Here is a 57671-nt window from a genome sequence, read left to right as displayed (position 1 = left end):
GTACCACTCAGATGGTTATTTTAGACAATGAAGGTAATCGTGTTTCCGCAACAATGACCGTTAATTATATTTTTGGTTCCAGTGTAGTGCCTGCAGGTACCGGAGTATTGCTCAATGATGAAATGGATGATTTTTCTATTAAATCGGGAGCTAGAAATGTCTATGGTATAGTGGGCAGTGATGTTAATGCTATTCAGCCTGGAAAAAGGCCATTATCAAGTATGGCTCCTACTTTTCTTGAAATGCCAGGACGGTTAGCTATTTTGGGAACGCCTGGAGGAAGTCGTATTCCGACAATGGTATTATTAGCTTCTTTAGCATTTAATGATTTCCAAGGTGCAATTACCATAGTTTCTGGTATGCGTTTCCATCATCAATACTTGCCTGATTGGTTACAAATTGAACCAGAAACGTTTTCTCCGACCCTTCAAGCGGACTTGAAAGCAATGGGCTATAAGTTGATGCTACTGAAACAGTATTACGGCGATATGCAGGCAATTACATGGGATAAAGCAAATAACCTTGTTACTGCTGCCTCTGATCCAAGAGACATGGGATTAGCTGCGGTGATTACTCAACAGCAGCAGAAACAAGGGTATGGTTTTAACTATTAGCGCGCGCGACCGCTTTGGGAAATTACTCTCCCACTAATTCTTTTATTGCTTGATGGACTTCCTCAACCAGTTTGTTCCGAGTTTCATAGGTATATTGAGAAGCATCGATTGCTTTGCCAACATGTATTTCAGCCGTTTGATTCACATTAAATTGAGTAGTCCGTGCCGGAAGAATGTCATAAGCACCACGAATACCCACAGGAATAATCATGGCTTGAGCGGCAATGGCCGTAATAAATGCGCCTTTTTTAAAGGGAGCCAGTTTACCGTCCTTGGAGCGAGTTCCTTCAGGCGCTATCCACATAATGATACCGCTTTCTAACAGTTGACGTGCTTTTTCTAAATCTTTCACTGCCTGATGTCGGTTGTGCCGATCAATAAAAGGGAATTCTGCTGCAGCCATTCCTTTTCCCATGAGCGGTATTTTTGATAATTCTTTTTTAGCGAGCATGCGAATTGAATATTCAGGAAATGCCTTAAAGCTAATGGGAATATCATACAGGCTACTGTGGTTGCACATGATGATTGTGGCTCTACCTGGCAGCGGTTTGACATGATAGGGATTGATGACTTTACATTGCACCTTCACTAAATTAAGAATGCGATTCGCCCAGCGAAGGATAGTGCGATCCACCCATGCTCGGTTAGTGGTTCCTAAAAAACTTCTTACGATAGAGCGGAAGCAAGCATTCGCAGTGTATAAAGCAGAAAGAACCATAATCCATTGGGTACGTAATTTGCTGATTTTCATAATCATGAATGAAGGGTAAACAGTGGCTTGATGATACTGCAAGTCTTTCTGGTTGCGAAGAGAAAAGAATGCGAATTCTCAAATATGGATTAACAATAGATGCTAAAAAAGGAGATAAAAATCGCTGGTTACACAATACTGTCTCACTTCCTGTTTATTAAGATTTATCCACTTAAGTTTTAGGTTGGCAAACAGGGCAAAATGCAGAAGTACGTCCCGCAATGGTTACGGTTTCAACTGTCGTGCTGCATTGATAACAAGGCATATTTTTACGACCATACACTTGCAGTTTGTTGACAAAATAACCCGGTTTTCCATCTGCGGCATAAAAATCACGCAGTGTTGTACCTCCAGCATGAATTGCCTGCTGCAATACTTGCTTAATGGAGGGAGCAAGTTTGGCAAAATCGGCAAAAGTCACACGGCCAGCAGCGGTTAATGGATGAATACCTGCCTTAAATAAACTTTCAGTGGCATAGATATTACCCACGCCCACCACAATATCATTTCTCATGATAAATGCTTTAATGTTTTGCGTTTTGCCGCGAGCACGACTGAAAAGATACGTTGGGTTAAAAGTTTCAGATAAAGGTTCAGGTCCCAAATGCGCTAAGAGAGGATGGTGATCAGGATTTTTCTCTATATAAAGCCAAAGGCCAAAGCGACGAGGGTCATTGTAGCGAAGTACTTTTCCATTGCTTAAGATTAAATCAAGATGATCATGCTTACCTGGCGCAACATCTTGTGTAACGATTCGTAAGTGTCCCGACATACCTAGATGGTTGAGCAAAAAACCTTCAGATAACTCGAATAGCAGGTATTTTGCTCGACGTGAAATGGCTTTAACTTGTTTTCCTACACACCGTTGTTGAAGGTCTGGCGGAACAACCAAGCGTAATTGTTGATGCCTTATCACAGTGGCAGTGATCGTTTGATAAAGCAAAAACGGGCTGATGCCTTGTCGTGTAATTTCTACTTCGGGTAATTCAGGCATTCTATTCAATTAACCATTCACAAAGACCAAAGATACCTTGAGATTGATAGGATATTAGTCTTGATCATTATGTTCTATAATCCGTCCTTTGCGCTTAACCGGAGGGGTGCTAGCTTGCCGAGGGAAAAGTAAATTTTTTACCGAATAAATTGCCCACATTACGAGGCCAATCAAAAACCCCCACATTAAAACATAAGAAAACATAATGAACAGCCCTATTACAAGCGCAACAGCAATTCCTAATAAAAGAAAGGGGACTAAGTTTTCAAATAAGCGTTCTAATTTTCCATTCATAGTTCTATCCTGAGGAATTGCTTGAGTCCTGTTTTACAAGTTATATCTAAAATTATCGTTCACAAGTCGAATTGTTGCAATGAAATTATAGGTTTTGTGTTATTATAAAGTAAGACAGCTGATATTGTTCTACCTAAATCTAGGTTGCTCTTTGTGCATTTTACCAGATTTTCAGCGAATATCGTTGTCGTCAAATTATTAATTTGCAATCGGAGTAGCTTATGATCTATGGTATTTTAAACCTGTCATTATGGGGTTATGTGATAGCAACGATTGTGTTAACACAAATTACCATCGCTGCGGTTACGATATACCTGCATCGCAATCAAACTCATCGTGCCTTAACCTTGCATCCGATTATTAGTCATTTTTTTCGATTTTGGCTTTGGTTAACTACTGGAATGATTACCGCTGAATGGGTGGCCATTCACCGTAAACATCATGCCACCTGCGATATCGAAGGGGATCCCCATAGTCCTAAGGTTTTGGGATTGAAAAAGGTATTTTGGCAGGGGGCAGAACTTTATCGAGACGCAGCTAAAGACAGAGAAATGATTGCTAAATATTCTCACGGTACGCCAAATGATTGGGTGGAGCGTAATATTTACACAAAACTTTCCTCCAAAGGCATTTTATTGATGTTACTCATTAATCTTGTGCTTTTCGGTCTTCCTGGAATTTCCATTTGGGCAATTCAAATGATGTGGATTCCCGTTCACGCAGCGGGCGTTATTAATGGCATCGGTCATTATTTTGGATATCGTAATTTTGAATGTCCTGATGCGGCCACTAACATCATTCCTTGGGGATTTTGGATAGGTGGTGAAGAATTGCATAATAATCATCATACCTTTGCTTCTTCTGCCAAATTTTCGATAAAGTGGTGGGAATTTGATATTGGATGGTTTTATATCCGTTGTCTCTCGTTTTTAGGTCTTGCTAAAGTTAAAAAATTGCCGCCTAAGCTAGCTCGTGATGCAGGTAAATTGCATATTGATTTGGATACAGTGAAGGCCGTTATTAGTAATCGCTTTCAAATCATGTCTCATTACTACCATCGAGTTGTACGCCCTATTTTAAAGCACGAGCGCTCCAGTACACTCAACAAAGCCGATAAGCGATTATTCCAGCGTGCGGGAAGGCTGTTGCGTCGTCAAGATATCTTATTATCCCCTCGAGCAAAAACACGGTTACAAACATTGCTCGAAAAATACGAGCAAATTCGTGTGGTTTATAATTACCGTCAGTCTTTACAAAATATCTGGCTAAAGACGGCGAGTTCTCAAAAAGAACTAGTGGATGCATTGCAGCAGTGGTGTAAACAAGCGGAAGAGTCAGGGTTAGACGTTTTGCGTCAATTTGCTCTCCATATAAGAGGTTATGTACTACAACCTGCCAAACTGAGTTAGAGCGATTCACTTTATTTGCTGATATTCCTCTGCACTGTTATACCGCGTGATACTGCGCGGTATAGCGTCCTCCTTTCCAATAAAAATTTTTTCATACATCAATAAGTGCTCTTAAATTCGCGCCAGCAAATAATCTGTTGCTAAAATTATAATATTCACCAACAATGAAGATTGACATTCGCGTACTTTTGCTTTGAAGTAATAATGACCAATCACAATTTGAGGAGAGTTTTTTATGGAACGGATGACGGCTGTGGTTACGGGAGGCACTGGTGGGATTGGCACGGCAATTTGCAGACGGCTTGCAGCGGACTATCAAGTTGTTGCCTGTTATTTTAAACACGGTAAGCATGAGGAAGCCAAGCACTGGCAAGCAATGCAAAAGGAGGCAGGTTACGATATCGATATCATCTATGCCAACATTGAGAATTTTGCCGATTGCGAAAATCTAGCCACTCTTGTAATGGAACGCTATGGGCGCATTGATGTGTTGGTGAATAATGCTGGAATCACGGTCGATGTGAGTTTGAAAAAAATGACACCAGAACAATGGCAACAAGTGATTAATGCCAATTTAAATTCAGTGTTCAACGTGACACGCAATGTGTTATCTCCCATGTTAGATAAAGGATATGGCCGCATCATCAGTATTTCATCAATTAATGGTCGCAAAGGGCAGTTTGGTCAGTGCAATTATGCCTCGAGCAAGGCAGCGCTGTTCGGTTTCAGCAAAAGTTTAGCTCTGGAAGTTGCTTGTAAAGGGATCACCGTCAACACCATTTCTCCAGGTTACATTGAAACGCCCATGCTTGCTGGAATGAAAGAAGAGGTATTAGAAAGTATTATTGCTAATATCCCCGTTGGCCGATTGGGGAAACCTGAGGAAATTGCAGAGGCAGTTGCTTTTCTTGCAGCACCTGGTGCAGGTTTTATAACTGGCGCTAATCTGGATATTAACGGCGGACAATATATGTAGTCTTTGGGAGAGGGAAGCATGCAAAAGGATAAGATTGCCCTCATCACAGGGGGTACGGGTGATATTGGTACTGCAATTGTAAAGCAGTTGAATCCTCTCTACGGTAAAGTGATTGCACTTGATGTGATTCCTAGTGATAAGGCTGCCTTATGGCAGTCTGAGTTGCACGATCATGGTTTTCAACAGTCATTGTTTCGACGAATGGATGTCACGGATTTCGATCAATGCGAGGTGGTCGTTGACAGCATTATCAAAGAGTTTGGTCGCATTGATGTGCTGATTAACAATGCAGGCATTACTCGAGATGCTGTATTTCATAAAATGACAAAAGAACAATGGGATGAAGTTTTGCGTGTTAATCTTGACGGGATGTTTAATGTTACTCGGCATGTGGTTGAGTGCATGCGAAGACAGGAGAGTGGGCGCATTATCAACATTTCTTCGGTCAATGCGCAGAAAGGACAATTTTCCCAAGCTAATTATGCTGCTTCTAAAGCAGGTGTTTATGGGTTTACTAAAAGTCTTGCCCAGGAATTAATGACAAAAAATATTACTGTAAATAGTATTTCTCCAGGCTATGTCAATACGCGATTGATGCAGGGAATTCGTCCTGATATTTTGAAGGCAATTATTGAGCTTATTCCTGCTAAACGCCTAGCAGAGCCTGAAGAAGTGGCGTGGGTTGTGGAATTCTTGGTTAATGAGAAAAGCCGTTACATCACTGGAGCGAATTTAAGTATTAATGGTGGATTACATATGTACTAGGAAAAATAGAGTAGTGTCAATTAGGGCAAAAAGCTTAAGGCTTCGTGTGAGAGTAAAATGGCAAGACTAATAAAAAAATATAAAAATCGCAGACTTTATGATACTGAAAAAAGTCAATACATTACCGTTGAAGAGCTGCAATCTTATGTGATTGACGGTATTCCTTTTCATGTGGAAGATTCCACCACGGGCAAAGACATAACAACCGCTACTCTATTGCAAATTTTTGTGGAAATGGAAAGTGGCCCTACCCAGTTTTTAACTCAGGAAATGTTACGTCAATTAATTATTCTAGCTCATCACCCAATGAGCAAATCATTTAAAGACATGCTGGAGAAAATGTTTTCTGGATTGGAGAAAACCTTAGGAGGCAGCCCTTATTTGAATGATTATCAAAAAGCAACCGATACCTGGAATCAACAAATGCAACAATTGATGAAGCAATGGCAAAGCTTTTTTAAGCCTTAAGCAGACAATTGCTGCAATGCAAAAAAAATAGGCTTAATACTTGACAGCTAGGCTAAAGGAGTACTAATCTAATGTTGTGCACTGCAACATTTTTGAGGAGACGTAACCATGAATCAACCTTTCGAAAGATGGAGCGAGATAGCAAAAAAATTGCAAGCTCCTTTTCAAGAAATTGCTGAACTTAATGTGAAGACTTTGCAAGGTTTTAATTACATAAAACCAGATGAGTTGGCTAATTTAAAAAAACCAGAAGAGTTGCTAGAAAAGCAAATTAGCCTGGCAGTTGAAAATGGCCATAAAGCGCTGGATTATATGCAAAAATCATTTGAAATTATGGAAAAAGCAATGCTTTCTTTCGTACAAGAAGTTAAAAACAAAGGCGAATTCAAACACTGATATTCAAATCGGTGAGGAAATTAGAGTTTTTTTCATTATTCATCTTAAAACCAGCTATAACTGGTGCCAGCGACTCTGCCATAAATTTTGTTGAGACACCGCGGGTTTTCCGCGGTGTCTCAATGCATTTCCACTCTAAATATATTGCGCCGCAAAAAAAGTAAAAGAAGATCGCTTGACATCAAGAGAAGTAAATACTAGGCTATTATTGTGCACTGCAACATTTTTGGGAGAACTATCATGAATCAACCTTTTGAAAAGCTAAATGACATAGCACAAAAAATCCAAGCCCCTTTTCAAGAAATTGCTGAGCTTAATGTAAAAACGCTGCAAGCATTTAATTATCTAAAGCCTGATGAGTTTACCAGCTTAAGAAAACCTGAAGAGTTATGGGAAAAACAAATTAATTTGGCTGTTGAAAATGGACACAATGCATTAAATTACCTCCAAAAAAGCTATGAAATCATTGAGAAGGCAATGCTTTCTTTAGTACAAGAATCAAGAAAAAATCCAATCCAGTGATATTATTTTGCGAAACAATCCATCCTTTGTAGTGTTAGCGAACCAACCCAGACAGAATTTTAATTAGCTAGCAATTTGGGTTGGTTCGCAAATTGCCAGTGTTTTTGTTACTACCTCACGCTGCAGCATCAGAAGTCGTGTTTACCTCAAGAGGTGCATCAATGAGTGTCTCTTGCTTGTCTTGTTGGTGAGGGGATTCACTCGGTTGTTGGGGCTCAATTTGCTCAGGATGTGTTTTATATGTTTTGTGCACGTATTCTCCTGGAGCGTCCATTAAGCCTTTAAAAGGCAGTTGGTTAAAATTCGGTGCATCAATAAGTTGGCCAGATTGCTTCTCTAGCCATTTTAACCATTCTGGCCACCATGAGCCAGGAAGTTGTTTCGCTTTTTCTAACCATTCTTCTGCCGTTTGTGTCGTGCTTGTATTACGATAAAAATTGTACTTCTCACTACCTGGCGGATTGATGATCCCCGCAATATGTCCTGAGCCACCCAGCAAGAAGCGTTTCTTTCCACCGATGTGCTGAAAACCAAGATAAGTGGTTTTCCAGGGGGCAATATGGTCTTTTTGAGTTGAAACGAAAAAAGTGGGAATGTCGATTTGACTGACATCGAGGGGAATATGATTGAGACGAATTTTGCCCGGCTTAATTAAATCATTATGTAGATACATCCAACGCAAGTATTGAGAGTGCATTTTTGCAGGCATGTTAGTGATGTCTGCATTCCAAAATAAAATATCAAACGGCACAGGATTTTGCCCTTGAAGGTAATTCTTAATGAAAAAAGACCAAACTAAGTCATTGGCGCGCAACGAATTAAAAGTGCTTGCCATAAATCGTCCATCTAAAAAGCCTTTGGCATGCATTTCTTCTTCAATATGACGAATTTGTTGTTCATCGATGAATACTGAGATATCACCAGGATCGCTAAAATCAATCATGGAAGCAAGAAACGTAGCCGAGCGCACTGGTTTTTCGTTGTGTGCTTTCTGGTAAGCTAACATGCAAGCTTGCAGTGTTCCGCCGATACAAAAACCAAGCGTGTTCACTTGTTTGATTTTCAGCTGATTTTGGATAATTTTAATCGCCGCCATAGGCCCATCGTTGAGGTAATCAAAAAGTCCTTTTTTGGCATAACTTGCATCAGGATTAACCCAAGAAATGATAAATACAGTTATTCCTTGTTTAACTAACCAGCTGACAAGTGAATTGTTTTCGCTTAAATCCAAAATGTAATACTTGTTGATCCAGGGCGGAATCATTAATAAAGGAATCGCTCTGGTTTTTTCCGTTTGCGGGGTGTACTGAATTAACTCCATCATGTCATTGCGGAAAATCACTTTTCCAGGTGTGGTCGCAAGATTTTGGCCGACTTTGAACGCATCAGTGTCGGTCATTTTAATGATCAATCGCGAGGAGCCCGCTTCGATGTCTGTGAGTAGGTTTTGCAAGCCTTTTAATAGATTTTTGCCGTGGCTTTGTAGGGTTTCCGCCATCAGCTGTGGATTGGTGTGTAGAAAATTAGCCGGAGAGAGCGCATCTAAATATTGTCGTGCGAAAAACTGTACTCTTCGAGCGAGCTGCTTATCACCGTATTCAATGTGTTCAAGCAACGAGTTCATGTGCTCACTAGCGAGTAAGTAATGTTGGCTCATGAAATTAAAAAACGGATTATTTACCCATTCATCGCTACTAAAACGGCGGTCAGTGATTGGCATGGGTTTGCCTTCTAGCCAACAATTGAATTGTTCATGGGCTAAACTCAATGCATCTTGCCAATACGCAATTTGCATTTTCCAGACCTGTTCCGGATTTTTTAAGATCACAGAAACTAAGGATTGGAAATCTTTAGTCAAATCCATGTATTGCTTTACAAGTTTTGATAATTGCGCAGGTTGTTGTCTAAACCCTTGTAAAATTCGCATGCTCTTTTCGGCAACTGCGCGCATCATTTCACTGAGTTCTGTGTCCTGGGTCATCCGAGCTCCTGAAGGCCATAGTTCTTCTATTTTCATGTGTTTTCTTAAGTTTCGTCAATTCTGTTTTTGTATTTCTTGAATTTAAAATGAGATAACTACTCAAGAAGTATAGGTTTTGTCAGGAATGAAAACAAATTTTACACTTTTTGTTTACTAATTTTGCGTTGATTGCATTATAGCGGTCTCTCTAGGTGGAAAAAAAGACTTGGGGGGAATCTGGCTACGATATTTTAAATAAAGAACAAAACATCACCACACGATTTTCTCCTGCTTTTGGTATGCGCTCAATCACGATTAGCCGGATTGATAATTTAGCTCAATCCATTGATTTTGATCCGGCTTTAACCGAAAGCATTAATCAAAAAGAATCGACCTATGACTATTAAAATCAGGTGAAATCCATTTGCAGGGACGCAAAAACTTCTCCTTTCTCTTTTTTCCAAGTTATAATCCGCTACCTTATTATTTTACTAGTTTCTAATGCATTTAAAACAGTTAAAACTGGCTGGATTTAAATCCTTTGTTGACCCAACCATTGTGCCTTTTCCAAGTCAACTCGTTGCTGTGGTTGGTCCGAATGGTTGTGGCAAATCGAATATCATCGATGCAGTGCGTTGGGTGATGGGCGAAAGTTCCGCCAAGAATCTGCGTGGTGAGTCCATGGTCGATGTCATTTTTAATGGCTCGTCACAACGCAAAGCGGTTGGCCAAGCTTCAGTGGAATTGGTTTTTGATAACAGCATGGGGCGCCTTACAGGGCAGTATGGCAGTTATCAGGAGATTGCCGTCAGGCGCGTAGTAACCCGGGATGGGGAGTCCGCATACTATCTCAATGGCAGTCGTTGCCGTCGCCGCGATATCACGGATATTTTTCTTGGAACCGGGGCAGGCGCGCGAGGTTATTCCATTATTGGGCAAGGAACCATTTCGCGCATTATCGAAGCGCGACCTGAAGAATTAAGGGCCTATCTTGAGGAGGCGGCAGGTGTCTCCAAGTATAAGGAGCGTCGTCGCGAAACAGTCCTGCGCATCGAGCATACTCGTGAAAATTTAGCGCGTGTGGCAGACATACGAGATGAGCTGGATAAGCAATTGCAGCGTTTAGAACGTCAAGCAAAAGCGGCGGAACGTTATAAGGTGCTGAAAGCAGAAGAGCGTTTATGTAAAGCAGAGATTTTGGCTTTAAAATGGCGAGCATTAACGGACGAACAGCAAAAAAAACAAACCGAATTAAAAGTCCTATTATTGGATTACGAAAAGCATCAAGCGAACGCAGCAGAAGCGTATAAACAAAGCACTGCAATAAGAGAAAAATACCATGAAGACAACGAAGCTTTCCAACAACATCAAGCCCATTTTTATCAATTAGCGACTGATATTGCTCGTCTTGAAGAGAGCGTTCAACAGTATCAACGTGAAAAGCAACGGTTACAAATTGATCAGCAACAAATGCAAGCGGATTGGGAGCAAGCTAATCATCAGGTGACGCAGGATCAAGACGCCTTACAAACTAGCGAAGAGCTGCTCATTAATCTGCAGAAAAATTTACAAGCGGCGCAAGAAGAATTCGAGTGTAAACAGCAGGTATTACAAGAAAAGCAACTCGAACAAAGCAGTTGGAATACGAAAACTCAGCATGTGCAGGCTTGTTTGGCAAGTGCGCTGCGAGAAATGCAAATTGAACAAGTTCGTTTACAGCACCTCAATGAACGACGTCAACAGATGGGAACACGGCTGGAAAAAATCGATGATGAATTAAAATTGCTCGAGTTGGAGAGCCCTTCTTCAGATCTTGCGGCGCAACAAGAGATGTTAAGAAGTCTACAAACCACCGTTCGTTTTGAGGAAGACAAGCATCAGCAATTGCATGACGCGTGTTTTAAGCTGCGTGAGAAGCTCACTGAAACTGAAAAATTACTCCATCAAGCTCAAGATAAAGTACATCGCTTAAACACACAGCAGGCAAGCTTGCTTGCTGCACAGCAGACTGCGTTAGGACGACAAGCCAATGCTTCGGCAAACTTGGCTCACTGGGCTGATAAGCCACGCCTCGTTGAAAAGATCAAGGTAGAAAAAGAGTGGCAATTTGCTTGTGAGATGGTGTTAGCAGAAAGTTTGCAGGCAATTATTGTTGATTCACTCGAGGATATCTGGTTTGCAGTGAGCGAATTGGAAGAAAGTTCGGCCTTATTTGTTACGGCCAATCAAGAAGTGCAAACGCAGATCAGCTACCCGCGTTTATTGGATAAAATCAGTGGCTATAAGCCGAATTGGATGCATAGTCTTGATAAAATTTATATTGCCTCCTCATTGCAAGAGGCACTTACCCATCTAAAACATTTAAGCCCTGAAGAATCCATGATCACTGCAGAGGGATATTGGCTGGGTAAAGGATGGATAAAAATTGCAGGAAAAGAAATTCAGGATGAACCTAGTTTACTGCTTCGCCAAGAGGAAATAACCAGTCTTCAAGAAACGCTCAGAGTTGCTCAAGATGATTTAACCGCATTAAAAGATTTGCGTGATCTTCTTTATGGTCAAGTCAAAGAAAACGAAGAGCAGCTGGAGAGTGTAAGACAAAGCTTATCGACTCATAAAGAAAATTTGCGTGCATGTCAGGCAGAAATTGCTCAGAAAGAGCGCGACTTACAACAAATACAACACAGAAAGAGTGCATTAGCGGAAGAAAGGGAAGATCTGCATATTCATTTAGAAGAATTGATTAGTCAACAAACAAGGGCTGAACAGTTGTTGCTTGCAAAAAGCCAGGACATAAAGACCCATGAGCGGGAGCAGGAACAGTTAAATAGTGAGAAAGCAACGCTTGAGATGGCATTGCAGAACAGTCGAATAGCCCTAGAAGACGTCCGAACTGTGCTTCATCAAAGTCAATTGACGGTTGACCGGGAAAAATTAAAAATCCAGCAATTGAGCGATAACCTCAAACGGGAGCGATCACGACTGGAGACTTTAACTGAACGCATGGAAACGCTAGCGTATCGCTTACTGCAAATGGAAATGCCAGATACTACACTCTCCGAATCGTTAGCCGTGAAAGTGGCTCAGCATAATGAATTAGAAACAGAATTGAATCGAAAGCGGGATGCATTAGCAAGTCTAACGAAAGAATTAGAGGTATTAGAGGTTACTGTTAGGACAGAAGAAAAACAAGCAAGACTAATCCAAGAAAAAATCCAGCAAGAACAAATACAAGAGCAGGCTTTAGCTGTTCGCGCCAGTGGCATTCTTGAGTCTTTAGCTGAGTTTGATACAACGATCGATGCCCTCAGTGCTTCTATACCTACAGAGGTCAACCAAAATTTGCGTGAACAGCAATTACAAGATATCGTTGAGAAAATTAAACGATTAGGTGCAATCAATTTAGCGGCAATCGAAGAATATGAAACGGAATCTCAACGAAAGCAGCATTTAGACGAGCAGTACAATGATTTAACCGAAGCACTAGCAACGCTTGATGCTGCCATCGAAAAAATGGATAAAGAGACACATCAGCGCTTACAAGCGACTTTTGATGAAGTGAATACGGCATTCCAAGCCCTTTTTCCTCGACTTTTTGGAGGAGGGCGTGCTCTGTTGGAGTTAACTTGTGATAATCTGTTGGAAGCAGGTATTTTAGTAATGGCACAACCTCCGGGTAAGCGAAACAGCACCATTCACTTACTCTCAGGAGGGGAAAAAGCAATGACAGCAGTTGCCTTAGTTTTTGCGATTTTTCAGCTGAATCCTTCGCCCTTTTGTATGTTGGATGAAGTGGATGCGCCTTTGGATGATGCGAACGTTCGGCGTTTTTGTGATATGGTGAAAGAAATGTCACAATTTGTGCAATTTCTTTTTATCACTCACAATAAGGTGACAATGGAATTAGCTGAGCATTTGATTGGTGTGACGATGCGTGAACCTGGTGTGTCTCGTATTGTTGCTGTGGATGTAGAACAAGCCTTGGCAATGACTGAAGGTTAAATTAAATTGGGAATCAGGGCGCAACGTGCTCGACATGGTAGTTAAACAAACTAGTATAGGAGTAAAAACATGCAGGCAAACTGGAGTCTTATCCTTAATGTTCTTTTGCTCATTGGGGTCGTGATTGCTATTGCACGCTTAATGAAGGCAAGACGCCGCAGTTTAACGCCTGCAACCTACCAGCCCTCCTTAGGGTCAATTGAAAATAAGCATTTCGACGACATTATCGCAGTGCGCAAAGTCAATTGTGAACTTCAGGGTGAGGTTAATCATCATGAGGCTGTCCTAAAAAATACCTCTAACAGCGCAGTAGAGCCAGAGAGCGCAAAAATGGAGCATGCTGTTGCTATGGAAAAAGGGAGGTCGGTGATGATGTTTTTATTAGCCAAAGAGAATCGACAACTGGCCGGGTATGAACTTCTGCAAACGGTTCTTGCTGCCGGTTTGCGCTTTGGTGAAGGGAACTTATTTCATCGCCATCAGCATGCTAATGGTCAGGGGCCAGTGCTCTGCAGTTTAGCCGCGGCTACACCGAGTGGCGTTTTTGATCTACAAAACATTGGTGCATTTAGCGTGCGCGGACTGTGTTTATTTATGCATTCTTCGGGGAATCCAGTCATCGATGCGGAGCGTTTCACCATCATGCATGAAACCGCAAAACAACTTAGGGATGGCTTGGATACTCACTTACTCGACGAACAAAAACAACCTTTGTCTGAAGCAAGTTTGGCTCGCTATCGAAACCAGCTTAATATTCGTGAGCAAGAGCTTATCTGAGTTTAATGCAAATCGTTTTTGGCCTTCAAAGCGGCCGTCATTGCGAATGAAGTGAGGCAACCAATGCTTCGTTAAACTTCTGCTTTGGGTTGCCTCGCTAACGCTCGCAATGACGAATATAAATCAGTAAACTAATCTTTTTAACTACCCAAAGCAAATCATGAATCTAAATCTAAATAATATTGCCGAATTGTTTAACAGCTCTTTTGCAGAGAATCCTTTGATTACAGGTGTTTCAATTGATAGCCGTAAGGTAAAACCTGGTGATTTATTTATTGCTTTGCATGGAGAAAATTTTGACGGGCACGATTTTATTAAGGCTGCGGTTTCGCAAGGCGCTGTTGCTGTCATTTGCAGTCGAGCAGATGCGCAAGTTACCGTGCCTCAAATTGTAGTATCGAGTACATTACAAGCTCTGGCAAAATTAGCAACGCAGTACCGGTTGGCTATTCATTGTCCTGTGATTGCCTTAACAGGAAGCAATGGCAAAACCACAGTGAAGGAAATGATTTCTTCCATTTTACCAAAACCTGCTCATGCGACTCCTGGGAATTTAAATAATCATATCGGTGCTCCGTTAAGCGTGCTGCAATTGCGGCCTGAGCATCGCTATGCAGTATTTGAGCTTGGCGCCAATCACCTTGGAGAAATAGCCTTCACTGTGGCCATCGTAAAACCTCAAGTAGCCCTTATAAACAACATTGCTCCTGCCCACATAGGAGAGTTTGGCTCAATCGATGGCGTGGCGAATGCAAAAGGTGAAATTTACCAAGGGCTTGGTGAAGATGGCACTGCTGTTATCAATGATGATGACGCCTATGCACATTTCTGGGATGAATTATTAACCGACAAAAAGGCATTACGTTTCTCCCTAACGAAGCCCGTGGATGTTTACGCACGAGAAATTACTTTTAATGAAGCAGGCTGCGCAATGTTTACCTTAGTAACACCCATTGGAAACGTACAAATTAGTTTGCAAGTTCCTGGAGAACATTCCGTGCGTAATGCATTAGCTGCAGCAACCTGCTGTTATGCCGTAGGGATTTCCTTGGCTGATATCGCTGAAGGTTTAAACCAGTTTCGGGGGGTTGCGGGTCGAATGACATTCCTGAAGGGCAAAAAAGATGCGGTGATTATTGACGATACCTATAATGCAAATTTACGTTCTGTGTTGACGGCAATTGACGTGTTGGCAAAACGCCAGGGGCGTCGCATTTTGGTGCTTGGGGATATGGGTGAGCTTGGTGCCTGGACAAAGGAGCATCATGAAGAAATTGGTCATGTTGCCCATCAACGTGGCATTGATCTCTTAATGACCTGCGGTACGCACAGCGAACACAGTACGAAAGCATTTGGTTCGACAGCAAAGCATTATAAAAATCAAGAAGAGTTGGCGCGAGATTTGCTCCCTGAATTAGACAAAGACACAACCGTTTTAGTAAAAGGTTCTCGCTCTTCTGCGATGGAAAAAGTGGTACACCAATTGCTGCGTTGAAACTTAAGATTGTGCTATGATTGCCGCTTTTTGTAAACCTGATGCGGATCGCACAACCTAACTTTGAGGGATAAAATATGCTTTATTGGTTAACACAGCTACTCCAAGGGCAATATCATGCATTTAGGGTGTTCCAATATTTGACATTTCGTTCCATTTTAGCCGCTTTAACCGCGCTACTTGTTGGATTGCTTTGTGGTCCTATGATGATTAATTGGTTGAAAAATTTGCAAATTGGCCAAATGGTTCGGGATGATGGGCCCAAATCGCATCTATCAAAAGCAGGAACACCCACGATGGGAGGGGTGCTGATTTTGTTAGCTGTGCTGGTAAGCAGTCTACTCTGGGGAGACCTGCGCCAGCCAGCACTATGGCTCGTTATGCTAGTGACGACAGGATTTGGTATAGTGGGTTGGGTTGATGATTACCGTAAAGTAGTCAGGAAAAATTCGAAAGGATTACCAGGAAGATGGAAATATTTTTGGCAATCTGTCATTGCTCTGGCGGCCGTGATTTATCTTTATTTAAGCCCAAGCATTCCTGTCACTTCCCAATTAACGGTCCCTTTTTTTAAAAATTTACTCATCAATCTTGGACCTTTATTCCCCTTGTTGGCTTATTTTGTCATTGTAGGAAGTAGTAACGCAGTGAATCTAACAGACGGGTTAGATGGTTTAGCCATTGTACCCATTGTCATGGTTGCAGGGGCTTTAGGCGTTTTTGCCTACGCAAGTTCTAATGCAGTCTACGCGCATTATTTAGCCATTCCCTATGTGCCCAACACTGGCGAATTGACTATCTTTTGTTCTGCACTCGTGGGCGCTGGCCTTGGTTTTCTTTGGTATAACAGTTATCCTGCCCAAGTTTTTATGGGGGATGTGGGTTCCTTGTCTCTGGGAGCTGCGCTAGGAATGGTGGCTATTATCGTCCGACAAGAGCTAGTCTTGCTCATTATGGGGGGGTTATTTGTTCTCGAAACGGTATCCGTGATTTTGCAAGTAGGGTACTTTAAATACACCGGTGGCAAGCGTTTATTTCGCATGGCTCCTCTCCACCATCATTTTGAACTAAAAGGGTGGTCAGAGCCAAAAGTGATTGTTCGTTTTTGGATTATGACAGTTGTCTTCGTGCTCTGCGGGTTAGCAACGTTAAAATTAAGATAGGTGCGAATCATGAACCAACCACTCTACTTAGTCGCAGGTTTAGGAAAAACAGGTCAATCTATCGCAGGTTACTTGCGTCGACGCAATAAACCTTTTGTGGTATTTGATACGCGACGTGAAGTTGCTGGCTTATCTGAGTTTACTAGCGAATTTCCTGGTGTGGATGTGTTTTTAGGCGCATTTCCTACGACCCTTTATGAGCAACTAGCGGGTATCATTACCAGCCCTGGTGTTCCTCTGGATGAACCTTTTCTGCAACGGGCTTTTCAGCTAAATATTCCTGTGTATGGAGATATCGAGTGCTTGGCACACGAAATACAAGCCCCAGTCATTGCAATTACCGGTACTAATGGGAAGTCGACGGTGACAACGCTAGTGGGTGAAATGGCGAAAGCCGCAGGTTTGACGGCAGCTGTCGCAGGAAATATTGGATTCCCTGTCCTTGATTTGTTAGATGACGGTAACCATTACGATTTATGGGTATTGGAGTTATCGAGCTTTCAATTGGACTTAACGCATTCGCTCAAACCAATTGCTGCGACGATTCTTAATATTTCACCCGATCACCTTGATAGGCATCATACTTTAGACGCTTACATTAAGGCAAAACAACGTATTTATCATCGAGCGGAGTTTCTTTTATATAATCGCGAAGATAAAGCCACCTATCCTCAAAACAAGACTGCCAAGGCCATCAGTTATGGGCTGGATGCCCCAGCGGAAGGGCAATGGGGCATAGTCGAGCATCAAGGTAAGCTCTATCTTGCCCACGGCAAGAAGCGCTTATTGTCTGTAGAGCAATTGCGTCTTAAAGGGAAGCATAATTGGCAAAATGCTCTCGCGGCTTGCGCTTTAGCGACATCTGCTGGCATAAACGCGGAATTTATGGTTAAAGTGCTCGAAACGTTTTCAGGCTTACCCCATCGTTGTCAGTGGGTAAGAAACATAGACGGTGTGGACTGGATTAATGATTCTAAAGGGACAAACATTGGTGCTGCAATTTCGGCTATTTCTGGAATTGGTAGTGCCATGCACGGAAAAGTAGTCTTAATCGCTGGTGGGATTGGTAAAGGGGCAGATTTTACGGAGTTGCGCAGTCCAGTCGCTGATTACGTTCGCTCAGTGGTTTTAATCGGCGAGGATGCCGATAAAATTCAAGCGGCCTTAGCGAATGTTGTGCCCGTGCTGCGTGCTTCTTCACTTGAAGGTGCAGTAACTCTTGCCAAATCACAAGCGATTCCAGGCGATGTGGTTTTATTATCACCTGCTTGCGCGAGTTTTGATATGTTCCGCGATTTTAATCATCGAGGAGAGTCTTTTGCTAACTTGGTGGCTAAACTGTGAGCACAATGCAGCCTCGTCATTTTAATCAACGCGGTAAACCCAGTAATAAGCCCATTGCGCTTTACGATAAATGGCTAATGGGTGCTGTATTGGGCTTACTGATTATTGGGTTAATGATGGTTGCTTCAAGCTCGATCATGATCTCAACGAAATACTACCACCAGCCTTTTCATTTTTTAATTCGGCAATTCTGTTATCTATTTGCCGGTTTTTTAGCAGCAATCGTTGTGATGCGGGTGGATAGTTCTGTATGGGAAAAGATAAGTAAGCCCTTACTGCTCGTGTGTTTATTGATGTTACTCATCGTTTTGATTCCTGGCATTGGCCGTTCAGTAAACGGTAGCAGACGTTGGTTGGCTTTTGGTCCTATAGGAATTCAAGTGTCCGAATTGGCTAAAATGACCATGATTTTTTACGTCGCCGGGTATTTAGTGCGTCAGCAGGCGAGCGTCCAGCAAAGCATTTTGGGGTTTATAAGGCCAATGATTATTTTAGGATTAATTGCCGTTTTGCTGTTATTAGAGCCCGATTTTGGCGCCACGGTCGTTATAACAGGAACAATTATGTCGATGCTGTTTCTGGCTGGAGTTAAATTACGTTATTACATTGGGTTAGTGATTACGGTCATCTGTTGTCTTGTCATGCTTGCATTATCTTCTCCCTATCGAGTCGCTCGCTTAACGGCATTTCTTAACCCTTGGGCTGACCAATTTAATTCAGGGTACCAACTGACTCAATCACTCATCGCATTTGGCCGTGGGGGGTGGTTAGGGGTAGGGTTGGGTGAGAGTGTGCAGAAATTATTCTATTTGCCTGAGGCCCATACTGATTTTCTATTTGCTGTACTCGCAGAAGAGCTAGGGCTGCTTGGCGTTTCTCTTGTCATAATTTTGTATAGTATACTGGTGATAAGAGGCTTAATGATTGGTTTTAATGCTCATAGCCAAGAACGATTATTTGCCGCTTTTACCGCCTATGGTTTGACATTCTGGCTAGGATTGCAGGCAGCTATCAATATGGGGGTTAATTCAGGTCTTTTACCCACAAAGGGCTTGACCTTACCCATGTTAAGTTACGGCGGCGCTAGTATGGTCGTTAATTGTGTGGTCATTGCTCTTCTGCTCCGCATTGATCATGAAAACCGTTGGCAGGCTCTAGGACTGAGGACGCCGACAGCATAAATCATAAAAAAGTAGGTACGAAAGATGCTACTACTTTTTTATGGAAACGAGAAAGGGGAACGTTGTGAACAACATAGAACAGTTCTTGTCACCAAGGATGGGGCGAGTAGAACAGATTCATTTTGTTGGTATTGGCGGTGCTGGTATGTGTGGTATCGCGGAAGTGTTACATAATCAAGGTTACCGTATTACCGGCTCTGATTTGAGTGAAAGTCGCACTGTACAGCGATTGCAGTCCTTAGGCATTCAAGTATACATTGGTCACCAGGTTGACAATATAACGGGTGCCGATGTTGTCGTGAAATCAACAGCAGTAGAAGCAGATAATCCTGAAATAAGGGCAGCACAAGAACAAGCAATCCCTGTGATTCCTCGAGCTGCCATGCTGGCTGAATTAATGCGTTTTCGTCAGGGTATTGCCATTGCCGGTACGCATGGAAAAACAACCACAACCAGTTTAGTGAGCAGCATTTTAGCTGAAGGTGGCCTTGATCCCAGTTTTGTGATTGGTGGAAAGCTTAATAGTTGCGGCTCTAATGCTCAATTAGGTAAATCAGCTTATTTTGTTGCTGAAGCGGATGAAAGCGATGCTTCCTTTTTATTCCTGAAACCCATGATGGCAGTAGTGACCAACATTGATGCCGATCACATGGGCACCTACGACGATAATTTTGATAAATTGCGTAATACTTTTATTGAGTTCCTACATCATTTACCCTTTTATGGGTTAGCGGTTCTTTGTATCGAGGATGAAGAGGTTCGTCGTATTTTACCCTCGGTACAACGACCTATTCGAACCTATGGATTCCGTGAAGAGGCGCATTATCGCGCTCTTGATTGGACGCAAAAGGGTTTATTAAGTGAATTTAAAGTGCAACGTCCAGCACCTCACGCCATGTTAACGATAAAATTCAATTGGCCAGGGCGTCATAATGTACTCAATGCTCTAGCGGCTATTGCAATTGCTACTGAGCTAGGGGTTAGTGACGAAGCGATTATAAACAGTTTATTTAAATTCCAAGGGGTGGGCAGACGCTTCCAAATGCTCGGCGAGCGACGTTTTGAGCACGGGTCAGCCATTATCATTGATGATTATGGGCATCATCCGCAAGAAATTATGACAACCATTGATGCTTTTCGCCGCGTTTGGCCTGATAAGCGCTTAGTTCATGTTTTTCAGCCTCATCGCTATAGTCGAACGCAATCGTTGTTTTCTCAATTTGTCAATGCATTAAGTCTAGCTGATGAACTGCTTCTGCTAGATATTTATTCAGCTGGGGAGCAAGCTATTCCGGGCCTAACCAGTGAATCGCTGTTGCAAGAAATTAATCAAAGGCGTCCTAATGCGCGATTAGTTACAGCTCAAAATTTATTGCAGGCACTGAATGAATTAATCCAGGATGGCAATGTGATTCTCATGCAGGGCGCTGGCAGTATTGGGCAAATGGCACTTAATCTAATGCAAACAGTGAGAGAATCAGCGTGAAAACGTCAGACGAAATCAAAAGGAGTTCAGATTTACATCAAGGACAGCTGCTCTTCAATGAGCCTTTAGCAGATTATACCACTTGGCGTGTAGGTGGGCAGGCTAAAAAACTGTATAAGCCTGCAGGCGTTGCTGATTTGGCCATGTTCATAAAACAGCTTCCTAAAGACGAGCCGTTATTATGGCTAGGTTTGGGTTCTAATTCCCTTATCCGCGATAGTGGATTTGCTGGAACAGTGATATTAACGCAAGGATGTTTAAAAGAAATCAGTCTCATGGGTGATGACTTAGTTCATGTTGAAGCAGGCGTTTCCTGTGCAACAATGGCTCGCTTCTGTGCCCGTGCTAATCTTGCTGGAGGGGAGTTCTGGGCGGGTATTCCAGGTACGATGGGTGGGGCGTTGCGCATGAATGCTGGCTGTTTTGGTGGGGAAACCTGGCAAACGATTGTGGAAGTCAAAACAATGACTCGCGAGGGTGAAATACGCGTACGTAGGCCAGAAGAGTTCGAAATCGCTTATCGGCATGTTGCTGGATTACAAGATGAGTGGTTTGTTGCTGCGACTTGTCGGTTAACGAAAGGAGAGAAAGAGAAATCTCTCCAGTTAATTAAAGAGCTATTGGCGCATCGTGCTAACACTCAGCCGACCAATGAATACAATTGCGGCTCTGTATTTAGAAATCCGCCGGGCAATTTTGCCGCTCGCCTTATTGAATCATGTGGACTGAAAGGAAAGCAACTGGGTGGGGCTATTGTTTCGACAAAGCATGCTAATTTTATAATTAATCAACAGGGTAACGCTTCGGCGAGTGATATTGAGTCACTTATCGAGTTAGTGCGTGATACAGTGCATAAATTGACGGATATTGAATTAATTCGTGAAGTGCACATCATTGGAGATCGTTAATGTCAAAAATAAATCTAGCGCTGCTCTACGGTGGCAAATCGGGTGAACATGAAATTTCATTAATTTCTGCAGCCTCCGTATTAACGCATTTGGATGCCAATAAATACACGATTATTCCTATCGGAATGGATAAAGAGGGACGATTTTATCAAAATGATTACCAAGAACTCTTAGCTTACAAGGAAAGTTTACCGGTGATGACTCCGCACTCTCGGCCCTTGCCAAGTTTATTGGTTGGCGGACGCTTCGCCGTGGATGCTGATATTGTTTTTCCCATTGTGCACGGACCACTCTATGAAGATGGTTGTCTACAAGGTCTACTGGAATTAGCCGGTATTGCGTATGTGGGTTGCGATGTTTTATCGTCTGCGATCGGGATGGATAAAGACATTGCTCGGCGCATTGCATGCAGTGATGGAATACGCTCAGCCCGTTATCGTGTATTATCTTGGCATAGTTCTGTCCAAGAAAGGCAGCAATTTTGCCAGCAAGTGGCTATGGAATTAGGTTGGCCATTGTTTGTTAAACCTTGCTCATTAGGCTCCAGCGTCGGCACCCACAAGGTTAAAAATATGGAAGGACTTTCTAGGGCTATTGAAGATGCATTGCGTTATGATGAGACTATCTTAGTCGAAGAGTATATTCCAGGAAGAGAGATTGAATTGGCCGTACTGGAAAGTAAAGTGCCTTCAACACCACCACGAGTCAGTATCGCAGGTGAAATTTGTGTCAACCATGCGGATGGATTTTACTCGTACACAGCAAAATACTTAGAAAGTCATCAGACCGAATTGCATGTTCCAGCGAAACTGGATGAAAAAACAACGAAACAATTGCAAGACATTGCTGCTGAAATTTTTACGCGCTTGAAATGCAAAGGAATGGCACGGGTTGACTTTTTTGTGAATGAGCAAGAAGGGGTTATTTATTTTAATGAAATCAATACATTACCCGGCTTTACTTCGATTAGCATGTATCCGAAACTATGGCAAGCGAGTGGTTTAAAGTATTCAGAACTTTTGGATGAATTAGTCAATTTGGCAATGACGCATCATCGTTGCCGGCAACAATTGGTGACTAGTTATCAGTGAATGACATGTCTTTCATGAAGTGTTTCTGTGCATGAATACATAGGGAAAAGAATGGATGGATGCTGAGACTGGGCGCCTACGTTATGCGAGTTTTTTGATGATATTAGTGGCTGCGGCATTTGTTTTAGCCGCACGGCTTCTCTATTTGTACATTGCTGACCCTCATCGATTCCCGATAAACACAGTCAAAATTGTAGCAAGCTATCAGCACATTACTCATAAACAACTTGAATCGATTTTGGCAGACCACTTAAGGTCAAGTTTTTTCACTTTATCGGTGCATCGATTATACGCTGAGTTAGCTGCTTTGGATTGGACTAACAATGTTCAAATTGAGCGTGTTTGGCCAGATACTCTAAAAATTACACTGGTTGAGAAGATTCCTGTCGCAACTTGGAATCATGCAATGATGACTGAGAAGGGTGAAATTTTTAATGAAGGCGGCGCCTTAACTGATTCCTCACTTCCTCATTTAAATGGTCCTACTAATCAACAGAAAGAAGTCTTACAAGTTTATAAAAAAATGAGTAAGATATTATCAGTCTATGGTTTGCATGCAGCTGCGTTAGAATGGCGTGATAATCATGCCTGGGAGCTTACCTTAGCAAATGGTTTGCGGTTACGCTTAGGAAAACGCGATTTGGATACACGAATAACACGGTTTTGCAAGGCATATCCTGCCGTGTTTGCGGAACGAGCCGATCAATTAGCAAGTGTTGATTTACGGTATCCGCGAGGTATGGCGGTACAATGGAAAAATAAACAAGGTAACGCTTGATAAAAAGTTACTGAACGGGAAGATAATGGCAAAAAAATCAGAAAAAAATATCATCACCGGTTTAGATATAGGCACTTCTAAAGTCGTCGCGCTTATTGGAGAGGTGACTGCAGACGGAACAATAGAGATTATCGGTATAGGAAGTCACCCTTCTCGTGGATTAAAACGTGGTGTAGTTGTCGATATTGAAGCAACAGTCAATACCATTCAGCGAGCTGTACAAGAAGCCGAGCTTAAAGCTGGATGTGAGGTTCGCACTGTTTATACAGGGATTGCGGGTAGCCATATTCGGAGTTTAAATTCCCATGGCATAGTCGCAATTCGTGATCTTGAGGTATCTCAAGGAGACGTCGATCGAGTCATTGACGCGGCGAAGGCAGTGGCCATTCCAGCCGATCAAAGAATCCTTCATATTTTACCGCAAGAATTTATCATTGATAATCAAGGCAGTATCCGAGAACCTGTGGGTATGGCGGGTGTACGATTAGAAGCGCGAGTTCATATTGTCACCGCGGCCGTAAGCGCTGCACAGAATATTGCTAAATGCATTCGTCGCTGTGGTTTGGAGGTTAGCGATATCATTCTTGAGCCGCTTGCTTCTAGTCATGCGGTGCTAACGGAAGATGAAAAAGAGCTCGGCGTTTGTTTAATCGACATTGGTGGTGGCACCACGGATATTGCTGTTTTCTCTGAAGGCGCTATTCAACACACAGCGATAATTCCAATCGCCGGCGATCAAGTGACTAACGACATTGCTATGGCGTTACGCACTCCGACTAATGCTGCAGAAGCTATAAAAATTAGCCACGCATTCGCCATGCCTGAATTAGCCAGCTCAAATGACATGCTTGAAGTATTAAGTGTGAGCGAAAGACCTGGGCGTAAAATTTCAGCAAAAGTGCTTTCAGAGGTGGTTTCCGCTCGTTACGAAGAGCTATTTTCCTTAGTGCGTAATGAATTAAGACGCAGTGGTTTTGAACAACGGGTCGCAGCAGGTATGGTCATCACTGGAGGCGGCTCCTGTATTAAAGGTGCTATTGAATTAGCTGAGCTGAGTTTTGAAATGCCTGTGCGTCAAGGCTGTGCGCATCATGTTTCAGGCTTAGTCGAAGCGACAGCGAACCCTTCATTAGCCACAGGAGTAGGTTTGTTGCTCCATGGCTTTCAACAACAGTATGAAGGTGGTTATAATGTTCCAAGCTTGAGCGATAATAGCAAAGGGATGTGGAAACGTATGAGAGAATGGTTTCACGGTAATTTCTAGTTGTATACCCTTAAACACATTCATAAAGGGTATATCCTAATCGCAGAATTTTAGTGGGGAGAGGTCTAAATGTTTGAATTAACGGAAAGCCAGCAAGACAACGCCGTGATTAAGGTTGTGGGCGTTGGTGGTGGCGGTGGAAATGCTGTTGAACATATGGTGGCGGAAAAAATCGACTTCGTTGAATTTATTTGCGCCAATACAGACGCTCAAGCACTGAAAAATTCGAATGCGAAAATCCATATCCAATTGGGAGAGGAGTTGACCAAAGGGTTAGGCGCTGGGGCGAATCCAAAGATCGGTCGTGAAGCAGCAGAAGAAGATCGAGAACGAATAAGAGATGTGCTCGTTGGCGCAGACATGGTCTTTATTACTGCTGGTATGGGCGGTGGTACCGGTACAGGAGCAGCGCCTGTTTTTGCCGAAGTGGCAAAAGAATTAGGAATTCTTACTGTTGCAGTGGTCACCAAGCCCTTTTCTTTCGAAGGCAGACAGCGGGCTTTAGCAGCAGAAGAAGGAATTCGCCGTTTAGCAGAACATGTCGATTCTTTGATTACTATTCCTAATAATAAATTGTTGAGTGTTTTGGGCAAAAATATCAGCTTGCTTAATGCGTTCAAAGCAGCAAATAATGTACTCTTAGGTGCGGTGAAGGGTATAGCCGATTTGATTACTCGTCCTGGTTTGATTAATGTTGACTTTGCCGATGTTCGTACCGTAATGTCTGAAATGGGTATGGCTATGATGGGAACAGGAACTGCCTCGGGCGAACAAAGAGCACGGCAGGCTGCAGAAGCGGCGATTGCCTCACCTTTGTTAGAGGACGTTAATTTCTCTGGCGCTCGCGGTATACTAGTCAATATTACTGCAGGCCTGGATATGTCTATCGGCGAATTTGAAGAAGTAGGTGATGTAGTAAAAGAGTTTATTTCTGATGATGCAACGGTCGTTGTTGGTACAGTTATTGACCCAGAGATGACCGATGAAATGCGGGTTACTGTGATAGTTACTGGCTTAGGTGACACACGTACTCGCGGTCAACAGCAAGCGGGAATAGCTAAAACTCGCCTAGTGGATTCAACACGTAGCGATGGCTCTCTTGATTATCAGCAACTTGATAGGCCAGCTGTAATGCGTAAACAAGCTGCTGCACCAGCAAAATCAACCAACGAATTTTCGGTTCCCGATGTTGATTATCTGGATATCCCAGCTTTCTTGCGGCGACAAGAAGAACAAGTAGAGTAAACTTAAAAACGGTTATAAACCGTTCTTAAGTGGGTATGAAAAATTAGACAGATCAATAAATTGCTGTTATGATTCGGCGGTTTATTGCGCTTAAAATATGGGATATCTGAAAAGGTGATCACTGAATGATAAAACAAAGAACTCCTAAGAAAGTCATTCAAGCAACAGGGGTTGGTTTACACTCTGGAGAAAAAGTTCTTCTTACTTTGCATCCTGCTCCCATTAATACAGGTATCGTTTTTAGACGTACTGATTTAAAACCTGTGGTTGAGATCCCTGCCCTCTATGATCAGGTTGGGGATACAATGCTTTGCACCTCGCTTCAGCGAGACGGTGTGAAAGTAGCTACTGTAGAGCATTTGCTTTCAGCCTTTGCAGGGCTTGGAATCGATAACGCCTATGTCGATGTGAATGGTCCTGAACTTCCTATTATGGATGGAAGTGCTGCTCCTTTTGTATTTCTTATCCAATCTGCCGGAATTCGAGAGCAAAGTGCTGCGAAGCGTTTTCTTCGTATCTTAAAACCTATTCGTATAGAAGATAATGGGAAATACGTGCAGTTTTTGCCCTATAATGGTTGCAGAGTGTCATTTACTATCGATTTCGATCACCCCGTTTTCAACGATAAACCTCAAACGGCAACTTTCGATTTTTCTACCACTTCCTACGTTAAAGAAGTGTGTCGAGCAAGAACCTTTGGTTTTTTATCCGACTACGAAAAATTGCGCGAATGTGAGCTTGCCAAAGGAGGAAGTTTGGATAATGCTATCGTTGTCGATGATTACCGCGTTTTGAATGAAGACGGCTTGCGCTTTGAGAGTGAGTTTGTCACCCACAAGGTGCTTGATGCAATTGGTGATATATATCTTTTAGGCTGTGGGCTAATCGGAGCTTTCGAAGGATATAAATCAGGCCATGAACTTAATAATCGGTTACTGCGCGAACTTATGGTCCGTGAAGAGGCTTGGGAATATACTTATTTTGATGCTGAAACCTATCAACCTACCGTTGCCGCAGATCTACTTCCTGTTGAGGCCTAGTTGTATATCCTGTAATTAAAAATAAAGAATTTCCGCTATCGTTTTTCATCCGCTAAATGATAAAGCGCTGCTTTAAGTGGTGGATAGGAGCAAAGTTCGCTAGCGGTTCGAATGCTATCTTTAGCTGAAGAAGAAAGTAAAATTTTCTTGTCTTTCTCGCAAGCAATGCTTTGATCATTATCGATGATTGCAATTTTAATGGCAGTCAGTTGATATAAACCGGCCTTTCTTAATTTATCTCGCAAATCGGGAAGAGAATAGCGGAGTTCTGTAGCCCAGGTGTTTGACGTTGTTAGAAGCAAACACCCTTTATTAAATGAACCGACTTGACAATTATCTCGCAAAGGGGAAGACAAAAGCGCTTTGATTTTGTGGTTTAGTTCATCCAATTGTATGATTCTTTGGCATATTCCGCGAAGTTGGTCATTGAGACAGCGATTAATTGAGCGAACCATAATAAGCAATTTAGAAGCAACAAAAGCATAGCATAGCAAATTTCTGGTATCTGCAATATCATATGGCCTTTATGAATGAAATTTAAGTTTTTATGCTCTTGCTTTTGGCGTTTGAGAAACGTTTAAACTTGCAATAGCCTGACTATTACTCTACATTTACACGCGCCTCATACCTCCAAAAACCTAAAATTCATTCGTCAAGAGCCTAACAAAGCAAAATGGTTTTCAACAAGAGGATAACTATGACAGATAGCAATGTGGTATATACAGCAAAACTTCATTGGATTCTGTTTTTGGGGCCAGTTGCACTTGCCTGTTTTGCGATGATAGTTGGTATACTCATCCACCAACTCAAAGAAGGCGCACTTTTATTCCTAGTGTTTGCCATCGTGTGGGGGGGATTAACCTGGATTAATTATCATTTTTCTTCGCTCACCATTAAAAAGAAACAGGTTATTTTGCGTACAGGAATGCTTGTTAGAAATACCATTGATATTCCATTATCTAAAATTGAAACCATTGATATTAGACAATCTGTGTTAGGTAGCATTTTGCGTTATGGTACTTTGGTAATAACAGGCACCGGCGGAACACGCCATATGATTGGTTTTCTCGATAAGCCGCTGACTTGTAGACGCTACATTGAACAGTTAATGCATGAATAATGGGCATTGGGCAAGTGTTTTCCTTGAGCAAGAGATTTTATCAGTATCTGCCCTTGGAAAAGGTAGCCAACATCATCTCGATTTAGTTGAGCTCAAAGATCGCAGTAAATGGGTGTGTAAAAAATTCTATCCAACAAATTGGCTTGGTAAGGTAGAGAGAGCAGGGCTTGAGCTCACTGAATCGGTAGCTTCAATAGTTGCGAAGCAATTAGGGATTACTTTCGCAGCCTACCAATATGATAATCAAACCGTTTTTATGGTGGGAGACACAAAAGCGATTATTATTCCTTATTGCGAAGGACAACTGCTCACCATGCTCACAGAAAGGCAATCTTTTGTATTAGGCAGTGTTTTGGCTCAATTACATCTTCTCAAATGGCCTAGCGGATATGGGGAACCATTTCCACCCATCAGTTTATTTGACAATAAGGATTTTCCCAAGTGGTTAACTGAGCTAATTCGGAAATGCAATGAAAATTTTTATTATCAAGCTGACCAATGGGTTCTTAGTCATCGAGATATCCATGCTGCAAACATTATTTGGCGCGATACAGAAAGACCTCACTTGCTTGATTGGGAAAGCACGGGACTTATTCATCCAGCGGTTGAATTAATAGGATTAGCAGAAAATTGTGCTGGATTAGCGCATTGCAATTTCCAAGCGGACAATTTTCGCGCCACACTTATGGGCTATGGACAATGGGCTAGAAAATTACCTGAAATGGATGCTCAATTATGGTTCTTAAGCTTCCATAGTTGGCTTCTTTGGTATAGTCACTGCCTGCGCCAAAATTGGCTTGAAGAAGCAAACCGCACTTTTGCAATAATTGTATTAATAAAGGAGAAAATGGCAGAAATGAGAAATATATATGCTGATTGTTATTCTTTTTTAGCAACGTGAGGTGAGGATAATGAAATTAATTGATTTACGCAGTGACACAGTGACTAGACCAAGCCAAGAAATGCTTGCCGTGATGATGAATGCTGACGTGGGTGATGATGTTTATGGCGAAGATATGACTGTTATTGAGCTTGAGACAATGTTAGCGGATAGAGCGGGCATGGAAGCAGCAGTATTTGCCCCATCAGGTACCCAATCCAATCTCATGGCACTGATGGCTCATTGTGAACGTGGCGACGAGTACATTGTCGGCCAAACGGCACACACCTTCATGTGGGAAGGAGGAGGCGCTGCTGTTTTAGGTAGTATCCAACCTCAACCTTTGGATTTCGCCCCTGATGGCAGTTTACCGCTAGAGAAAGTTGCTCTGGCCATTAAACCAATTGACAGCCACCACCCACGAACAAAATTGCTCTGTTTAGAAAATACAACGGCCGGTAAAGTTTTGCCGCTTAGTTACCTAAGAGAAATGAAAATTTTTTGCCAAGAGAATGAGCTTCATAGTCATCTGGATGGAGCAAGAGTATTTAACGCAGCCGTTAAATTGGGTGTTCACCTTGAAGAAATTAGTAATCATTTTGATTCCATTTCCATTTGTTTATCCAAAGGATTAGGAGCTCCCATAGGCTCTGTTCTTTGCGGTTCAGAGGAGTTGATTAAGAAAGCACGGCGTTGGCGTAAAGTGCTTGGCGGTGGAATGCGTCAAGCAGGCATTTTAGCTGCTGCAGGCATTTATGCCTTACAGCATCATGTTGAACGCTTGCGTGAGGATCATGAAAATGCAGATTTTTTTGCTAGAGCTTTAGCGGAATGCGATGAAATAGAAGTGGATCTCGCTGCCTTACAAACGAATATTTTTTTCATCCAAGTGAAGGGAGATTATTCGGAGTTACGTGCTTATTTGTGTGAACGAGGTGTATTATTTGCGAAGCAACCCAATAAAGCAGGAAAAGTGAGATGTGTCACCCATCTTAATGTGTCTCGAGAAGATCTAGTACAAGTCATTAGGCACATTAAGTCTTTTTATGCAGGTAGGTAAAGATTTTATGCAGGTAGGTAAAGAGTTTTGCTCTGAGAGAGTAAAGTTCAATATTTTGCTAAGTGCTTAACAAAAAAAGCATTGTTTTATTTTCAAAAATGAGTGTTTTTTGCAAGAAAATTCATCAATATTTTTTTAATATGAAGTTTATTTGGTTATATTAAATCTTAGTGCTCAATTGTTTTTCATTAAAAAGATTTTAAGTAAATTCAAGAAGTTGATTATAAAATTCAAGTAATTATTTATTTATAAATTTACCATTTTTAATTTCTTTCATTTTCTATGTCATTTTTATAAACTGGTTATGTTTTAAAAGTTTGAGAGTCAGATGATGAGAAAAATTCAAATTGAGAGGACGCTATTTGAATTGTTTGGTCATAAATTTTTGGTCTTTGAGCGTTTTGAGGATGGCGATCTCAACATCGATGATAAAACCATTTATAACTATGAGAATCCTGATACCTTAGTGGATATCTTTGTAATTAATAAATTTTATGCGATTTGGAGTGATGAAAGACGCCATAATTCCAGTGTAATTTGTGCCTGTTATGGAAATCTGACTGTAATTGTTAATTTATTAAAAAAAATTAGTATACCAGATCATTGCTATTCTACGTTTAATTGCCACCAGGAAGGAGAAGATCGCGTTTTATATATCACCTCTCAGGAGGCAATGCAGAGCTTTGTTAAGCATTTGTCCACATTAAAAAACACAAACAAAACAGCATTTTTTCGTTCCCATCTGTTCCCACTCAAAAAAAAAGAAATCTCTCCTTCTTCAGATTAAACACGCCTATTAACGTCAAGAAAAAAAGAGTTAATATTACTCACTGCGATGAGCCGGCATATACTTTTATAAACCACAGATCATTAATAAATCCTCAGGCTTCTGAGCAACAAAAGTAGGCTGATATTTAGTTAGGATTTTTTCGGAATGATAGCCCCAAGTAACAGCCACTGATCTTATGTTATTTTTCATCGCAGCTTCTATGTCTCGTGTTTCATCGCAAATGTAAAACACATCCTCTTTGGCAATATTGTATTTTTTTAAAGTTTTTTTCAGTAAATAGCGTTTAGAAATAAAATTGGATTCATTATGAATAAATTTAAATAAGTGATCCATTTCGTGCGTTTCAAGCCACATGATGACATTTTCAATTGAATTGGATGTTAATATTCCAAGAGAAAATTCGGCAAGATGAAGTTTTTCAAGCGTAGGAGGAATATTAGCGACTGGATTTATTTTAGACATTTCGTTATGCAAAAGCTTTCTTATCTGTCGAATGAGCATGGGTATTTTATAAAAAGGAATCCTTAAGAAAGCGAGAAGTTCTCTGGAGGACATCTCTCGTAAACACTCAACTTCATGCTCCTCTATTTTTCTAAAATGAAATACGTCAGCTAATTGATTTATTTTATCGACAACGCAATAAAAACTGTCAACTAAAGTACCATCAAAATCAAACAGTAAGTGCATTGCGAAATTTCCTTTTATCACCTGTGCGCAGTGAAGGATCTCTAATGTTTAACATTAGCTTATCAGAGAAGAGCCTACATCATGTTTATCCTGGAATCTACTCTTCTTCCTTTGAAGTATAGTTACAACTTTCATTGGGGCAAATAATTTGACGACCTGACCGTTTAGTTTCTTTCACCGTCAATAAAGGCCAAGCACATTGCGGGCAAGGTTTATCAATGGGTTCATTCCAAAGCGCATAGTCACATTTGGGGTAATTACCGCAAGAGTAGAATATTTTCCCTTTGCGTGATTTACGCTTAAGAATTTTAGCACTGTGGCATTTGGGGCATTCCACTCCTGTGTCGGCTGGTTTTTCGATGGGTTCAATGTGCTTGCATTGCGGATAATTGCTACAGCCAATAAAGCGTCCATAACGTCCTGTTTTAATGTGCAAAGACCCTCCACAATCAGGGCAATTGCGACCGTCGACAACTTCCGGTTCTGCTTTTTCACCGTCGTTGCTATTAAGATCCTGAGTATAGTCGCATTCTGGATAGCCTGTGCAGCCAATAAAACGGCCACGTTTTCCAAGACGAATGGCCAGAGGTTTGCCGCATTTGGGGCATTGCTCATCCAGTGTTTCAGTGGTTACATCTTTACGTTGAACGTGTTCGTCAGTGTCATGAATTTGCTTGATAAAAGGTTGCCAAAATTCATCTAATACAGGAACCCATTCTCTTTCTCCGCGAGAAATAGCGTCTAATGTATCTTCAAGTTCAGCGGTGAATTTATAATCGACATAGCGTGTAAAATGACCCGTGAGAAAACGATTAACAATTCGTCCTACATCAGTGGGAATGAAGCGCTTTTTATCCACAATAACATATTCGCGTTGCTGCAAAGTATGAATAATCGTGGCATAGGTGGAAGGACGACCAATATCGTGCTCTTCAAGCGCTTTAACAAGAGAGGCTTCGGAGTACCTTGGGGGTGGCTCTGTAAAATGTTGGTTGGCCAGGATGTCTTGCAAATCTACCTTTTCACCCACTTTAAAGGCAGGTAGGAGACCGGCTCCCTCTTCATCTTGAGAGTCATCACGGCCTTCTTCGTAAACAGCAAGAAAGCCTGGAAAAGTAATCGTTGAGCCATTGGCACGAAATACATTTCCTTCTCCACAGGTTAAATCCACAGCGACTGTATCCATCTCTGCATCGGCCATTTGGCATGCGATAGTTCGTTTCCAAATGAGGCTATAGAGCTTAAATTGATCCGTTGTGAGCGCTTGCTGTACAAGCTCAGGAGTGCGTAAGATCGACGTAGGACGAATCGCTTCATGGGCTTCTTGGGCATTTTTTGATTTGGTTCTATAAATGCGCGGCTCTTTTGGGCAATTCTTTTCACCATAACGTTGATGAATATACGAGCGAATTTCTTCAATGGCCTCATTGGCTAGATTCACTGAGTCGGTACGCATGTAGGTGATTAAACCGACAGCACTGGAGCCGATATCAATTCCTTCATACAATTGTTGAGCAACCATCATCGTTTTACGTGCAGTAAAACCTAATTTGCGCGCTGCTTCTTGCTGTAACGTCGAAGTAATAAAGGGCGCTGCAGGCTTACGCTTTCGCTGCTTCTTTTCAATATTCTTGACAAGTAAGGCACCTTGCGCCTGTTTGATCAAATTATCTCTGATGCGATGAGCCTGCTCTGCGTCAGTGACAGAAAATTGTTGTAATTTCTCTTGTTCAAAATAGGTCAATCGGGCTTCGAAAGGAGTATTGTTGTGCTCGCATTGAGCAATGATGCGCCAGTATTCCTGACTGACAAAGCGCTCAATTTCTTCTTCGCGCTCAACGATAAGTCGTAAAGCTGGGCTTTGCACGCGGCCGGCAGAAAGACCTCTGCGAATTTTTTTCCATAAAAGTGGTGAAAGATTAAAGCCTACGAGGTAATCCAGAGCCCGTCTTGCTTGCTGTGCATTCACGAGATCCATAGAAATAGATCGAGGGTTGTTAAGCGCTTCTTTGATAGCTGATTTGGTGATTTCATTAAAAAAAATACGGTGTACTGTTTTATCTTTGAGTAAATTACGCTCTTTCATGAGCTCATACACATGCCAAGAAATCGCTTCACCTTCGCGATCAGGGTCAGTTGCTAATAAAAGTGAATCAGAGTTTTTTAACGCTTTGGCAATCGACTCAATATGGCGAGCATTCTTCTCGATGGGTGTATAAGTCATTGCAAATTGTTTATCAGGATTAACTGAGCCTTTACGTGGAGGAAGATCGCGTACATGGCCATAAGAGGCCAAAACATCGTAACCTTCTCCTAAATACTTCTGTATCGTTTTAGCTTTCGCGGGTGATTCCACGACAACCAAATGTCTGCTCATAAGAAATTAACCTTTTCCTTTGTGGCAATTAATGCAATGGCAATTTATCTTCTTTTTGGTATAGCACAAGATCAAGAAAAGCTAACTGAGCTGCATCAAGACTTTCAGCAAGTGTATTGCGAATAGTCCATTTGGTTTCCTGCAGATTAACGAACCGCGATTCGGAGAACAGCAACTGAGTAATGATGAGTTCTAGGGTTTCTGGTGCGATAATATCCCAAGCCATTAACCGCATTAAAAATTGATAACTGGCTTTGGTGAATTTCTGTTTTTCATCATCGGTAAAAACACGCATCGCGGTCTGTTGCGCCGATTTTATAATTACAGTACGTCTCTCTAAAGTTGCAGCATCGAAAAGCTCAGGTTCTTCTTGGTTATTTATAGCATTGTTGCTTTCTTTTAATCGAGATAAACTTCTTTCAAAAAAACTCATTAACATTTCAAACAAGCTATCTTTCATATGAACACCTCATGTAACCCCCGGGTACTGCTTTAATGCTACCCTGTATTTCCAGTGTGGCTAAGCCACAAGCCACCTCTTCAACACTCAACCCGCTACGTCTAACAATTTGATCAACGGTTGTAATTTCAAAGCCAATGCACTTTACTAGGTTTTTATTATCACTTGCAAGGGATTCTATTGTATTACTTTGATTTATCACTCGATTATCCAGTCCTAGCTCTTCGATCACCTCTTGACTTGATGTTACTAATTTTGCTCCCTGTTGCAGTAGATAATGACAGCCACGCACTTGTGGGTTGTAAATAGAGCCAGGTATAGCCAATACATCGCGATTTTGCTCTAAAGCGAGGCGTGCTGTAATTAAAGAACCGCTCCGGATGGTCGCTTCGACAACCAACGTAGCTAATGCCAAACCGCTTATTATACGATTTCTACGGGGGAAATGTCCAGCACTAGGCGCTGTTTTTAGGGGAAATTCACTAATTAATAACCCATTATCACAAATGTGTTGCGCAAGTTGCGCATGTTGCCGCGGGTACATGCAATCGATTCCTGTTCCTAATACAGCGATGGTTTTCCCCTTGGCTTCTAGGCAACCTTGATGAGCTTGGGCATCAATCCCTAATGCTAAACCGCTAATGATGGTTAGCTTATTTAAAGCCAATTCGAAAGAAAAGCGCCAAGCCGTCTCGGCACCGGTTATTGAAGGTTTCCGGCTGCCAACGATCGCAATAGTGGACTGCTGAAGGCTCGATAAATCCCCTTTTAGGTATAAAACCGGTGGTGGGTCATGAATTTCTTTGAGTAAAGCGGGATATTGAACATCATTCCAAGTCAATAAATGATGGTTCGACTCTTCTTGCCAGCGCAAATCTGCCTCAATTTCATCAAAATTAAACTGGGTAATTAATTCTGCGAGTTGCGGCGTAAATCCGGCTGTTTGCATTTGTTCACTGCTTAATCGAAATAGCTCTTCGAGTTCAGGCCAGCGGGTTAATAACTTTCGAATGGTTCTTGGGCCAATGCGTTGGATTCTATTCAACGCGAGGAGGTAATAGTTATTGTCCATATCCATATCCATGCGCAAGATTGTCGTCTTGCAGCTTTGCGAGGTATTAGCGATAATAACACGCATTATTTACTTGGAAAAAGATAATGTATGGCAATTCGTAAAATTCTTTATTTGCCTGATGAACGATTACGGCAAATTGCAAAACCGGTTGAACAATTTGATGATGCATTACAAACCCTTATTGATGACATGTTTGATACCATGTATCACGCCAGAGGAGTCGGTCTTGCTGCCCCCCAAATAGGAGTGAGTCTACGGCTATCAGTCATTGATATTGTTGGTGATAAAAAGGAACAATTAGTATTAATAAATCCCGAAATTATCGCGACAGAAGGGGAGATTGAATACGAGGAGGGTTGTTTATCTGTTCCGGGGGCTTACGACAAAGTCGTTCGTGCAAAAAAAGTAACCATACGAGCACTTGATCGTTTTGGCAAGGAATATGAAATGAGCGGTGAAGGGGTTTTAGGCGAATGTTTTCAGCATGAAATCGATCACCTAAATGGGAAGTTATTCGTTGATTTACTTTCGCCTCTGAAACGGGCAATGGCACGTCGGAAGCTTGACAAATTCAAACGCCTCCATTTGCGTAAGTCATGAATAAATTGCGTATTGTTTTTGCTGGAACGCCTGAGTTCGCTCTTCCGTGCCTCGATGCTTTAGCAGTCTCCTCTCATGAATTGTTAGCGGTGTATACTCAGCCGGATCGCCCTGCAGGACGAGGAATGAAGCTGCAACATTCTCCAGCTAAAAATTGGGCATTAGCCCATCAGTTGCCTATTTACCAACCGCTTAATTTTAAAAGTGAAGCGGCGGTGGCGGAATTAGATGCGCTAAAACCAGATCTCATGGTGGTCATTGCTTATGGGCTTATTTTGCCGAAGAGTGTTTTATCTTTACCCCGCTTAGGTTGTATCAATGTGCACGCTTCTTTACTGCCGCGTTGGCGCGGCGCGTCGCCTATTCAGCAAGCCATACTGCATGGGGATCAAGAGACGGGGATCACTGTCATGCAAATGGACGTGGGAATGGATACAGGCGATAAATTGGCCGAAGTGAGTTGTCCGATTTCCTCGCAAGACACAGCGGGAAGCTTGCATGATAAATTAGCCCGTTTAACAGTCGCTCCGTTATTAAACACAATTGACGCCTTAGCAGCAGGAACAGCAAGGCCTGAGCCGCAAGATAATCAGTTGGCTACTTACGCCGCAAAAATTAAAAAAGAAGATGCAGCAATTAATTGGCAAAAAACGGCTGTGGAAATCAATCGGCAAATTCGAGCATTTAATCCTTGGCCTATCGCATACACAAAAGTGGACGAAACAGTATTACGGGTGCATCGAGCACAGGTTGCGCCGATGGCGCACAATGCTGTGCCAGGAACAATTCTCGCTTTGGATAAAAAAGGAATGCTAGTAGCGACAGCTGAGCAAGCCCTAATGATCGAGATAATCCAATTTCCAGGCGCCAAAGCCATGACTGTCGCTGAATGGTTGAATGCGGGGCGTTCACAGCTTCATGTCAATTTGGTTTTGCAATGAAAAAAAATGAGCGCTTACAGGCGCTGGGCATCTTATTAAAATTAGTGCAAGAAAAGATGCCCTTGTCGCAATTATTAAGTGCCGCAAATGATCTATCTCCTTTAACAAAAGAAATTTGTTTTGGGGTTTGTCGGCATTATTACCGGTTGCAAGCATTGGCAGATTGCATAATGACTAAGCGACCAAAGGCGCTGGATGTTTGGATTGTGTTGCTCATGGGGCTGTACCAATTGCACTACCTGCAAAAGCCCGATTATGCGGTGGTAAAAGAAACAGTGGCTTTGCTTGAACAATTAAAAAAAAGCTGGGCTAAAGGTTTAGTCAATGCAGTTTTACGTACGTTCTGTCGAGAACAGACAACACTCTTGGCGGGTTTACAAACCAATAAAGCATTTATTTATGGACACCCTGACTGGTTTGTGCGGCGATTAAAGGCCGAATGGACGGAGGATTGGCAAGATATACTTAAGGCTAATGATAGTCATCCGCCCATGAGCTTGCGAGTCAATCAACGACGCATTCACAGGAACCAATATTTAGAGCGATTAGCGCAATGTAATATAAAAGCGAAGCCGCACCCTTATTGTGCAGAAGGGTTAACGCTAGAAACACCTTGCAATGTACAGCAGTTACCAGGGTTTGCAGACGGGGATATCTCCGTGCAGGATGAATCTGCCCAATTAGCCGCAGGACTTTTGGATTTGCAACCCGGCCTTCGTGTACTGGACGCTTGTTGCGCTCCGGGAGGAAAGACGTGCCACATTTTAGAAAAGGAACCTCAATTGGCGGAATGCGTGGCGCTTGATGTGGATAAAAAACGGCTACTCCGAGTGACTGAAAATCTTTCTCGTTTAGGTTTAAAAGCGAATTTGCTGCAAGGTGATGCCCTTCAACCCGAGGCTTGGTGGGACGGTAAACCTTTTGATCGCATTCTGCTCGATGCACCCTGTTCGGCGACAGGGGTGATTAGGCGTCACCCTGATATTAAGTTATTGCGTACCGAAGAGGAGATAAGCAAAGTAGTTGATTTGCAATTCCATTTATTGCAATCTCTATGGGCTTTAGTAGCGCCCGGTGGATTACTGGTGTATGCCACTTGCTCAGTAATGAAAGAAGAAAATGAGCAGCAGATTGCACGTTTTGTTGTCAGTCAGCCCGATTGTCAGTTTAGAGCAGACAATAAGCCATGGGGTCGGTCTACGGGTTATGGATGGCAGATTTTTCCTACTGAAGCAAATGGCGATGGATTTTTTTATAGTGTATTGCATAAGTTAGCTAAGAGTTCCCAGTAAAATGGAGACATGTCATCCTGCGCAGAGTGGGGGATGACAATTGTGAAGAGGATTTTGATAACCCATGCAAATCAATTGGCCACTGATTACCGTATTGTTTTTTCTTTCACTTCCTGGAACGCTTATCGCAATTCCACGCCTTATTCACTTATTATTACCCGATAACAGCGAAGCATTAAAAGCACGCATCAGTCGAATTGCTATTGGACAAACGTTATTAATGGTTTTTTTAATGAGCTTTGCTGGAGCGGTTTTGTCATTGCGCACGGGGCTTAATGCCCCTGTACTCGAGGCCTTATTGGTTGGACAACCTGTATTAAAGGCTCTACAAAATTTCATTCTTCCGGTTTTACTTTTTACTTTAGGCGGGTTGCTTGTTTTCTTTATTTTATATTATGGCATCGTCGGCAGTATTCTGGATGAGGCCAGCTTACAAAAAATTCGAATGATTCGCGCTGCACTGCGTCTCGATGGGTGTATTCTTTACGGAGGGGTTGTCGAGGAAGTGCTAGCACGGTGGGGATTGATGAACGTGATCGCTTTTTTCTCAATCCTTTTTTCTGGTCGCAATACCCCTCTCGTCATTTGGGGCTCAATTTTTCTGAGTGGGTTATTCTTCGCGTTTGGGCAACTTCCCGCTTATTTAGCTGCAGGTTGTCTACCAAGCCGCCGTTTTATCTACGCGATGATTTTGTTAAGCCTTTGGCAAGCGATTCTTTTCGGTTGGCTTTTTTGGCAGTATGGCTTATTAGCAGCCATAATCGCACACATGTTATTTCATTTAGGATGGGCAGTTTATGACAAAGTGTAAAAATTGCGTAAACCTGTTATTCCTTAATATTGAGTTAATTTTATTCAGATATCGTGGAACTCTACTCAGTATTTAAACCATAAAACGATGTCATCACCCATTTCAATTAATGAATTAGCCCATTTAGCCAAAGCGGTCGCTGCCGATCCTGATAGCTATTATGCCAAGTCAGAAGCTTTAGCTTTGATGAAACAAGTGAAGGCATTGGCAATGAATGGGAATCGCATGGCGCAATACCAATTGGCTCAACTTTACCCCAAAAATTCTGATCCTTATTTGACCTGGATGAAAGCTTCTGTTGATCAAGGCCTTACTAATGCCATGCTCACACTAAGCCAAGATTACGTTGAAAGTGGAAAAGTATCCGAGATTAAGAAAGCGGCTCAGTACATCATTAAAATTTTAGCTTCAGGTGACAGCTACATTAAAACTGAAGCAAACGAGTTAATGGAACAAAATCGTTTGTTAAGAGCGGAAGTTCAGCGTCAAATGACAACAGGCATTGGTAAATCGACGTTTAGCCTTTTTGCTCGTGAAAGCAAGCCTGTGAAAGAGGAGCAATACGATTTGCAACATTCAGCAGCGCCCGCAGCTTAATAGATACAGGATAAACGCCTCAATAGTACTATAAAACCTAAAAGTCTACGTTTGCCGCTTTTGCGCTGGAAGCAGACCAGAAAGAGAGGTATTTGTGTGCAAAAATTAGAGGCGTTTGCCTGCTAATAGATAAGTTTTATTTGCCTATCCAGAAGCGCATATGAAACAATAACCTTTTTTTCTCCTCCGTTGTTATGAAAACTCAATTTAAACTCATTCCCATTGAATGCTTACAGCCTGGGCAATATCAGCCACGAATGAATTTTGAAGAGAAAGGCTTGCAAGAATTAGCGCAATCCATTGCAACTCAAGGTTTAATCGAGCCATTAGTCGTTAGGGAGCTCGCTAAAGCGCGTTATGAAATCATCGCGGGTGAGCGACGTTGGCGTGCAGCGATGCTTGCGGGGATAATCGAGCTACCCTGTTTAATTGGTGACTACAGCGATAGCCAAGCAGCGGCAGTTACTTTAATTGAAAATATTCAGCGACAGGATTTGAATTTGATTGAGGAAGCATACGGTTACCGTCGCTTGCTCCAAGAATTTCATTTTCAACAAGATGAAATAGCCATTTTAGTGGGTAAATCACGTAGCCATATTGCTAATATTTTACGCTTACTCACTCTTTGTGAACCTGTGCAACAGCGACTAAGGGCTGGTCAACTTTCACTAGGGCATGCAAGAATGCTCGTTGGATTGCCTGTGGCCCAGCAAATCGGATTTGCTGAACAAATTGAAATGAATGATTGGTCAGTAAGACAGCTTGAAAAAAAGGTGAGAGCGCTTAAAACTCATGAACAACCGCTTGCTAATTCACGTAAGGATCGTGATATTGAACGCCTGCAAACACAGCTTGCTGAGCAAATCGGTGCACCAGTTCAGATCATTAATGACCATGGTAATGGCGGTTGGTTACAAGTAAAATTTTTTGATAATGACACCTTAGCAGGGCTTTTGGAGAGAATGGGCTTGCGTTATGATTAGACAATCAAGCTTAGCTCTATGTTGCTTGAGCTTTATACCTTTGTGCGCCTGCATGATGCAAGCACAGATTGACCGAATTTCTTTATTAACCTTTTTTAACCAAGGAATCTAAATTGATAAAAAGGATGTTATCGGGATTGTTGTGCGCTTTTTTGTCGGCATCTCCGTATGCCAGTATTCAGAGTGGTGCAGATCGATTAATTAATGCAATTGATCCCACAATGAATATCGGTATTGAGGTAGTTGATGTGACTACTGGGGCAATACTTTATAGTCGTAATCAGGCACGTACGTTCATTCCCGCATCTAACATGAAGCTCTTTTCGGATGCTGCGGCGCTTATGGTTTTAGGGCCTGATTACCGTTTTAGGAATCAACTCAGTACCAATGCGTCACAACTGCAGCAAGGTATTCTGAAAGGCTCATTATACCTCCACCTTTCGGGTGATCCTTCCTTTAGTCATGAGCGGCTGGCCTCGTTGATTGCTGGATTAAAAGCTTGGCACATTAACCGAATTCAAGGGAACGTTTATATCGACAGTAGCCATGCCGTTGCAAATCCTTATCCACCGGGATGGATGACGACCGATTTAGTTTACAGCTATGGCGCACCCGCAGCACCCTTAATCATTGATACGAATCGTTTAATGGTGACGGTTAATCCTGCAGATAAACCAGGAGAGCCAGCAATTATTGAGACAGATGATGCCAGTGGAAGCATTCTAATCAATAATCAGGTGAAGACCAAAGCCACTTCAGCCCATTGTGGTGTGGATTTTTCCATGGACAAAGATAACCATTTAACGGTGCGTGGTTGTGTGGGAGTAGGGCAATGGGCCGTCATGCAGAAGATGGCGATTCGTAATCCCCTCACTTATGCTCAAGGTTTGATAAAGCGACAGCTCAGTGAAGCCAATATCGCATTCGAGGGGGATGTGCTACTCGGTAAAGCACCTTCAGGCTCGTTACTCATCGCTAGCGAAACTTCTAAACCCATTTCCCAATTAATGGCAGATACATTAAAACCTTCTGATAATCTATACGCCGATAGTCTGTTTTTGCATGCCGCTGAAAAATTAAATGGGGCGCCAGTTGATTGGAGTGAAGCACAATTCATTATAAAAAAATTCATTCAACAACAAACAGGTATTGAACTCGGCAATGCGGTGTTGACCGATGGCTCAGGATTATCTCGACATGATTTATTAACACCCAACCAAACAGCGAGTTTACTCCGCTTTTTATACGAGCGATTCCCTTTAGCGTATGAGTACATTGCTGCTTTACCTGTTTCAGGACGAGACGGTACGCTGCAACGGCGATTTAAAAAACCTAATCAGCAAGATATGGTACGAGCGAAAACGGGGACTATGACGGGCGTGGTTAGCCTTTCCGGTTATTTGTACACGGCTAATGCACATACGTTGGCTTTCGCTATTTTTATTAACAATCGTCCAGGGACTAGCCCTGCTATTTCGGGCCGTTATCGTTCTTTGGTTGATTCGTTATGCACCTACTTTTTGCAGCAAAAACCCGGCAATAATATTTTATCCAGGGTATTTTCATCCCATAACCGCATTAAGTTTCAGCAAAATCCGACTCAAGCAGAATTACAGCGTGGCAGACAAGCAAGGTGGAGGCGACTTGAAACCGTTGTGAAACAGTCACTTAAAGGCCAACCCGTTGCGGTGATATACCGTGGTAACGAGCTCGTACTGAAAGATAATCAACCGGATGCAGCGAGAGTGTTAAATACTCTACAAGCACTGCGGAAAAAATACGCTTTTGCTGTGGCGCTGTTTGCGCAATCCATGCCTGCTAGTACGGGAGATAAGCCTTTAGTACTGTGGACTCAATCCGTCGATTCGCTTGGGCCAGCGCAACGGATTTGGATTATTCGCGAGGCGGTTGCTTGACAGTAAGCCCTATAGACTTACTGTCTCAATCTCATGACGAATGGATTGGTAAAACAAATAAATTACGTACATGTGTTTAACTTAATTTTAATCTCAAGAGATTAAGACAGGCTTATGATTAACACGCCAGCAAAAATAAAAAGGCCTCCTACAATAACGGCTAGATTCACATGGGTTTCATGAAATAAAAACCAGGTAAAAAAGATAGTAAACAAGGGATAAATTAGTTCAATGATTCCTGCTACTGTCGCATTTTTAAGATGAATAGACGCAACAATGAAAAAACTGGCGGCTAAAAGCACGATAATTTCAAGAATTGTTAGCCAGCGAACACTGGGTTCGGTAAGTAAGAGGTAAAAGTCTTTCTTCATGGTTGTGAAATAGGAAACACCCAGAAAGAAAATAGCTCCAAAGAACATTTCTAAAGCCAATAGAGTGACTGGGGAAATGCTGCGGAGTATTTTTTCGGCCAGAGCATAATTAAATCCCCATAGGATGGCGGCAAGTATTGCGTAAGTTAACCACATTTTGTTCTCCCAGAGTAAAAATAGGCTAACTTGTGCAAGTAATCAAGGCGCGTATTCAATCCAGCTAATTTATTTTACAGGAAAATCAAAATAAGTATGGGGATAGGGTTCATTTGCTAGCGTGAAATGCCACCATTCTTGTGGATAAGGTTTAAAACCATTTGCTGTCATTAAATGACGTAGCAGTAAACGGTTAGCTTTTTGTGTTTTACTTAAATCAGCATAAAAAATATTGGCACTGGGATCCATGCAATCAAACCGAGTACCGGCATCGATGGAATTGTCGTCTTGATAGCGAGCTGTTTTATCAAAACAACGCGGGATTACTGCCCGAGGATTGGGGTATTTTGTCCCGATTTTCACTAAAGTCAGATCGATGGTACTGCCTCTGGTGTGGCCTGACTCTTTAGCAATGTACCCTTTGGCAAATAAATTTTTCTTATCTTCACGTGGATAAAAGAACGCTTTCATGCGGTTATCCTGAGGGTTTAAGCTCCATTGATAAAAAAATTGGACGGCTGTTTGGGGCCGATAACAATCATAGACTTTAAGACTATAACCCAGCTGATTCGCTTCTCTTTGCACTTTGACTAAATGATCGGCAGCCTGACGCGTGAGAATGCAACGACCTGCTTGATAACCTGGAATACGCTCTCCGATAAAATTATGGCTTGTTGCATAACGCATATCTTGAATAATACTTGGCTCAATATCTTGCAGATAAGTAAATCCTTGGGGCAGTGCATGAACTGTTAAGCTAAACCCACAAAAGGTAATAAGCAGCAAGCGTTTCATTAATCATCCATTAATACTGTGTTAAGTCTTTTTCACTATAATAAAAAATCATCCCCAAGAATAGAGTTTGCCATGGCTAGAGAACACAGCGAACTTTTTACAGCGTTAACGCAAAAAATTGGAGAAGAATTTCGACTTAAGCCTCATGATTTAGTCGCAAAACTACAAGAAACAAATTATGAGGCCTTAAGTGACTTATTACGTGAGGTGAATGATGCGCAATTTGGCATTGTGTCCACCGTAGATCCAAAAACACATACCTGGCTAAGAGATGCAACCCAAGCGAAACCTCTTGAACAACGCATGCGCCATGATGCACCTGTGATAGAGGCTAATAATGCATTGCTACGGTGTTTATCAAGGCTGCGCCCCATTGATTATGCAATTGATAAAAAAATGGGAGCTAAGGGGCAGGAATTACGTGATGATATAAACACTCGGTTTGGTTTGCTTTGCCAAGAGATTTTGACCATAGCACAGGGTGCTGCTCATGATGAGGATAAGCAAAAGCGCATTAGTCAAAAAGAGAATGAGTTTAATACATTTTTAGTAGAACAACTTCATAAAGCTAATTTGACCAAAGGGTGCGAGAGCCGAGAAGATGCGGAGAAATTACTATTTCATTATCGTAATCTATCCAGTGTGCTTTCTCCCGCCCGCCCGATGGTGACTCTGACTTATGATAAGACCGAACGCATTTTACAACGAGAGACTCAATACCCCGTCACGCGAAAAACAGAAACACAAAAACAAGCGCTTCATCAACTCGAAACTGTAACAGCTTACCCATTCCAGGATGAAAAAAACGCACATACGGCGCAAAACCTGGCGATTCAAGAAGCAGATAGTTTGTTTGCCGGACTGATGGCCAGAGACGACACTGCCTTACCTGCACAAGCACGTAAAACACACTTAGTGGGTGCAAAAAATGCGTTTATCGTTAAAAATGAATTGATTGAAATTAAGGAAGCAAGTGAACTTCAACCACCTCAAATTGATCGTTTACAAGCTGAAGATGAAGAAGATGTGCTATGGTTAGCTCGAATGGGCTCGCCGGTTTTTATTGGTAAAGGCGAAGAGAGTGAAGCAGTTCAAATTCATACTCGCGAAAATTTAGAACAAGTTCGCGTGGCTGCAGCAGAAAAGATGGACAAAAATCCTGACTTATTAAATCTGCATGTTACCACATTGAATACCTACTCTTTCCTTGAAAAGCAAGCCACAATCATTAACCATGTTGCTAAAGCCACAAAAGAGCGGGACGATAAAAATGACCAAATGTCCTATGCTGCAACTAATCCTGACGGCACTTTTCGCGCACTAGATATTGCTCAAGGATTAGATTTTGGCAAAGAACAGGTCCCACATGGCATTGCTCCCCTGCAGAAAGCGGAGCGCCTTAAAAGTGTGTGTAAGGTCATTTTAGCGGCATGCCAGGCGATAAATACGCTCAGCGTTATTCATTGTGCAAGTGGTCAAGATAGAACAGGAACTGCAGTAGAAAAAGCGACTCAAGAATGGATGAAAAAAAGGTATAAAAGTAAACATAAAAATATCAGTAATATTGAATCTGTTCGGGCGCAAGGCGGAAATGCGGCTGAAATTACCTCTCATCATGTTCCTGGTTCTTCTGGGATGAAAAGCGACTCGATTGCCAATGATGTCTTCGGTAGTACAACCACCTTCAGCCCACAAGCACAGGATGAGTTTTATCTGAAAAGCGCAGAAACCAATAAGAAAAACCATGTGGGTGACGTGACTTTTCTCAAGACGCCAAGCAAGGCTGCAATTGAAGAATACGAGGATTATTTAAGTGAATTTGCAGCAAATTTAGAACAAGCACAAGACGCACTGCTGATTGATAAAGGAAGAAAAATAATTGAGCAAGTGAAGGCTATTGCCGGAAACACCCCAGAAAATTTGGATTCGCGTGCACTTAATGATCTATCTCAAGTGTTATTTTCGGCCAATAACTCATTGATTGATATAGATGACCCACAAAAAACGCAAGCAAACAGTAAACGACTCGCTGCGCTAGCGAACCATGTATCAGGGAATACTTCGCCTGGCTGGCATGCCTTAGGTACAGCTTTACTTACTTTTGCTTGCGCATCATTAGTAATCGTTGGAGTTTTGGCTGCTATCCCAAGTGGTGGTAGTAGTTTATTACTTTCTGCAATTGGAGCGGCTGGTTTAGGGGCTTCCCTTGGGGTAGGCGTGGGTATAGGCGTAGCAGGCGTTGCAGGAGCGGGCATGTTTTATCATGGACGGGAAAAAGGGCTCGCTAAGTCGGTAAGTCAATTCCGGCAAACATTATTTGATATTAAGAAGGAATCGCAACCGGAAGATGAAAATCCCGATCATAATCAAGAAAACTCCAATCATCCCCAATAACACTTCTTTTGCACACGACTATCCCAAAGCGCTTGAATGGCGCTTCATTTTTTTGATCCTCCTTGTTCTAGGTATGATCAGCTAACGAGTTAATCGATAAATTAATAGTGCAGCGCGCTGAGTTTGAATAGGTAGAGAATGGATATCGAGCTTTTCTTTTGTCGAATGGGCGCCTGTTCCAATGGGCCCTAAACCGGCTAAATTCCCTCGCACAAGCGAAGATACGTAAGAAATATCACCCGCACCGCGCACGCCAGGGTTAAGCGATTTAATTTTTCCATGTCCTAATGAGTCACTTATTTCGCTGTATTGTTGCAAAAGGTTTAGGTTAGCCGAAGAGGGTGGCATTGGCGGAATGCCGTCTTGAAAATGGATAGAAGCTGAGGTGCCTGGTAGGTGTTGGTTGACAATCGAGGCGATCTTTTTTTCTGCTTTTTGTTTCTGTTCTTTTGTTAAAAAACGTAAATCACCAGTGGCATAGGCAGTTTTGGCAATGACGTTAATTTTACCAAATGCATTTCCTTCCGTCTTTTTCGGAGCATTGACTTGCGTTCCTGCTAAAATTAAGCCTGGATTGAAAGAAAGATACTTTTCATCAGAAAGGCGAGTACGCATGGTATTAAGAATACGGCTTAATTCAAAAATTGCCCCATCACCTGCTGTTTTTTGAAAAATCGCTGACGAGTGAGTCTCATTTCCTTGGGTGGTAATTGTCCAACTTGAAATCCCACGACGAGCAACGGTTGCTGTATCTTGCGTAAATGACCACTCAAAATCCAATGCAATATCACTTTGTTGCGCTGCCTTAAGCAACGCTTGTCGTGTGATTGAAGTGGGCTTACCGGCGTCTTCTTCATCGCCTGACAGGACTACTCGAATGGTGGTGTCATCAAGGGCATGGACTTTTTCAAGCGCTTCCAATGCAAAAAGAATAACAACGTCTCCGCCTTTATCATCAATCACCCCCGGACCGGTAGCGTATGAGCCTTGACGAGTGAATTTTTGAAATGGGCTTGCTGAAGGGAAAACAGTATCAAGATGACCAATCAAGAGTAACCGTTTGCCTTTAGAACCTTGGCGTTCAGCGATTAAAGCGCCTGCTCGATGTATGTCAGGAGGAATGTCTTGCCAGTGAGTTGTAAAACCTAGTTTCTCTAATCGTGTTTTCAAGAGCTCACCGACTTGATGAACGCCGGCGGTATTTTCAGTGCCGCTATTAATATTCACCAATTGCTCAAGGAGTGAGAGCTGAGCATCCTGTTGTTCACTAATATGACGAATGATGTGTTTTTCAATAGCGGTCAGATCTTTTGCTTCTACAATGGGAAGAAAGAGTAATAAAAAAAACAATGTCAGTGATTTAATCCTTCCTTTCATTATGTTGCTGCTTTTTTCTATGCTTATTTTTCCATTCAGTATCAATGGAGCCTTTTTCAAAACCATTTAATTTTTGGTCAAGAGCAACACGATCATCGAAAACGAAACAGCTTCCTTCCCACAGTGAATTTTCGGCGGGCACGGATTCTAAGTAGTTTAATATTCCACCTTTTAAGTGATAAACCTCATCAAATCCCAGTTTTTTTAGGTAAGAAGTGGATTTTTCGCAGCGAATACCACCGGTACAAAACATAGCAATTTTTTTATCTTTTTTCTCTAAAAGATGGGTTTGGACATACTCTGGAAAATCTCTAAAATTCTCAGTGTTGGGATTGATTGCGTTTTTAAAAGTCCCCAGTTTTACTTCGTAATCATTTCGGGTATCGATAATAACAACTTCTGGATCTGAAATTAATTTGTTCCATTCCTCAGGACTTAAGTAAGTTCCGGAAAATTCGAGTGGATTAATATCTTCCACACCTAAAGTGACAATTTCCTTACGTAATTTGACTTTCGCTTTAGCGAAAGGGTTAAAGTCATTATAGGTTGATCTGAAGACTAAATCTTCTAAGCCCGAATAAGTTTTTAAATAAGCCATGAAGGGCGCAATTTCTTCTTCTTTACCACAAAATGTACCATTTATTCCTTCACTTGCTAAAATGATTGTTCCTTTCACTTGATTATCTTTCATTACTTTGAGGATGGATTCTCTCATTACTTCATAATCGTTTAGAGGAACAAATTTATAAAAGGTTACAATTACATACGATTTCATTTTTTTACCTGATTAATGCAGTCTATGGGCGCTTAGTTTGCCGATTTTAAATAAGACATGTTTATTGTTAAAGCGATAATCATCTATTTTACTATTATTCTGATCGTGTGCAAAATGAAATAAGATAGAGTCCTCTTTTGCAAAAGAGAACTCTAATTGATCGACTAGTAATAGTCGATAGTAGTAGTTGTAACATCAATAGGATCGGTATCAATGATCGTGACTGGATCATAATAGATCGGTTTTACTACTACTGCTGCAGGGGTTGGTGCTACTCGAGTTGTGACCACTGTGGGCGTATAAGTCACGGAGCGATACTCCAATACTCCGGTATTTGTACAACAACCGCAGGCTGTCAGAAGAACAATCATTGGGGCTAGAGCTATCCATTTCATAATTAACCTCAAAAGTGTTATTCTCAGGTCAAATTGTAGATTATTTGATCACCATTCTCCAGTTTAATGTTTTTGAAAATAGAACAAACCATGAAAGCTAAGAGGTATATCAATTATTAGATTCAGCCGGTGAGGAGTTAGAATTTAGACATATAACTAAAAGCTGAACGACTGCCAAATAGAGATGAGGTGGTAGTTCCGAACTTCAATTAATCTCGGAAAGCGATGTGGTTGATCAACACGCAGACTTTATTCCCTTAATTTGCTTGTCATCTACAAATTCATTTCACTATACTGATGCCAATTAATCGGCTGATAGAGTAATTTACTTAACCTATCGCTAAAAAAGGACAAGAGCCTGTTTTTAAAAGAGAGGCTCCTAATAAACAGGGCGTATAATAATGTTAGATAGAGCTAGCGTAGTCCATGAGCAATTTGTTAACCGCGTCACTCAAGCAGATTTTCCTCCAGCAATAAGTTCAACGAGTCCAGCACAAGCGGGTATGGACAAAAAAATTGCGATTGAACTATTTGATTCACAAATTAAATCACGTTTACTCGACCTTATTGCTCGCCAGTTAAAAGAAAAAGGCCTGTCCTATTATACTATCGGTAGCAGTGGTCATGAGGGTAATGCTGTATTTGGCGAAGTATTTCGTGTCAGTGACATGGCTTTTTTGCATTACCGAAGTGGTGCGTTTTACTTGCAACGTGCTAAACAATTGCAAAGCTGTGACGGGGTGCGTGATATTCTGTTATCCCTCGTTGCTGCTGCTGCGGATCCTATTGCAGGAGGGCGCCATAAAGTATTGGGTAGTGTCCCCCTTACTATTCCGCCACAGACTTCAACGATTGCGTCGCATTTACCCAAAGCTTTGGGTGCCGCCATTTCGATTACACGAGCAAAAGAGCTTTGCATTCACGCAAACCTACCAGACGATTCAATCATCCTTTGTTCGTTCGGTGATGCCTCAACGAATCATGCCTCAGCTCAAACGACTTTAAACGCTTGTTCCTGGATTGCTTCTCAGCAATACCCCTTGCCCTTAATTTTTATTTGTGAAGATAACGGCATTGGTATCTCTGTACCCACGCCAAGCCATTGGATTGAAACATCGGTGAAAGAGAGACCAAGCTGGCATTACCTTGCTTGTGATGGTTTAAACCTGGCCGACGTTTATTTAAAGGCTAAGCAAGCAGAACATATTGCAAGAACTAAAAAGCAACCTGTTTTTCTGCACATGAAATGCATGCGTTTGCTAGGTCACGCAGGTTCTGACATTGAATCACAATATAATTCACAATCTGAGATCGAGCGGCGTGAGGCGAATGATCCTTTATTACATACGGCAAGATTATTGGTTCAAGAAGGCTGGATGAGTACTAAAGCGATTCTAACGTTATACCAAGACAATAAAACCCTTATTGAAGCCAAAGCAGTAGAAGCGATTCGATTGCCCAAAATGAACAGTGCCAAAGAGGTAATGGCTTCACTATTGCCTACAACGCATAATAAACGGATTTATTTACCGCCCGACGATGCGCGTCGAGCTCAGGTTTTTGGCAATGCATGGAATCAATTGCACTTAAAGCGTAATCTTTGTCAGCAAATCAATTTCGCTTTGACTGATCTGATGATGCAGTATCCTAACATGGTGATTTTCGGCGAAGACGTGGGCAAAAAAGGGGGAGTTTATCGAGTCACTGCTGATTTACAAGCTCGTTTTGGTCAACGCAGGGTATTTGACTCATTGCTCGATGAAACCACTATTTTGGGCACAGCAATTGGCCTAGCTCATAATGGATTTATACCGGTACCTGAGATTCAATTTTTAGCTTATTTGCATAATGCGGAAGATCAGTTGCGTGGCGAAGCATCGACTTTATCTTTTTTTTCCAACGGTCAATACCAGAATCCAATGGTGATTCGCATCGCTGCTTTAGCCTATCAAAAAGGGTTTGGTGGCCATTTTCACAACGATAATTCAATTGCTGTGTTACGCGATTTGCCAGGAGTTATTGTTGCTTGCCCTTCAAATGGACCAGATGCTGCGAAGATGTTGCGCACGTGCATGCGATTAGCCCATGAAGAAGGCCGTATTGCGGTATTCCTTGAGCCTATCGCATTATACATGACCAAAGATTTGCATGAAGCGGGAGATAACGGCTGGCTTTTTGATTATCCTTATATTGATGAACGCATTGAACTGGGTGAGGTGGGAGTTTATGGCGAAGGTGAGACTGTCATCTTGAGTTATGCCAATGGCTATTATTTGGCGAGGCAAGCGGCAACAATTCTTGAGAAAGAACATGGTATTGCGGTAAAACTAGTCGATTTACGCTGGTTAAGTCCTTTACCCACCGAAGCCATTTTACGTGAAGTGAGTAAAGCAAAACGGGTCTTAATTGTTGATGAAGGGCGTCAAAGTGGCTCGGTGAGTGAAGGATTAATCACCTTGTTAGTTGAACAAGCAGAGAATTGCTTGAAAGTGAAACGTATTACAGGCGAAGACTGTTTCATTCCATTAGGTACAGCTTGGCAATATTTGTTGCCCAGTCGTGATTCCATTGTTGAGGCTGTTTTAGCCTTAAATTCAGTGAAAAGGGAGAAAGATCGTGGACGACTTGTTATTTCTTGATGAACAATTACATACTGATGAACGTATGATCCGCGATAGTGTGGCACGCTTTGTTAGTCATGATGTGATACCGTTAATGGCGGAATCGTTTGAACATGCTCAGTTCCCTAAGCAGCTTATAAAAAAATCGGCAGAACTGGGTTTATTAGGCCTCACTTTGCCTGCACAATACGGCGGAGCCGAGGCGTCTTATGTGTCATACGGGTTGGTTTGTCAAGAATTAGAGCGTGGTGATAGTGGCTTACGGAGCTTTGTTTCAGTACAAAGCTCCCTGTGCATGTACCCCATTTTTCGCTATGGCAGCGAAGAGCAAAAAATGCGATTTCTCCCTGCTATGGCAGCAGGCGAAATCATTGGTTGCTTCGGACTCACCGAACCTGATTCTGGCTCCGATCCAGCCAGTATGCGGACTTATGCGAAAAAAGTGGAAGGAGGTTGGCGTTTGAACGGCGCAAAAATGTGGATTACCAACGCTCCCATTGCCGATATAGCGATTGTTTGGGCTAAAACCGACGAAGGAATTCGCGGTTTTATCGTTGAAAGAGACTTCAAAGGGTTTAGCAGTCCGGAAATTAAACACAAAATGTCATTACGCGCTTCATTGACTGGTGAGCTTGTTTTTGAGGACGTTTTTGTGCCTGACGAAAATTTATTATCTAAAACGGATAAAGGTTTAGGGGCAGCATTAAGCTGCTTAAGTCAAGCCCGTTACGGTATTGCCTGGGGAGCAATGGGGGCTGCCATGGCTTGCTTTGATACAACGCGCGACTATTTACTTGAGCGCAAACAATTCGGTAAACCGCTCGCTTCATTCCAATTGGTACAAAAAGATTTGGCACAGATGTATACAGAAATCGTGAAAGCCCAATGGATGAACCTGCAAATCGGCCGATTAAAAGATCAAAAACGCGAAACTCCGACTATGATCTCTTTAGCCAAAGGAAATGCCTGCAGAGAGGCGCTAAAAATTGCTCGCGCTTGTCGTAATTTACTCGGTGGGAATGGCATTAGTCTTGAGTATGATGTCATTCGCCACATGCTGAACCTTGAATCTGTCTTTACTTATGAAGGGACCGATAATGTCCATACCTTAGTGTTGGGTCGTCATATTACGGGTATTAATGCATTTAATTAATGTGCATCACGAAGCGATTTTTAAGGCATTTAAAAATCGCTTCCTTTTGCAATGCTGTTAACGCATACCCAATACAATACTGCCTGTATGACCTTGCTCTACAACCTCCGCTTTTGCTTCGCCTGTAGCTAATAAATTATTAATTTCTTGAATTTTTTCAGTTCTGGAATAACCCCTACTAAAACAGAAAAAGAGATAACTTAGAATATGATACTCTGTCCAACGCGCTTGCAGGTGAGCTCGATGGGCTTCCAAAGCTTTGCGTTGTTCACCCGATAACTCATATTTTTTATTTTCAGAAAAAAAGGTTTGAGTACTCCCCAAAGTCTGGCGATGTGGTGGATAAGGCTTAATGAAAGTCTCTGAATCTGCTAATAATTCAGGCTTCATTCTCTTTATTTGTTCTACTGATACTGGATGGAACTGTAGAAATTGAATATTTCCTGATGCGGAAAGCTCTAGCATGAGATAGTTAATTGTCTGATGAACATCTGGCTCTCTAAGAATTGCCCGGGTGTTTTCCATGCCAATATTCTGACTCAAATCCATATATTTTCTTTTTTCGATCTTCATTTCCAATTTTATAATAGGTACCTAATTGCTGACAGTAATAATATCTCATCTATTTTTCCTGGCCTTACAATGAACTCCATTATATCATATTAAATAGGTCTCAGAAGAAATCATGTCACATTTTTAATCAGTTTTAGATAAGCCAGCTTGTCTTTTATCAATAGACAAGTTATTATCCCCATCCAATTCGGGGCGTAGCGCAGCCTGGTAGCGTACTAGCATGGGGTGCTAGTGGTCGAAGGTTCAAATCCTTCCGTCCCGACCAGTAAAATCAAGGGGTTAAGTGAAAATTAAAATCTCTTAAATAATTTCTTGTTTATACCAACGAAACATGATCAAATTACCAAACCTTAAACTTCGGTGATACCGTTTTCAAAGTCCATAAACTTGCCAAGTTGTTGACTTTATGTTATTTCTTGACTTTGCTTGGGTCTTTCCCATTTAAGGGGGCACTAATCATTAGCAACAGAGCACCCTAACACGCGTTCTATAATTTTCAAAATTTTTAAATCCGTAAGCTCTTCGTTGAATGAGTTTCATTTTTCGATGAAAGCCTTCAGTTATTCCATTATTCTTAGTAAAACGAAGCATTCTTGCGATTTCCTCTCGCCATTTAAATAGGGTATTACCCAAAGTCTGCAAAGGTTGAAAGGGACTGAGCCTAAGTTCATTAATCATTTCCAAGAAACGGGGTAATAAGCGTTTACACTCTTTAGCGGTACAATGCTTTTTGCTGAGTAATTGATGTAATTCCTGCTTAAAATCATAAATTGCAGCAATAGCGGGCTGTTGTTTAAGATAATTATCACGAAGGGTTAATCGCTTAGCGGTTAAGTTTTCAGGCTTGGTTTTAAGGGCTGCTAACAAGCCTCGCTGATACTTAATAGTTGGGTCAATGTGATGAAAGGTTTGTAAAGTGAACTGGTTAACAAGCCTTATCACGTGGAATCTATCCGCCACGATTTGCGCATGAGGAAAGTGCTGTTTCACCAGTGCACGATAGCTTGTGCTTAAATCAATACAAACGACTTTCACTCGCTCTTTATGCGGTAAATTTTTAAAGTAGTCCTTTAAATCAGTCGAAGAGCGACCTTTAACAATATCATATACTTTATGTTTCTTAAGGTCGCAAAGCGTCGTTGCATAGCCTTGTTTACGACTAAAGGAATGCTCATCGATTCCAAGAACAATGGGACAAGGCGCATTCGTTAGTTCCCGTTCTTGCTCTCGATAATGCTGCTGATACCAACGCTCGATAGTGGCTTTGCCTTTGTTATATTGCTTGGCCAGGTCTTTTTGCGAGATACCTCGCGTATGGTCATGGAAAACGGCCGCCTGCAAGCGCCAGGTTGAACGTTGATGCTTATTAATTCCAGGGAATTGTTGATTGCCATAACGCCTACAGCTATGGCAATACAACTTGTACGCTTTAAAGTGTAATTCACTTCGTCGATGGCCAATTAATTCATGCGCCACACGTCTCATGTACGATGCTTTTTTACGAACCTCCTTACTTGCGCAATGACCACAACGCGCTTTGCGATTGTAAGATAGCTCCAAAATTAATGGTTGATAACCCCTCACTTTTTGGATGGTAAAACCAGGTAAATTTAGGATAAGATCATTTTTCGGCACTTTAATCTCCTTTTGACCGCGAAATCAAAGGGTTAGTCTATACTAACTCGATTAAAGTGCCCCCTTTTTTGAGAAAGAGCCCTTTGCTTTGGTAAAAGGAGGTTTGCATGACTATGACTTTGGAAGATGGTAAAGATTTGGGTTGGAAGCAAATATGTCAAGATGATGTTACATGTTGTATACATCCTTTAGACCATTCTCACGATTTTGAACTTGGGAAAGAAATTTCCAAATTATGTTGCGATGCTCAGATGAGAAGCGCCCAGATTTATGAAAATGAATTTGGTAAGAATAATTCCATGTTAAGAAATTCATATACTTGTGAAATATGTGGAAAGATAGAGGGAATAGAGCTGTATCAAGGGATGCCGAAGAGCTACAGAAATATTTATTTAGAGGCTAAAGCAAGGGTTGAGCATCTTAGCCTAAGTTGTGTGATTCATAGACATCGTTTCAATTAATTGAAACGATGTCTATGAATCACACAAGTAAATGTAGCCTGGGTGAAGGTCTGTGGGACCGTAACCCGGGTTTCACGTCGTTTCACCCAAGCTACTTGCTTTGTTTCACCCAGTGGGGGGTACACTTAAATCAAAATATCCTGTTTTTAAACGTTTTCACCATATATACGATATTTTCAATACTGCCTTCATCTACATCACCTAACGGGATTGCACCCGACCTAGAAATAAAGTCAAAATCTAGCTCTTCTGATTTGGATAAAATAGACACATTAGATTTATTAATTTTTTTTAAAATTGCTCTCTTGCATTTAATTGCTTGCATACAAGATTGATAATCATTTAAATCATGAACTATGAGGATATCGATATCTGTGTATGATTTTGAACCAGAAAAATAAGATCCAAATCCATAGATCCTCATTTTGAAAAGTAACTCCAGCCTTTTTCTTGAAACTTTTCTTTCTCAGATTCAGTCAGATATTGCCAATAATTATCCATGTTTATCGCCGCCATGAATCCACCTATGTCATATACCCCAACATTTTTATCCATGCAATGGCGTTTTACCTCTAATGAATAGCTGCACCAATTAGAACTTATTACTACTGCATTTAGTTCACCCAAGTTATGACATGATTCTAGGTACTCTGCAATGCCAAAGGAGTAACATTCACATATAAACGTTTTAATAACCCTACCGTCAGTCAATTTAATTTGATAAAAGCTAGGATTAATTTTTGTTATTGTTTCAACCTTAGAATGCTCCTTCATTTTTTTTTCAAAAAAAATGTAATTTCCATAATAGCTCATCCAAGGATACTCTTCACTATGTGCTGGCATATCAATCTCTCAAAATTAATTGTTCAAACTCTTTTGGAAAACGTAAAACAGCTTTGTATGGTATTTCATCATTAACCCATTTTTCGTAGCTTTCCACATGTTTTAAAAACTTACTAACAACTCGCTGATCTGCACTCGAAAACAAATTTCTATTCTCATTTAAGAGTTTCAATATTTTCCTATTGTTAGGAACAATTGTTGAAAGCTTTTCATAGGTCCACAAGTCATAAAGTTCATCACTATGCGGGTTTCTAAGAGCAATATCTGAAATAGGCCCATATGTTTCCCACGATACATGATTCTCTCCCATATATATTGCAAGCTGCTTTTTTAACTGATCTAAACAATCATATTTAGGCAAATTCAGTCTATTAGACATATTGTCTTCATGTTTCATTTTCATTTCATGCAGGTATTCCACTGTATATACTTCTTCATTCTCTGGCTTGTCAATGAGCCTATGATGAGTCGGACATAGTAGAATCAGGTTTTCATAACTATCTCTTTCTGTATCCGCCTGTGACTTATCATAGCGGTTTGATCCTAGTTTATTTCCTTTAATATGGGCCATTTCACCTAATGTATAAGGTGAAAGATTAACAGCTTGCTTTCCTGTTAATCGTTCTTCACAATCAGTAAATGAACATATACCAGCAGCATTTGACCATAATAACTTTGTTGTTTTATTGGTAATTGCCACCTAATCTCCTTCTACAAATTTCTTGTTAAAATTAATTACTTCTCATCATTTTATTTCCATTGTAATAATTATGACATCAACTATCAGTTTATTCTCCTTCTCAAAAAACAATCTTGGTTGCTCTGCAACCAGGATTTCTTCAAAAAGCAATGTGCTACTTTTTTGCTTCAAGTATAAAACTGTTATTTTAATCTCAGTCAGCGTAGATACGGTCTTTAAAATCAAGCCCAATTATCATTAAAAGGAGTATTGTTTTTTTAGTAAACATAGCCTGGGTGAAGGTTTGCAGTGGAGTTGCCCCTATTAAACCGGACCGCAAAATTACCTCAAAGCAGCCATTAAAAACTGTCTAGGAGACATCATATTAAGCCCTTTGTGAGGAGCATTTTCATTATAATCGTGAAACCATTGCGGAAGTTGTCGCATAAAATCATAAGCATTTAGAGCATCATAAAAAGCCACATAATCTCGCTTAAAGGTTTTAACGAAAGCCTCAGCCATACCATTTGATTCAGGGCTATAAGGAGCAGTAGTACAGACCTCAAATCCTAAAGCTCTGGCAAATTCGACGGTATCTTTGGCGACATAGCAGGGAGCGTTATCGCTCAGCCATTGAATTTTATGAGGCAGACGATTAATCACTCCAAAGCGATACTCTACAGCTTCAAGCATTAAATCACGTATCGCTGCTCCATCGATGCCAACAGTAGAGGCGAGATAACTTAAAATTTCTCTGTCGCAAGTATCGAGCGTAAAAGCCACAAACACGCGTTCTCCATTGGCACATTGGATAGTAAAACAGTCAGAGCACCAACGCAGGTTGCTTTTGAGGGTGATAATTTTGCCGTCATGAGTTCTACTCGGTCTTTTGCCGTAAGCGGGTAAAAGTAAATCATTTTGCTTCATGATT

General features: G+C 41.6%; 55 protein-coding genes and 1 tRNA gene (1 of these 56 running past the window's edge). 37 read left to right on the top strand and 19 right to left on the bottom strand.

Annotation, left to right across the window (positions count from 1 at the left end):
* Positions 1 to 614: the final stretch of a gamma-glutamyltransferase gene (ggt, locus tag B5D33_RS09805; RefSeq protein ID WP_058451877.1), read on the top strand. 1111 nt of this gene lie to the left of the window's left edge; 614 of the gene's 1725 nt are visible here — the last part of the coding sequence; its start codon lies off the left edge, out of view; the stop codon is at positions 612 to 614.
* A 22-nt stretch (positions 615 to 636) separates the two neighbouring features.
* Here ggt and B5D33_RS09800 read toward each other — a convergent pair whose 3' ends face one another.
* The 3 genes from B5D33_RS09800 to B5D33_RS09790 form a co-directional block, all read right to left on the bottom strand.
* Complete coding sequence (locus tag B5D33_RS09800; protein WP_058451956.1) at positions 637 to 1365, bottom strand: lysophospholipid acyltransferase family protein; 729 nt, start codon at positions 1363 to 1365, stop codon at positions 637 to 639.
* Between the two features lie 172 nt (positions 1366 to 1537).
* Positions 1538 to 2359 carry a bifunctional DNA-formamidopyrimidine glycosylase/DNA-(apurinic or apyrimidinic site) lyase gene (gene mutM, locus B5D33_RS09795; RefSeq protein WP_058451876.1) on the bottom strand — a complete coding sequence of 274 codons (822 nt, stop codon included), beginning with the start codon at positions 2357 to 2359 and terminating at the stop codon, positions 1538 to 1540.
* A gap of 54 nt (positions 2360 to 2413) precedes the next feature.
* Positions 2414 to 2653, bottom strand: a complete 240-nt coding sequence (locus tag B5D33_RS09790) for a hypothetical protein (RefSeq protein ID WP_058451875.1) — start codon at positions 2651 to 2653, stop codon at positions 2414 to 2416.
* Between the two features lie 221 nt (positions 2654 to 2874).
* Here B5D33_RS09790 and B5D33_RS09785 point away from each other — a divergent pair, with 221 nt between their 5' ends.
* The 6 genes from B5D33_RS09785 to B5D33_RS09760 all read left to right on the top strand — a co-directional run bounded on the left by B5D33_RS09785 (position 2875) and on the right by B5D33_RS09760 (position 7189).
* Complete coding sequence (locus B5D33_RS09785) at positions 2875 to 4062, top strand: DesA family fatty acid desaturase (RefSeq protein ID WP_058451874.1); 1188 nt, start codon at positions 2875 to 2877, stop codon at positions 4060 to 4062.
* Positions 4063 to 4297: 235 nt separating this feature from the next.
* The gene (gene phbB, locus B5D33_RS09780; protein ID WP_058451873.1) at positions 4298 to 5038 is read left to right on the top strand and encodes an acetoacetyl-CoA reductase; all 741 of its coding nucleotides are present in this window, start codon (positions 4298 to 4300) and stop codon (positions 5036 to 5038) included.
* 18 nt (positions 5039 to 5056) lie between these two features.
* Positions 5057 to 5803, top strand: coding sequence for an acetoacetyl-CoA reductase (gene phbB, locus B5D33_RS09775; protein ID WP_058451872.1), 747 nt, complete (start codon positions 5057 to 5059; stop codon positions 5801 to 5803).
* 57 nt (positions 5804 to 5860) lie between these two features.
* The gene (locus B5D33_RS09770) at positions 5861 to 6271 is read left to right on the top strand and encodes a polyhydroxyalkanoate synthesis regulator DNA-binding domain-containing protein (protein ID WP_058451871.1); all 411 of its coding nucleotides are present in this window, start codon (positions 5861 to 5863) and stop codon (positions 6269 to 6271) included.
* Positions 6272 to 6379: 108 nt separating this feature from the next.
* Positions 6380 to 6667 carry a phasin family protein gene (locus B5D33_RS09765; RefSeq protein ID WP_058451870.1) on the top strand — a complete coding sequence of 96 codons (288 nt, stop codon included), beginning with the start codon at positions 6380 to 6382 and terminating at the stop codon, positions 6665 to 6667.
* Positions 6668 to 6907: 240 nt separating this feature from the next.
* Entirely contained in the window at positions 6908 to 7189 is a 282-nt protein-coding gene (locus B5D33_RS09760) for a phasin family protein (RefSeq protein ID WP_058451869.1), read from the top strand.
* A 115-nt stretch (positions 7190 to 7304) separates the two neighbouring features.
* On the opposite strand, the gene B5D33_RS09755 is transcribed toward B5D33_RS09760, so the two are convergent.
* Positions 7305 to 9170: a PHA/PHB synthase family protein gene (locus tag B5D33_RS09755; RefSeq protein WP_078767406.1), complete on the bottom strand. Its 1866-nt coding sequence runs from the start codon at positions 9168 to 9170 to the stop codon at positions 7305 to 7307.
* A gap of 191 nt (positions 9171 to 9361) precedes the next feature.
* Between B5D33_RS09755 and B5D33_RS09750 the strand changes: the two genes are divergently transcribed.
* The 14 genes from B5D33_RS09750 (at position 9362) to lpxC (ending at position 26923) form a co-directional block, all read left to right on the top strand.
* Positions 9362 to 9556 carry a hypothetical protein gene (locus tag B5D33_RS09750; RefSeq protein WP_058451868.1) on the top strand — a complete coding sequence of 65 codons (195 nt, stop codon included), beginning with the start codon at positions 9362 to 9364 and terminating at the stop codon, positions 9554 to 9556.
* Positions 9557 to 9650: 94 nt separating this feature from the next.
* Positions 9651 to 13151 carry a chromosome segregation protein SMC gene (gene smc / locus B5D33_RS09745; protein WP_078767405.1) on the top strand — a complete coding sequence of 1167 codons (3501 nt, stop codon included), beginning with the start codon at positions 9651 to 9653 and terminating at the stop codon, positions 13149 to 13151.
* A gap of 69 nt (positions 13152 to 13220) precedes the next feature.
* Positions 13221 to 13928 carry a cell division protein ZipA C-terminal FtsZ-binding domain-containing protein gene (locus B5D33_RS09740; RefSeq protein WP_058451867.1) on the top strand — a complete coding sequence of 236 codons (708 nt, stop codon included), beginning with the start codon at positions 13221 to 13223 and terminating at the stop codon, positions 13926 to 13928.
* Positions 13929 to 14088: 160 nt separating this feature from the next.
* Entirely contained in the window at positions 14089 to 15423 is a 1335-nt protein-coding gene (locus tag B5D33_RS09735) for a UDP-N-acetylmuramoyl-tripeptide--D-alanyl-D-alanine ligase (RefSeq protein WP_058451866.1), read from the top strand.
* A gap of 77 nt (positions 15424 to 15500) precedes the next feature.
* Positions 15501 to 16586 (top strand): phospho-N-acetylmuramoyl-pentapeptide-transferase, encoded by a 1086-nt coding sequence (mraY, locus tag B5D33_RS09730; RefSeq protein WP_058451865.1) that lies wholly within the window; start codon positions 15501 to 15503, stop codon positions 16584 to 16586.
* Between the two features lie 9 nt (positions 16587 to 16595).
* A complete protein-coding gene (gene murD, locus B5D33_RS09725; protein WP_058451864.1) occupies positions 16596 to 17930 on the top strand; it encodes a UDP-N-acetylmuramoyl-L-alanine--D-glutamate ligase in 1335 nt (444 codons plus the stop codon).
* 5 nt (positions 17931 to 17935) lie between these two features.
* Entirely contained in the window at positions 17936 to 19111 is a 1176-nt protein-coding gene (gene ftsW, locus B5D33_RS09720; protein WP_058451955.1) for a putative lipid II flippase FtsW, read from the top strand.
* A gap of 64 nt (positions 19112 to 19175) precedes the next feature.
* A complete protein-coding gene (gene murC, locus B5D33_RS09715) occupies positions 19176 to 20597 on the top strand; it encodes a UDP-N-acetylmuramate--L-alanine ligase (RefSeq protein WP_058451863.1) in 1422 nt (473 codons plus the stop codon).
* A complete protein-coding gene (gene murB, locus B5D33_RS09710; RefSeq protein WP_058451862.1) occupies positions 20594 to 21505 on the top strand; it encodes a UDP-N-acetylmuramate dehydrogenase in 912 nt (303 codons plus the stop codon). The genes murC and murB overlap by 4 nt, the downstream gene beginning before the upstream one ends.
* Positions 21505 to 22596, top strand: coding sequence for a D-alanine--D-alanine ligase family protein (locus tag B5D33_RS09705; RefSeq protein ID WP_058451861.1), 1092 nt, complete (start codon positions 21505 to 21507; stop codon positions 22594 to 22596). Before murB ends, B5D33_RS09705 begins: the two co-directional genes overlap by 1 nt.
* Positions 22597 to 22651: 55 nt before the next feature.
* The gene (locus B5D33_RS09700; RefSeq protein ID WP_058451860.1) at positions 22652 to 23374 is read left to right on the top strand and encodes a cell division protein FtsQ/DivIB; all 723 of its coding nucleotides are present in this window, start codon (positions 22652 to 22654) and stop codon (positions 23372 to 23374) included.
* 25 nt (positions 23375 to 23399) lie between these two features.
* Positions 23400 to 24638, top strand: a complete 1239-nt coding sequence (gene ftsA / locus B5D33_RS09695; RefSeq protein WP_058451859.1) for a cell division protein FtsA — start codon at positions 23400 to 23402, stop codon at positions 24636 to 24638.
* 69 nt (positions 24639 to 24707) lie between these two features.
* A complete protein-coding gene (ftsZ, locus tag B5D33_RS09690) occupies positions 24708 to 25883 on the top strand; it encodes a cell division protein FtsZ (RefSeq protein WP_058451858.1) in 1176 nt (391 codons plus the stop codon).
* 125 nt (positions 25884 to 26008) lie between these two features.
* Complete coding sequence (gene lpxC / locus B5D33_RS09685) at positions 26009 to 26923, top strand: UDP-3-O-acyl-N-acetylglucosamine deacetylase (protein WP_058451857.1); 915 nt, start codon at positions 26009 to 26011, stop codon at positions 26921 to 26923.
* Positions 26924 to 26958: 35 nt separating this feature from the next.
* Here the strand turns inward: lpxC and B5D33_RS09680 are convergent, their stop codons facing one another.
* Positions 26959 to 27378 (bottom strand): DciA family protein, encoded by a 420-nt coding sequence (locus B5D33_RS09680; protein WP_058451954.1) that lies wholly within the window; start codon positions 27376 to 27378, stop codon positions 26959 to 26961.
* Between the two features lie 242 nt (positions 27379 to 27620).
* On the opposite strand from B5D33_RS09680, the gene B5D33_RS09675 reads away from it, so the two are divergent.
* From B5D33_RS09675 to B5D33_RS09660, 4 genes are all read left to right on the top strand, one after another.
* Positions 27621 to 28043, top strand: a complete 423-nt coding sequence (locus tag B5D33_RS09675; RefSeq protein ID WP_058451856.1) for a PH domain-containing protein — start codon at positions 27621 to 27623, stop codon at positions 28041 to 28043.
* A complete protein-coding gene (locus tag B5D33_RS09670) occupies positions 28036 to 28944 on the top strand; it encodes a phosphotransferase family protein (protein ID WP_058451855.1) in 909 nt (302 codons plus the stop codon). Before B5D33_RS09675 ends, B5D33_RS09670 begins: the two co-directional genes overlap by 8 nt.
* Before the next feature lie 10 nt (positions 28945 to 28954).
* On the top strand, positions 28955 to 29983 hold the full coding sequence (gene ltaE / locus B5D33_RS09665) for a low-specificity L-threonine aldolase (protein ID WP_058451854.1): 1029 nt from the start codon (positions 28955 to 28957) through the stop codon (positions 29981 to 29983).
* Between the two features lie 328 nt (positions 29984 to 30311).
* Complete coding sequence (locus tag B5D33_RS09660) at positions 30312 to 30770, top strand: hypothetical protein (protein ID WP_058451853.1); 459 nt, start codon at positions 30312 to 30314, stop codon at positions 30768 to 30770.
* A 66-nt stretch (positions 30771 to 30836) separates the two neighbouring features.
* Here the strand turns inward: B5D33_RS09660 and B5D33_RS09655 are convergent, their stop codons facing one another.
* The 4 genes from B5D33_RS09655 to dprA form a co-directional block, all read right to left on the bottom strand.
* Positions 30837 to 31460 (bottom strand): HAD hydrolase-like protein, encoded by a 624-nt coding sequence (locus B5D33_RS09655; protein ID WP_058451852.1) that lies wholly within the window; start codon positions 31458 to 31460, stop codon positions 30837 to 30839.
* A 97-nt stretch (positions 31461 to 31557) separates the two neighbouring features.
* Complete coding sequence (topA, locus tag B5D33_RS09650) at positions 31558 to 33837, bottom strand: type I DNA topoisomerase (RefSeq protein ID WP_058451851.1); 2280 nt, start codon at positions 33835 to 33837, stop codon at positions 31558 to 31560.
* 28 nt (positions 33838 to 33865) lie between these two features.
* On the bottom strand, positions 33866 to 34297 hold the full coding sequence (locus tag B5D33_RS09645) for a DUF494 family protein (RefSeq protein WP_058451850.1): 432 nt from the start codon (positions 34295 to 34297) through the stop codon (positions 33866 to 33868).
* Positions 34287 to 35369 (bottom strand): DNA-processing protein DprA, encoded by a 1083-nt coding sequence (gene dprA, locus B5D33_RS09640; protein ID WP_058451849.1) that lies wholly within the window; start codon positions 35367 to 35369, stop codon positions 34287 to 34289. The genes B5D33_RS09645 and dprA overlap by 11 nt, the downstream gene beginning before the upstream one ends.
* A gap of 90 nt (positions 35370 to 35459) precedes the next feature.
* Between dprA and def the strand changes: the two genes are divergently transcribed.
* The 7 genes from def to dacB all read left to right on the top strand — a co-directional run bounded on the left by def (position 35460) and on the right by dacB (position 42512).
* The gene (gene def / locus B5D33_RS09635) at positions 35460 to 35972 is read left to right on the top strand and encodes a peptide deformylase (RefSeq protein WP_058451848.1); all 513 of its coding nucleotides are present in this window, start codon (positions 35460 to 35462) and stop codon (positions 35970 to 35972) included.
* A complete protein-coding gene (gene fmt / locus B5D33_RS09630) occupies positions 35969 to 36913 on the top strand; it encodes a methionyl-tRNA formyltransferase (RefSeq protein WP_058451847.1) in 945 nt (314 codons plus the stop codon). Before def ends, fmt begins: the two co-directional genes overlap by 4 nt.
* Positions 36910 to 38205 carry a 16S rRNA (cytosine(967)-C(5))-methyltransferase RsmB gene (gene rsmB, locus B5D33_RS09625; protein WP_058451846.1) on the top strand — a complete coding sequence of 432 codons (1296 nt, stop codon included), beginning with the start codon at positions 36910 to 36912 and terminating at the stop codon, positions 38203 to 38205. Before fmt ends, rsmB begins: the two co-directional genes overlap by 4 nt.
* A gap of 64 nt (positions 38206 to 38269) precedes the next feature.
* A complete protein-coding gene (locus B5D33_RS09620; RefSeq protein WP_058451845.1) occupies positions 38270 to 39016 on the top strand; it encodes a CPBP family intramembrane metalloprotease in 747 nt (248 codons plus the stop codon).
* Between the two features lie 87 nt (positions 39017 to 39103).
* A complete protein-coding gene (locus B5D33_RS09615) occupies positions 39104 to 39613 on the top strand; it encodes a hypothetical protein (RefSeq protein WP_058451844.1) in 510 nt (169 codons plus the stop codon).
* Positions 39614 to 39807: 194 nt separating this feature from the next.
* Entirely contained in the window at positions 39808 to 40596 is a 789-nt protein-coding gene (locus B5D33_RS09610) for a ParB/RepB/Spo0J family partition protein (protein WP_058451843.1), read from the top strand.
* 116 nt (positions 40597 to 40712) lie between these two features.
* Positions 40713 to 42512 carry a D-alanyl-D-alanine carboxypeptidase/D-alanyl-D-alanine endopeptidase gene (gene dacB / locus B5D33_RS09605; protein ID WP_058451953.1) on the top strand — a complete coding sequence of 600 codons (1800 nt, stop codon included), beginning with the start codon at positions 40713 to 40715 and terminating at the stop codon, positions 42510 to 42512.
* A 101-nt stretch (positions 42513 to 42613) separates the two neighbouring features.
* On the opposite strand, the gene B5D33_RS09600 is transcribed toward dacB, so the two are convergent.
* Both B5D33_RS09600 and B5D33_RS09595 read right to left on the bottom strand, forming a co-directional pair.
* A complete protein-coding gene (locus B5D33_RS09600; RefSeq protein ID WP_058451842.1) occupies positions 42614 to 43039 on the bottom strand; it encodes a DMT family transporter in 426 nt (141 codons plus the stop codon).
* A gap of 69 nt (positions 43040 to 43108) precedes the next feature.
* Entirely contained in the window at positions 43109 to 43834 is a 726-nt protein-coding gene (locus B5D33_RS09595; RefSeq protein ID WP_058451841.1) for a M15 family metallopeptidase, read from the bottom strand.
* 72 nt (positions 43835 to 43906) lie between these two features.
* On the opposite strand from B5D33_RS09595, the gene B5D33_RS16620 reads away from it, so the two are divergent.
* Entirely contained in the window at positions 43907 to 46228 is a 2322-nt protein-coding gene (locus B5D33_RS16620; protein WP_058451840.1) for a hypothetical protein, read from the top strand.
* Positions 46229 to 46309: 81 nt separating this feature from the next.
* On the opposite strand, the gene B5D33_RS09585 is transcribed toward B5D33_RS16620, so the two are convergent.
* The 3 genes from B5D33_RS09585 to B5D33_RS09575 all read right to left on the bottom strand — a co-directional run bounded on the left by B5D33_RS09585 (position 46310) and on the right by B5D33_RS09575 (position 48775).
* Positions 46310 to 47605 (bottom strand): M20/M25/M40 family metallo-hydrolase, encoded by a 1296-nt coding sequence (locus B5D33_RS09585; RefSeq protein ID WP_115304852.1) that lies wholly within the window; start codon positions 47603 to 47605, stop codon positions 46310 to 46312.
* A complete protein-coding gene (gene trhO / locus B5D33_RS09580; protein WP_065239986.1) occupies positions 47589 to 48380 on the bottom strand; it encodes an oxygen-dependent tRNA uridine(34) hydroxylase TrhO in 792 nt (263 codons plus the stop codon). The genes B5D33_RS09585 and trhO overlap by 17 nt, the downstream gene beginning before the upstream one ends.
* 164 nt (positions 48381 to 48544) lie before the next feature.
* Positions 48545 to 48775 carry a hypothetical protein gene (locus B5D33_RS09575; RefSeq protein WP_078767404.1) on the bottom strand — a complete coding sequence of 77 codons (231 nt, stop codon included), beginning with the start codon at positions 48773 to 48775 and terminating at the stop codon, positions 48545 to 48547.
* A gap of 401 nt (positions 48776 to 49176) precedes the next feature.
* Here B5D33_RS09575 and B5D33_RS09570 point away from each other — a divergent pair, with 401 nt between their 5' ends.
* Positions 49177 to 51414, top strand: a complete 2238-nt coding sequence (locus tag B5D33_RS09570) for a thiamine pyrophosphate-dependent enzyme (protein ID WP_058451839.1) — start codon at positions 49177 to 49179, stop codon at positions 51412 to 51414.
* On the top strand, positions 51392 to 52549 hold the full coding sequence (locus B5D33_RS09565; protein ID WP_058451838.1) for an acyl-CoA dehydrogenase family protein: 1158 nt from the start codon (positions 51392 to 51394) through the stop codon (positions 52547 to 52549). Before B5D33_RS09570 ends, B5D33_RS09565 begins: the two co-directional genes overlap by 23 nt.
* 57 nt (positions 52550 to 52606) lie before the next feature.
* Here B5D33_RS09565 and B5D33_RS09560 read toward each other — a convergent pair whose 3' ends face one another.
* Complete coding sequence (locus B5D33_RS09560) at positions 52607 to 53122, bottom strand: hypothetical protein (RefSeq protein ID WP_133140989.1); 516 nt, start codon at positions 53120 to 53122, stop codon at positions 52607 to 52609.
* Between the two features lie 188 nt (positions 53123 to 53310).
* Between B5D33_RS09560 and B5D33_RS09555 the strand changes: the two genes are divergently transcribed.
* Positions 53311 to 53387 (top strand) — tRNA-Pro (locus B5D33_RS09555).
* Positions 53388 to 53581: 194 nt separating this feature from the next.
* Here the strand turns inward: B5D33_RS09555 and B5D33_RS09550 are convergent.
* The gene (locus B5D33_RS09550) at positions 53582 to 54757 is read right to left on the bottom strand and encodes an ISL3 family transposase (RefSeq protein WP_058451836.1); all 1176 of its coding nucleotides are present in this window, start codon (positions 54755 to 54757) and stop codon (positions 53582 to 53584) included.
* Positions 54758 to 54864: 107 nt separating this feature from the next.
* Here B5D33_RS09550 and B5D33_RS09545 point away from each other — a divergent pair, with 107 nt between their 5' ends.
* The gene (locus B5D33_RS09545; protein WP_058451835.1) at positions 54865 to 55218 is read left to right on the top strand and encodes a hypothetical protein; all 354 of its coding nucleotides are present in this window, start codon (positions 54865 to 54867) and stop codon (positions 55216 to 55218) included.
* 420 nt (positions 55219 to 55638) lie between these two features.
* On the opposite strand, the gene B5D33_RS09535 is transcribed toward B5D33_RS09545, so the two are convergent.
* The 3 genes from B5D33_RS09535 to B5D33_RS09520 form a co-directional block, all read right to left on the bottom strand.
* A complete protein-coding gene (locus B5D33_RS09535; RefSeq protein WP_058451833.1) occupies positions 55639 to 56061 on the bottom strand; it encodes a hypothetical protein in 423 nt (140 codons plus the stop codon).
* 1 nt (position 56062) lies between these two features.
* A complete protein-coding gene (locus B5D33_RS09530; protein ID WP_058451832.1) occupies positions 56063 to 56761 on the bottom strand; it encodes an HNH endonuclease in 699 nt (232 codons plus the stop codon).
* Between the two features lie 321 nt (positions 56762 to 57082).
* Positions 57083 to 57671, bottom strand: a 589-nt coding sequence (locus tag B5D33_RS09520) for a DDE-type integrase/transposase/recombinase (RefSeq protein WP_139364750.1), incomplete at its 5' end; no start/stop codon positions are given.

The sequence above is a fragment of the Legionella maceachernii genome, from assembly GCF_900167045.1.
Classification (GTDB): domain Bacteria; phylum Pseudomonadota; class Gammaproteobacteria; order Legionellales; family Legionellaceae; genus Tatlockia; species Tatlockia maceachernii.
This window is presented reverse-complemented; position numbering and strand designations above follow the sequence as displayed.

Bases quoted from the DNA above. Each gene is read 5' to 3' on its own strand.
- B5D33_RS09560 (WP_133140989.1), bottom strand. From the start codon at position 53,122: ATGAAGATCGAAAAAAGAAAATATATGGATTTGAGTCAGAATATTGGC.
- ltaE (WP_058451854.1), top strand. From the start codon at position 28,955: ATGAAATTAATTGATTTACGCAGTGACACAGTGACTAGACCAAGCCAA.
- B5D33_RS16620 (WP_058451840.1), top strand. From the start codon at position 43,907: ATGGCTAGAGAACACAGCGAACTTTTTACAGCGTTAACGCAAAAAATT.
- B5D33_RS09575 (WP_078767404.1), bottom strand. From the start codon at position 48,775: ATGAAATGGATAGCTCTAGCCCCAATGATTGTTCTTCTGACAGCCTGC.
- B5D33_RS09755 (WP_078767406.1), bottom strand. From the start codon at position 9,170: ATGACCCAGGACACAGAACTCAGTGAAATGATGCGCGCAGTTGCCGAA.
- B5D33_RS09680 (WP_058451954.1), bottom strand. From the start codon at position 27,378: ATGGTTCGCTCAATTAATCGCTGTCTCAATGACCAACTTCGCGGAATA.
- B5D33_RS09770 (WP_058451871.1), top strand. From the start codon at position 5,861: ATGGCAAGACTAATAAAAAAATATAAAAATCGCAGACTTTATGATACT.
- ftsA (WP_058451859.1), top strand. From the start codon at position 23,400: ATGGCAAAAAAATCAGAAAAAAATATCATCACCGGTTTAGATATAGGC.
- B5D33_RS09535 (WP_058451833.1), bottom strand. From the start codon at position 56,061: ATGCCAGCACATAGTGAAGAGTATCCTTGGATGAGCTATTATGGAAAT.
- B5D33_RS09610 (WP_058451843.1), top strand. From the start codon at position 39,808: ATGAAAACTCAATTTAAACTCATTCCCATTGAATGCTTACAGCCTGGG.
- B5D33_RS09620 (WP_058451845.1), top strand. From the start codon at position 38,270: ATGCAAATCAATTGGCCACTGATTACCGTATTGTTTTTTCTTTCACTT.
- murD (WP_058451864.1), top strand. From the start codon at position 16,596: ATGAACCAACCACTCTACTTAGTCGCAGGTTTAGGAAAAACAGGTCAA.
- B5D33_RS09645 (WP_058451850.1), bottom strand. From the start codon at position 34,297: ATGAAAGATAGCTTGTTTGAAATGTTAATGAGTTTTTTTGAAAGAAGT.
- B5D33_RS09545 (WP_058451835.1), top strand. From the start codon at position 54,865: ATGACTATGACTTTGGAAGATGGTAAAGATTTGGGTTGGAAGCAAATA.
- B5D33_RS09765 (WP_058451870.1), top strand. From the start codon at position 6,380: ATGAATCAACCTTTCGAAAGATGGAGCGAGATAGCAAAAAAATTGCAA.
- B5D33_RS09735 (WP_058451866.1), top strand. From the start codon at position 14,089: ATGAATCTAAATCTAAATAATATTGCCGAATTGTTTAACAGCTCTTTT.
- dprA (WP_058451849.1), bottom strand. From the start codon at position 35,369: ATGGACAATAACTATTACCTCCTCGCGTTGAATAGAATCCAACGCATT.
- B5D33_RS09700 (WP_058451860.1), top strand. From the start codon at position 22,652: ATGGATGCTGAGACTGGGCGCCTACGTTATGCGAGTTTTTTGATGATA.
- smc (WP_078767405.1), top strand. From the start codon at position 9,651: ATGCATTTAAAACAGTTAAAACTGGCTGGATTTAAATCCTTTGTTGAC.
- def (WP_058451848.1), top strand. From the start codon at position 35,460: ATGGCAATTCGTAAAATTCTTTATTTGCCTGATGAACGATTACGGCAA.
- lpxC (WP_058451857.1), top strand. From the start codon at position 26,009: ATGATAAAACAAAGAACTCCTAAGAAAGTCATTCAAGCAACAGGGGTT.
- mraY (WP_058451865.1), top strand. From the start codon at position 15,501: ATGCTTTATTGGTTAACACAGCTACTCCAAGGGCAATATCATGCATTT.
- B5D33_RS09800 (WP_058451956.1), bottom strand. From the start codon at position 1,365: ATGAAAATCAGCAAATTACGTACCCAATGGATTATGGTTCTTTCTGCT.
- B5D33_RS09615 (WP_058451844.1), top strand. From the start codon at position 39,104: ATGTCATCACCCATTTCAATTAATGAATTAGCCCATTTAGCCAAAGCG.
- rsmB (WP_058451846.1), top strand. From the start codon at position 36,910: ATGAAAAAAAATGAGCGCTTACAGGCGCTGGGCATCTTATTAAAATTA.
- ftsW (WP_058451955.1), top strand. From the start codon at position 17,936: ATGCAGCCTCGTCATTTTAATCAACGCGGTAAACCCAGTAATAAGCCC.
- fmt (WP_058451847.1), top strand. From the start codon at position 35,969: ATGAATAAATTGCGTATTGTTTTTGCTGGAACGCCTGAGTTCGCTCTT.
- B5D33_RS09785 (WP_058451874.1), top strand. From the start codon at position 2,875: ATGATCTATGGTATTTTAAACCTGTCATTATGGGGTTATGTGATAGCA.
- B5D33_RS09670 (WP_058451855.1), top strand. From the start codon at position 28,036: ATGAATAATGGGCATTGGGCAAGTGTTTTCCTTGAGCAAGAGATTTTA.
- B5D33_RS09570 (WP_058451839.1), top strand. From the start codon at position 49,177: ATGTTAGATAGAGCTAGCGTAGTCCATGAGCAATTTGTTAACCGCGTC.
- B5D33_RS09660 (WP_058451853.1), top strand. From the start codon at position 30,312: ATGATGAGAAAAATTCAAATTGAGAGGACGCTATTTGAATTGTTTGGT.
- phbB (WP_058451873.1), top strand. From the start codon at position 4,298: ATGGAACGGATGACGGCTGTGGTTACGGGAGGCACTGGTGGGATTGGC.
- B5D33_RS09655 (WP_058451852.1), bottom strand. From the start codon at position 31,460: ATGCACTTACTGTTTGATTTTGATGGTACTTTAGTTGACAGTTTTTAT.
- B5D33_RS09595 (WP_058451841.1), bottom strand. From the start codon at position 43,834: ATGAAACGCTTGCTGCTTATTACCTTTTGTGGGTTTAGCTTAACAGTT.
- ftsZ (WP_058451858.1), top strand. From the start codon at position 24,708: ATGTTTGAATTAACGGAAAGCCAGCAAGACAACGCCGTGATTAAGGTT.
- B5D33_RS09705 (WP_058451861.1), top strand. From the start codon at position 21,505: ATGTCAAAAATAAATCTAGCGCTGCTCTACGGTGGCAAATCGGGTGAA.
- B5D33_RS09740 (WP_058451867.1), top strand. From the start codon at position 13,221: ATGCAGGCAAACTGGAGTCTTATCCTTAATGTTCTTTTGCTCATTGGG.
- phbB (WP_058451872.1), top strand. From the start codon at position 5,057: ATGCAAAAGGATAAGATTGCCCTCATCACAGGGGGTACGGGTGATATT.
- mutM (WP_058451876.1), bottom strand. From the start codon at position 2,359: ATGCCTGAATTACCCGAAGTAGAAATTACACGACAAGGCATCAGCCCG.
- B5D33_RS09790 (WP_058451875.1), bottom strand. From the start codon at position 2,653: ATGAATGGAAAATTAGAACGCTTATTTGAAAACTTAGTCCCCTTTCTT.
- B5D33_RS09600 (WP_058451842.1), bottom strand. From the start codon at position 43,039: ATGTGGTTAACTTACGCAATACTTGCCGCCATCCTATGGGGATTTAAT.
- B5D33_RS09585 (WP_115304852.1), bottom strand. From the start codon at position 47,605: ATGAAAGGAAGGATTAAATCACTGACATTGTTTTTTTTATTACTCTTT.
- trhO (WP_065239986.1), bottom strand. From the start codon at position 48,380: ATGAAATCGTATGTAATTGTAACCTTTTATAAATTTGTTCCTCTAAAC.
- B5D33_RS09760 (WP_058451869.1), top strand. From the start codon at position 6,908: ATGAATCAACCTTTTGAAAAGCTAAATGACATAGCACAAAAAATCCAA.
- B5D33_RS09675 (WP_058451856.1), top strand. From the start codon at position 27,621: ATGACAGATAGCAATGTGGTATATACAGCAAAACTTCATTGGATTCTG.
- topA (WP_058451851.1), bottom strand. From the start codon at position 33,837: ATGAGCAGACATTTGGTTGTCGTGGAATCACCCGCGAAAGCTAAAACG.